Here is a 57,671-nt window from a genome sequence, read left to right on the forward strand (position 1 = left end):
AGCCCGTAATCTCCTTGCTGAATGCTGCCGTTACCTCAAACGAACCATTCAACGGATCGCCAGCCGAGCTGCTCAGCGTCACCGTCGGCGCTGTCCCGTCATACGTACGGGTCAGTGGCAACGAAGCCGTACTACCGTTGCCCACCGTATCCGCAGCCACACCCGCCGGAATCTCTATCGTCACCTCGCCGTCAGCCGTCGGCGTAACAATAAACGTATACGTCCAGCCATTCTCTGCACTAAAATCGCCAGCCGTTCCGTTCGTCACCTCAATATCGCCTACTCCAAAGCCTGTGACCCCTTCGCTGAATGCTGCCGTTACCTCAAACGGACCATTCAACGGATCACCAGCCGAGCTGCTCAGCGTTACCGTCGGCGCTGTCCCGTCATACGTACGGGTCAGTGGCAACGAAGCCGTACTACCGTTGCCCGCCGTATCCGCAGCCACACCCGCCGGAATCTCTATCGTCACCTCGCCGTCAGCCGTCGGTGTAACCACAAACATATACGTCCAGCCATTCTCTACACTAAAATCGCCGGCCGTTCCGTTCGTCACTTCAATATCGTCTACTCCAAAGCCTGTGACCCCTTCGCTGAATACTGCCGTTACCTCAAACGGACCATTCAACGGATCACCAGCCGAGCTGCTCAGCGTTACCGTCGCCGCTGTCCCGTCATACATACGGGTCAGCGGCGCCGACACCGTATTTCCTCTACCCACCGTATCCTGCGCAATACCCGCCGGAATTTCCACCGTCACTGGCCCGTCAGCCGTCGATGTCACGTCAAATGTATAGGTCGCTCCATTGACCTCACTGAAATTACCGGCCGTTCCGTTCGTCACTTCAATATCCTCTACTGTAAAACCCGTAACTTCCTCGCTGAACGTCGCCGTCACCTCGAACGCTCCGTTCACCGGATCGCCGGCCGAGCTGCTCAGCGTCACCGTCGGCGGGTTTACTTCCTTCCAATGGGCAAACAAGTCCATATCGCCGCTGATCGCATACGTTGCGGTCACCTCATCCCCGCCGGTAGGCTGTGTGTACCAGCCTTCAAATTCAAAGCCTTCTCTGACCGGTTGCGGCAAGACCACATCGACTTCCTGCAAGGTTGCGGCATACACGATGATGGACGGGATTGAACCGGAACCGCCATTTAAGTTATAACGGAACTCAAATGCCACCCCGTCCACTGCCGGTCCCGCAACATCGACCGTGATTGTGCCGGTGTTATTGATGTTGCCGCCGCCGGTTATCGTTCCATTCCCGTTGATTGTGCCTGAATTCTCAACCGTGACGCCTTCGGGAATGATCAACTGGTACCCTTCCGGTATGGTAATTGTGCCGCCGTTCGCCAGATCAAACGATGGATCCGGGGCCCCATCGCCCGCACCGATGACGGAAACGTTGTGACTTTCGCCTGTGGAAGGTATGACTGTGCCGCCTTGGATGTCAATTGTGCCGCCCCCGCCAAAGCGTCCTCCTCCAATCCCCGCTCCATAATCGCCACTGGTCGCCGTCACCATGCCGCCGGTAATCTGGATCGTGCCGCCCGATTCATATGCGCCTCCTCCGATTCCCGCACCGTTCGCGCCGCCGGTCGCGCTCACCACCCCGCCATTGATGTTGATCGTCCCTCCGGCAGAATAATATCCGCCTCCGATCCCCGCGCCATCGCTGCCCCCGTTAGCGGTCACTGTTCCGCCTGTGATATTAATCGTGGCTTCACGGCCTCCGATCCCCGCACCGCCGCTGCCCCCGTTAGCAGTCACTGTTCCACCTGTGATATTGATCGTCACGCCGGTGCTGCCATAACCGCCCCCGATTCCTGCACTGCCAAGGCCGCCGGTCACGTTCACCACCCCGCCGTTGATGTTGATCGTCCCTCCAGCAGCATTAAATCCGCTTCCGATCCCCGCAGCGTGTTCGCCGCCGGTCGCGCTTACTATCCCGCCGTTGATCGTTATCGTCCCGGCAGCGGAATTGGGTCCTCCTCCGATCCCCGCATAGCTTTGACGATTCGACATCGCAACCAATCTCCCGCTGCCGTCGACGCTTGAATCTTCAATCGTTAAAGCCGTCCCGGCATTCACGTAGATAGCCGAGTTGGATAAAGACGTAATGGAGAGCGTGTTCCCGGCCAGATCCAGCGTCAGATCCGTCGCTGAAGGAACCGTCAGCGCTCCGGAGGGCTGCGTAATATTCGCTCCCAGAAGGATGGTCGTGCCGCTTGCACTGTTTATAAACGCATCGTACAGCGAATCCCAGTCATTGACGGTCACCTCAGCCGCGTGCGCCGTCCGGACACCGGCGGTGTATAACATTCCCGACAAGAGCGCCGCAACAAGCGTCAAGCGTAGGCCCTTTTTGCATAGATCTGCATAATCCAACCGCCAAATGTTCATCAGTTCTCTTTCCTCTCCTCTTGATATTTATAAAGATTTACGTCCTGTCAACTCTCTTCTACCGGGTCGGGCTGCTATAGTTCCATTCCCCGTCGAGCCCTTCCGCATCGCCAGCGATACAGGTGCAGCCGTTACTCCATGCGTCCCGAGTGTTACTGCGTATCTGCCGCCGATCATCAATATAGATAAAAAAGCGAAAGCCATATATGCCTGATGGCATACGAATAAACACGAATCAAATGTTCGTGTTTATTCGCATGCCGCAAGTATGATCGTTCCCGCGCCGTAATGCAGTCACTGCTCCCAACCCCTGTCCTTGTGTTAAGGATTAGTGTAAAAGGGGACAATGACTGCACACTGAACAAAAAGGGACAATTTGTAAGAATTCACTCCAATAAACGCCTATATTCTTCCGCCACCCCTGGGCTCTCCATCCCCATTTCATCGTGGTACTGCTTCATATAACGCTGGATATAATCATCCGCCAAACGACGCTGACCCAGTCCGACATACAGGCGAGCCACATGGAGAGCAAGCGAATCGTTTAGCGGGTCATGCAGGTGAAGCCGAAGCGCGATCTCCAGCGCCTGGCGCCATTCCCCGTTCGACTGCAGCAGCTCGACCAACCTGGCGGCCATCGCGATAAACTGTCGGCGACTGCGCTCCCGCCGCTCCACAAGCCATAGATTGTTCATGCCCTCCAACAGGCTTCCGCCATAGAGGGTGACCGCCCTGAACAGCGCTTCCTTGCCCTGCGAGGAGCTGTCAGCGATCTGCTCGAACCGCTCGATATCGCTATTCAGATTTATCGATTCCAGCCGGTAGTTCTGCTTGTCATAATGGATCGACAACTGCTCGCCAAGACCGGCTGCCGCCAAGCTCTTGCGCAATTGATAAATACTGGTATGCAAATACACCTTGGCATTATCCGTCCTGCCGCCCAGGAAAAGATCATCGATAATCCGATCCTGAGCCACTTCCCGGTTCAGGAATAAGTAGGCGAACAGTTCGCTGCTTTTGGCTGTCCGCCACTTCACCTGACCGCCCGGTCCTGCAACCCGCAGCGAGCCGAAAAGGCGAATCTCTGCCCGCTCGACGCCGGGTTCCTCCTTTGGCTGCTTACGTTTCCAGATGCGTTCCAGCGTTTGCCGCAGCCGCTTGGGATCAACCGGCTTAAGCAAATAATCGAAGGCGGCCAGTCCAAAGGCTTCGACGGCGTGCTCGGCATAAGCCGTCACGAAGACGACCTCACACCCCGATGCCGTCTGTCGCAGCTCCCTGGCTGCCTCCAAACCGTTCAGCCCGGGCATTTGAATATCCAATAGCACAATATCCGGACGAGAATCCTTAATCGCATGGATTCCTGCCGCAGCCTCGGTATAGCCTTCCACTCGACCTGTCAGTCCCGCCGCGGCCAGCGCATCCTCCAATTCCTCGATAGCGGGTCTGTCATCATCAATAATAATCGCATTCAGCTTCATTCGCTTCACCTCCCGGGCAATCTCATGGATACCACGACGCCGCTGCCTGCGCGCCCCTCAATGTCAAGCGTGCTCCCGAACATCCGCTGCAAGCGGCGATTCACATTGGACAATCCGATTCCGCTGGAGGATTCGCTGCGGGGAAGCTTATGCTCGCGTCTCCAATGCTCGATCAGCTCTGCAGACATCCCTGCTCCGTCATCTGTCACCCGAATTTCGACCTCGTCCCCTGCTCTTTGCACGGAAATGACGACGGTCAGCGCTTCCGATGCCGCCCCATAACCGTGACGTACGGCATTTTCCACCAGCGGCTGGATGGTGAATGGCGGAATCATCGGATCGGTTGTCTCCAGCTCATAATGGATTTGCAGGCGCTCACCTAGTCGTGCTTGCTCCAAGGAAAGATACGCCCGGACGAGAGACATCTCTCTATCTAGAGGAATCAGTGACTTCCCATCGTTAAAATCGAAGCTTTCGCGCAGAAAACGGCTTAAATCGCGCAGCAGCTCTCCCGTCCGAACTGCGTCGCGCTTGCTCATCCAGATAATCGTGTTGAACGCATTGAACAAAAAATGAGGCCGAATCTGAGCCCGCAGGAGGGCCACCTCGGAGTCCAGCAAGCTTGCAGCCGTACGCTTGAGCTGGACCAGTGTGCGGACACGCGCCATCAGTTCCTCCGGCTCATAAGGCTTTCGGATCAGCTCATTAGCTCCGGCAGCCAGACCTGCTTCATTCATCCGTACCCGAGAGTTGGCCGTGGTCATCAGAATCGGCAGATCAATCACGTTGTGCGTCACCCTGATCTGCCGACATAACTCGAATCCGGACATGTCCGGCTGCAGGACGTCAATGATAGCCAAGTCCGGTACCATCTCCGTCGTCAGCAGGTCCAACGCTTCATGACCGCTATGCGCCTCCAACACCAACACCCCGGCCTCTTCGGCCTGAATCAAACCGGCCAGCGCCCTGATCTGGACAGGCTCACCTGCAATGAGGATCCGGCTGGGCCTCTCCCGCTCCTCAACGGCTGTTGTCTCCGGACTGCCTTTGTCAGTGTGCATCTCAGCGACGTTGAATACATCCCGCGTACCCGCCTGCAACTCAGCTCCGGCGAACTCGGGCGTTCGGGCAGAGGGCAGATGAATCACATAGCGACAAATTCCCTGGGCTGGCGAAGGCTTCGATACCAGTTTTCCATGATGCAGGCCGATCAGCATCCGGTTGATCGCCATACCCAATCCCTCTCCCTGTGCAAGAGGGATTTCCCTGGTGCCCGAAGCGCTCACGGAAATTTGCACATCCGTTCCTTCAAGAGCGGCGTCAATTTCCACACGCCCTTCCTTCAAACCCTGCATGGCTTCTTCGATCAGATTATAGATGATTTGGGTTACCCGATTTTCATCCCCCAGTATTACGAATTGTCGAGGTGCGATCGTGTGCTGCAAACGAATCCGCTCCCCGGTCTCCGACTGCCGGAACACCTCGAGAACCACGTCGACTAATACAGACAGCTCCAAAGGTTGACGATGGAGCTCCACGCTGCCGTCCTTCATGCGCTCATATTCGAAAACATCATTCATCAGGAGAGACAGCCTCCGGGACGTATGCTCCAGCAGCGTCAGATCCTTGTGCTGCCGATTCGTAAGCGTTCCGCCCACCCCTTGCAGCAGGGATCGTACGATATGCGTCATCGCCTGAAGTGGAGTTTGCAGCTCCTGGGCGGTGTACTGAAGGAATTCTTCCTTCTCCCTGGTCTGCCGTCTCAATTCCATGGACAGCCTCTTGATCGTGTCCAGCGCTTCTTTGCTTCGCGCCCCAAGGAACAATCCCTGGCCCAGGAGAAAAATGAAGATACCGATGGGCGGCTGTGTGTAGATTTCATGGGACAACGTAATATTCGCTGCATAAGCGGATGCGAATTGGACCGCCCCCAGCAACGCGATCAAGAGGTAAGCCGAGCCTGTGATACGCTTCGCAATCGCTCGGGCTAACGCATAAGCGAGGAAGAAGCCGGCAGACATTACGATGAAAATCGTCAAGGTAACGAGGAAGGTCGCTCTTTCCATTCCGGCCAAAAGACAGTAAATGAAATATCCCGCGGTCCAAGCACCGGTCAGCCACGCAACAAACCGAGTGTCTCTCATCGGATTGAGGGTGTGGGAAAATACAGTTAACAGCCATATCGCCAACAAGGAAGAGAAGGGCTGCAGCAACAGAAGAACCGTGTAGGGGAGTCCGGGAATAAGTTCATAGATTAGCTTTTCTCCATTAGTTGCCACGTAGACAGAAGTGGCGAGGCAAAACAAGGAGATCAGGTAGAATGCGGACTCTCTACGATGCTGTATGCCTTGACCGGCGTAGTAGACTCCCATGATCAAAAGACTGACGATAACCGCCAAATCGTACCACTGTTTCCGAACGGCCCGGTCGTTGATAGTCTCCGCAGTTCCCAGATAGATCGGTTCGGCAATTCCGCTTGTCCAATACGCATAGTTGGCGACGTGAATGACGAGATCCACATCCGGACCATGGGTATCGAAATAGGCCGTATACGGCTGATTCACCGAGGTCGTTGTTTCGGCTGAAGTGCCTGGCTGACCGTTTCCGCCCAACAGTTCGCCGTCGACATACAATTGACTGGACGACAGAATGCGAGTCAACTGAAGGCCGTAGGATCGCTGTTTCTCAGGCAGGATGAGATGCAGCCGATACGTCGCGTAACCGAGACGCTTCTCGGAATTAAACGTCCCTGCCCTATTCCAAGAGGAGGGGACCTCGATATATTCGGCATCAGGCAGCCGAGAAGCACCTATACGATCAGGCGGAAGCATCGCATTTCGGAAAAATTCCCACTCGCCATTCAGCGTATAGACAGCATTGCCATCAAAGTTACATTCGCTATAATCCATCACGCCGGGCGTCCTGTGCACACATCCAGCCGAACCGCCCGGTTGAATGTATGGGGCGATCACATAGGACAGCCACATGCCGATCAGCAAAAGGAAGATCCCTTTCTTCAACATGATGCCCAGACTCCTATGCCCATCATTGTCGTAAAATGTAATAATTGATCTAAATGTTTTTTATTCGACGTTTTCAAGCTTTATCCCTGCCTGAAAAGGAACGATCTCGTCGTCCCTGCTGTGGTAAAATCTGTTCCAGATCACCCTCCGCTATTTGGGTGAACTTTACTCGGTATCGCCTACTTTGTTTTGTTTGATTTTTTTGTACGAATGTACTAAAATAAAATCATGAGTATAAAAAATAGACCAAACAACCAAAAAGAAATGTCGTTCATCGAAAAAGCCCGCAGGGCTCAAATTGTGGAATGTGCGATTGAAACAATCGCAGAAGTAGGTTACACTCAAGCCTCTTTAGGAGAAATCGCAAAACGCGCAAACATCAGTAAAGGAGTTATTTCTTATCACTTTGAAAATAAAGAGGAATTATTGGGGCAAATAACTACCGAATACTATATAGCTTGGCAATCATACATTGCTCCGCGAATAGAAGCCCAAAAATCTCCTAAAGAAATGCTTCGAGTATACATTGAATCCAATCTTGCTTTTGTAGCTGAAAATCGGAAGCATGTTTTCGCTGTTATAGAATTGGTTTCTAAAACGATAACTGCTAATGGTAAACTTCAGTTTGCGGCAGAACACGATGAAGCCGTATTCGTTCCAATTGAAAATATTCTCACCCAAGGAATGCAAGAAGGGGTATTTCGGGAATTTACCAAATCATCGGCAAGGGTAATGGCGTTAACAATAAGAAATGCCATTGACGGGTTCACCATGGAATTAATGAGAAAGCCCCATGTAGATGTTCAGGAATATACGAGAGAACTGGTTACAATCTTCGATATATCAACTAGAAAGCAGGGTGTCGCTTTGGAGGGCAGATAACAATGTTTTACTATGAGGTACTTTGTTTTAGTTGTAAAAAAACATTTAAAGTATACGAAGGCTCGCTAAAATATAAGCAAGCAAAGGAAAGAAAGGTTAAGTACTTTTGTTGCGGAGAATGCGCTGATAAAATACGCATTGAGGCTATATTGAGTTTTATGAACAGGAATTAGAAGCCCCTTGCCATTTTAGTAACACTGAGCCCCCCGACATGTGTCGGGTAGGCAGAGTCTCCCCATCATACCCGAAGATTATCCTTTCGTAATATGCTCAATCTCATTGATTGCCCATTGTATTTCCGCCTCCGTTACGATCCTTCGATGGCCGAAGATTCTCAGAACTTCCGGCTTCTTGGCATCCGGTATTTCCTGCTTGGCATGCACTTGGGATTCCAATTCCCTGATATATTTCAAGTTGAATTGCAGATACTCCATATATTGCTCCATCGTAGCCATTCGAATCTCTTGGGATACATAGCCGAAGAAAGTCATTTTGAGATGAAGCTGAAGATCGATGTCAGTCGAATATTCAAGCGGTTCCTTCATCAGCTCAACAAAACGCCGCCTTCCGCTCTCCGTCACCTCATAGATTTTTTTGGATCTGCCTCCTTCTTGCAAGTCATCAAGTTGATTGATCAAGCCATTTTCCACGAGTTTGGAGATTAGAGGATAAAGCGTTCCGTTGCTGATCTGCCGAATGGGGCCGACCGTGTTTTTCAACATATATTGGAGTTCGTATCCGTGCTTGGCGCTAATCGACAATTCCCCTAAGACAAACAATTCATACATACGCTTGCCTCCATTGTTGAAATCCCATTTTTCATCAAGTATAACAAATTCTCTGCCCTCTTCTAAATCCCGCAGTCCTCTTAACTGTACCATAGTTATTTAACCTTCCGCCCGAATCGATTTTGGTTCGAAGAGAGGTCTATAGCTGGCGACGTTGCAAAAAAGAAGATAAACATGGAGTACCGCGATCGCTACGGCAGGGATGATTCCCTTGAAGTCCAAAAAAGTGTGAAACAAAACCATATTCACGGTAATCGGGAAAAAGACGAGCAACGTCAACGGAATAAATCGGTTGACCAGCAAGGCTGCACCGGCCACAACTTTTAACGCGCTGACGATGAACATGACGTATTTCGTATCCAGCAGCGCGGCCATGAAGGCATTCGCCGGCTCCGGGTATTCCATCGGCGGCATGATGCCCAACAAGTCCGCGACTCCTATACCGAGCAGCAGTAGACCTAATCCGATTCGTACAAAGACAGCTATTTTCTTCATCGGTTTTCCCCTCCGAGTTAGATTGTATCGGGATCGATATTGTCAACGACACGTTCCTCTGGCTCGGCTTGCGGTTTACGAAGCCAGAGCGAAAGCAGAACGCAAACCAACGCGAGACAGGCAGCCAGTAAAAAAGAGTCGCCATAGCCCAGCACTTCAGCGCACAAAGGTTCGACTGCGTTTTCCGGTAGGGATCGATACGCTGAAATACGAGATGTTAAATAACCCGTCAAAGCGGCTACGCCGAAAGAAATGACGATCTGTTGAGATGAGGTCGTGAGGGGCGTTACCCTCCCGACGAGATGACGGGACGCCGTCTCAAGAATATGCGTATTAAGCGGCATCATGGTCAGACCGGTGCCTGAGCCAAACCAAGCACACTGCCCCTCCGTTCAGGGGGAGCAAGCTTAAATACCATGGCGATGCCGATCGGGGCGACCATGCCGCCGCTTAAACCCTGTAAAATCCGATAAAAGATCAGCTGTTCGACCGTTTGAGAGAACGAGCACAGCACGGAACTTAAGGTGAAGGCGACGATGGTCAGAAGGAACACCCGCTTCGATCCATACTTATCCGTCAACCAGCCCGCTATCGGGATCACGGCTGACATGGCTAAAGTATAGCCTGTAATCACCCACTGAAAGGTCATAAGGTCGGTTCCGAATCGTTCAACCAGCTTCGGAATCGCGACATTTACGACCGTCCCATCCAGATTAACCATGATCGTCCCGGAGACAATCGCCAACATCGTGGGCAGAATCGCCTTTAATGAAAAGGGTTGCGGCTCAATCGAACCGTCGACAGATTTGATAGCCCCCATTCGTTTCACTCCCGTTTTCTTTTAGGTCGTACCGACATGTCGTTACGACCTAATTATATGTCGCAACGACCTATTAATCAATAATAATTTCAATAAAAAAGTTCCTTGGAGAAATTCCAAGGAACCCAGATATCTTCAAATACACTATACTGCACTTGAAACCTTCCTGAATCTAAATATACATACTGCAGGAATATCATACCAATCGAATTTTTCAGCATTAGTTTCCTTCTCGAAGCTTGGTTCTACATATCCGTCAAGGATAAACCCAGATGAAAAAAATAAATTAAAGTAAAAGGCTAATGGTCTATGGAACATAAAATGCGGAACTGACTGTCCTCGAATACCGATTGCCTGATACGGCTCAGGAGTTAAGTAATCGAATGTCTGAATGCTATTTCTTGTTACTATTTCGCCATTTAGGTCTTCCGTTTCTTGGATCTTTCTCATTTTGGGAGTTTGAAAACAAGGATGAGGAATGGAGAAGACTACTGTTCCATTTCGAACTGTAATCAAATGCAGTAACAATAGCTCCCAATTCAGCCAGTCTTCTAGAAAAGTTGCCATTCCCACAGGCAATATCTAAAACTTCATGACTAGGTTCAATTTGTAATAATTTTTCTGTATACGGCTTTATTAATTCTCGATGAAACCTATTGCTCTCATCCCCCATGTAATCATCCCAAAATTCTGCTATAGTTTCCCACCTGTTTTTTGATTCCTGATTTAAGTCATTCCATTGAACCACATACATCCCTCCCTTTGCGATTCGCCTTTATCAATTGCCTTTTTAGATGTTCACTTCCTATTCGGTATATACTGAAGCTTCTGTGTTTTACTCATTATCCAGTTTTTCAATCGGAAAATATAAATACAGATTTCCATTCGTCTCTACTGGATTGTAAAACTCATGTACGGCCCCTACGATCGAATAATTATGATCTGGTAAAAATTCATGAATCATGTGCTTAAATTTCTCTTGATAGGTATTTTGATTGCATTTAATAACAGCATATTTATACGGTGGAATTATCCACTTAGTCCATCCGTTTGGTGCAGCCGAGTTATCTAACACTTCACACCCGGCTAAATATTTACCTTGATCTGTCCAACGTTCAAAGCTTTCAGAAAGGTCACTCATGGCTCCCCAAATCCCAACGATATTCCCTTCACGATCTGTCTTGGCTAAATTTCGAATTTCCTCAAATTTATTATTTGCTTCTTGCCAGATTGCCGGAATCCAATTATGACTTTCTGCCGAGAGGCCTTGCCCTACTTTGCCGATAACTGTGAATGATTTCTTATCTTCAAAGTGTACATTCATTCGACACACTCCTGATTTATATAATGCCTTCCATGCCATCATACTCATTAGAGTTTCTTGACAAAATAATAGTGATTGTGGTGTTCGGGAGCATCTTCTATTGTCGCAATTATTTGATACCCGAGTGCTTTATAGAATTCAGGTGCTTGGAAGCTAACGACCGTTTGGTACTTGTTGTGAATTGAATTCAATCAGCTTGTTTCTAATGTAATTACTATCCTCATTCGTACTTTGTATGATATTGAAAGAGTCCATAAGATCCTCCAGGTCTTAGTGGTGAAGGGCGAGCACAAGCCACTCTCATCCATTTTCTCGATACACTCCAATTACTTGTTCTGTTGTTACGGTAAATTCCTTGACATTAATTTTTAGATCCATTATTCCCTCTTTATCAAGCCCTTTTGTATTTAACATAAACGTTCCCGAAAGTGCTTCCGAAGAGTTTTTATTGATTTCCCTGTTTATATCCAACTGAATGTTAGTGTCGGTCAACCGGTCCCGAAGCTCTGCAGTTAATATGGGTTCAACTGTCTTTATCACTATGGATTTATCAGTTCTATTCCATAAATTAAAATTATAGGATACGACCGTTGTATCTAAATCTTCATTGCCCCCGAGACCGACTGAAATCGAGTTTATTATTAATCCATCTTCAACAACTTCTTCCATTCTCACGCTGCCTGAATTACAAGCATTTAGAAGTATAATCGAGATCAGGAATAAACCTATGAAGGAACGCTTATAAATCTGCAATTCGGAACCTCCCTTCAATCCTTTATACTTTGATCCATAATGCATCTGTCTGATCATGATTTTTGGAATACGTAATCGTTTCTAATTCAATGTCTTCTCTTACAAGAAATCCAATCCAATCATTAAAAGTTTCGCCTGCTTTTAATTGATAGTGGTCCATTAACAGAGGGAGGGATGGAATTAATTCTTGAGTTTTTGAATCGATATAATTAAAATCATAAAAGTTTAATTGAACTTCAGTTCCCGGCTCTTCAACAGAGAGCACTTTGTAATTAATTTTTACAAAATAAAAAGAGTATCCTTCCGGTGCCGGCCCTTTTAATTGAGGGAATTTTTTCCACGATTCACTTCCAGTGCTTAATCCAACGGCAGAAATTTCAGCCATAAACTTGTCATTGCCTTTATTAATTGCAATATAGGCCTTTGAACCCGTATCTAATGGATTGGACTTGGTATGCCCGCCAAACATGCTCCGATCCTTTCCACTTATACTTATTCGATTTAGATCCGGCATCACATGATATGTTCCACCGAGTTTCTCGACAACTGTACGCATAGGTATGTAAGTCACTCCATCAATTACTCTTGCTTCCCCCTTAACTGGAGAACCATTAACCAATATCGAATATCTAATAGCCGCAAATGCAGTAACGGATAAGGATGCAAATAAAATCGTTAACACAAATAATGACAATAGGGTTTTCCTTTTCAAAATAAACATTGTAGAACGCTCCTTAAATAAAATATGTTTAGGACTTGGCTACTAAGGGTTTGACCCCTTAAACTGCCCACGAATCTTATTCATATTTCATTAATTCCTTCTCGAAAAGCCTACAGATCATTGCCGCTACTTTAAATCTGTCATTTCACCAATTGAATGGAATAAATTGATCTCGTCTTTTAGAGTCTTCTTCATCTTTATTCCGCATTTATCACAACAGATTACAAATATTCCATCTTCCCCTTGTTTCTTCGCCTCTGAATCTGATGCCACGACAATCATTGGCACACTTGTATTTCTGCTCGCCATAAAAATGGAAGTAATCGAGCCCTCGTCTTGTTTTAACTCTATTCCTTTTCGAAATTTGACTCCTAATCCAAAACACTCTCTATCCTCTTTAATTTTCTTCATGCACCATGAGCATCGAAGCATTTCAATCCCCACTTTTAATTTAGTAATATTACCAAGCCCGAAGGGATAGCCGTAACGCAGTCAGGGAGAAGTCAACATAAATAAGCTCTTCCACCATGTATTAATTATCATTATTATGATAAAATTAATACCAACAAAATGATTGAGGTGATGATCTTGCCTACAATTCGTCCAATTTCCGACTTGAGAAATAACTTCAACCTGATTTCTGAAATTGCCCATCAGGATGGCGAACCCGTCTTTATCACCAAAAACGGGCAAAGCGATCTTGTTGTCATGAGCCATGCTACGTACGAAAAACAACAAGCCTTAATCGAACTGTACCAGAAACTCGCCGTAGCGGAAAAACAAAGTATTGAAGAAACTCCTAAGAAAAATCATGCTGAAGTCATGAAAAATCTGAGGAGCCAAATCCATGGACAAAACATATAAAATCGAATACTTACCCATCGCTGAAGAAGACTTATCCAATATCATCCATTATATCATGCTTGACAATCCTGATGCGGCTCTGTCCATGGCTGACGCATTTGATCGATCAATCTCAATATTAGAAAGTTTCCCATTCAGCGGCTCTGTTCCGAACGATATTAGACTCCAATCTCTGAATTATAGAATGTTAGTCGTAGATCCATATCTTATTTTTTATGTAGTTATAAATGATGTAGTGGAAATCCGAAGAATTCTACATGGTAAAAGAAAATACAACTTCCTGTTTTAACCTGTGATGTTTTTCTCCGCTTCCTTCACTTCTCTGTCCTTCACCGGGAAGAACATAAAATTCTCCTTAAGCCCCCTTCTCGCGCAGCAGTCCGAAAAATCAGAGTGAACGCTCCCCTTTTCAATTTATTGAACTTGCCGGAATTTCACTTAACGTTCCCGCATTACCTACTAAAATAAAAGCTTTACGACTCGAACCTAACCGCCCATCTCCATTGTTCCCCTGTTCGTTCGGTGTAAGGTCCGCTCTCGATGTTTTGAATGAGCCGTTCCAACCACTTCAGTTCCGCCTCCAAAAGCGCCAATTCGTAGTCCGTCTCAACGACAAACAGATGGGAGATCCCCGCCTGTACAGTTGCATCCATCGAAGAGTGCAGCTGTTCTATTCGCCCCTTGAGGGGAATTTCACGCTCCCGGAGCAAATGATAGGCTTCATTCGGCGAAAGATGGCCGATAAAAGACAATCCTGCGGCAAACTGCGAATACTCCTTCGACGGCGTTCTCAGCAAGACCCGCAACCAATCGAAAAACTCCTCCCGTCCCAACGCCGTTGGACAATAAATCGTTCTCTCGGGGTGTTTGCCTTCTTTTACGGTTTCCAAAGGTTCAATAAGCCCGTTCTTCAACAGGTGTTCTATTACGGCATATAGAGATCCGGTGTTAAGTTTAATCGTATCCGCCATCCCGCGTTGCTTCATAACCACCCCTATCTCATAAGGATGCATTGGTTTCTCGTTAAGCAAAGACAAGGCGGCTAATGCGAGCAGATTGCTGCGTTTTGGCTTTGGCATAAATCCCCGCTCCCTTCCTCCTTATTATAGACGGTAAATCAATTTATTTAAAATTAGTTGACACATATTAGTCAATAAAATATAGTTTAAATAAACTATATGGAAAAGAGGAATGTATTTATGGCAACGCCGTCGATTACCGATCATCGAGCTGCTTTCGAAATTCATCCCATTTTTAGACGACTCGCTATGTTGGCTCCGATCGGAGCCGTTTTGTTCACGATCGCTTGGCTAGTGCTCGGTTTCATCAGCCCCGGATACAAATTGTTCGACCTTGAAATCTCCCCCTACTCCGCCGTCAGTCAGCCGATTAGCGGACTCGGGCTCGGCATGACCGGCCCCTACATGAACGCGGCTTTTGTATTAGGTGGGGTGCTGCTCATGCTGGGTGCTGCTGGGATCGCCAATTGCTGGCCTTCCGTAACCTACAGAGGTTTATGGAGGACTAGCGTCATCCTGCTCCCGCTAACCGGCCTCGGCATGGTAATCTGCGGCTTGTTCACGCTTGAATCGGTACTTATGCACCTTGCAGGATTTCTGCTCGCTCTGGTCATCCCCGTAGTGTCGTTCATCCTGTTCGGTATATTGCTCTGGAAGGAATACGGAGCACGTTTTCTCGCCCTTCTGCTCTTCTTGGCGGGTGCGCTCACGCTCGCTTTTTTCATTATCTTTCAGATTATCTTCGATCCCTACTCCTCCGGGGAAAATACGGGCATGGCCGGGCTAGTCCAGCGGGCTCTTGCTGTGGTGGTTCTCGCTATGTTCACCATTCTCGGAATTGTCGGAGCGCGTCGGACTGCTGGCGATTAATTTCCGTAGATTCTTCCGCCGACAACCGCCTCCATTCTGGGAAGAGTTCGTTTTTTCGCAAATCGAACGCACCGAACCGCAGTTCATCGTTCAGACGTAAATTAAGGCCATCCTTTGGGACGGCCTTGCCCGTTTGAATAGATCAAAGACGCCCCTGCCTGAAGGAGCGTTGGCTCCGGCAGCAGGGACGTCGAGAGTTACCCTCTTCTCTTGCCTAATAAAATGCTCACGTATTGGAATCGTAACCGACGACCGTCCATATGCCGGTTTCGTCTGTCCGGACCACGCGTTCCAAATACACTCGAGCGGCCGGGGAGCTGTCGTCGCGAACGTTGACGATCGCTGTCTTGCCGTCGTTGTGGACAAGCTCCAGTGTGTCGATGTCGAGCGGTCCTTCTCCGACAATGCCCTCCGGAGACATCAGCAGACTGGCGAACACATGAGCCGTGAATACCGGGTCAAGCCGCCATGGCGAATTCCCGGCATCGACGCTTTGCTGATCGTTGCGTTCCACAGCGATATCGTACGGCACTTCAATTTGCGGAGCTCCGTCCGGAGCGTCTTCATGCGACGGAATATCAAGCGATCCGCCCATCAAGCTTTCGGCGACGGCGACCCATTCGGCAAGCGGCGCATCGCCGCGAACGGCAAACTCAAATCCGTTCTGCTGCCAACGGATGGAGCCGGACTGGGCAAGCTGGGCGACAGGCGGTACAATTTCGACTGCGTTGCCGTTCGTATGGCCGATAAGAGCGTCGGAGGCGGGTTTCAACGGTTCGGAAGCTCGGCTTTGTTCGACCACGATGCGTACGTCGGGCTGCGACTGCGAACGATAATAGGTTCTGACGACCGATCGGCCGGGCACGACTGCCATCTGCTCCAGGGAGTAATCGGCCATCTCGCTCTCTGTAGCCGCCGGGGCAAATCCGGCAATCTTATTCGCTTCGGCGGCGTCGGAGACGATCAGCTCGGGATCGGCGTCGACGATCGCATAGTTTTCAGGCTCTTGCATCGTCAGCAATTGTTCGGGAATCGTTTCGGCCAATTCAAACTGCGTGTACGTGAACGTATACTGAACGGCATTTTGCATCGCCGTTTGTTTTTGCAGCGGCAGCTTCGTTTCACGGTCCACCCACAACCGATAGGGCAAGCCGCCATCCGGCGTCACTTCCAGCAGCGTTGTCGGTCTGCCGGCTACCGTATGCTCGCCGCCGATCTCCTGTACGGACGCGGCGCTGCCGACATCGGCGATCTCCCGGCCAAGCTCGAATTGGAAACGATAAGGATCGGGAACGGCCGGGAACAGATGAACTTGTTCGATATCGGGACGAACCTGCCATTTCTGCTGCCCGTTATTGACCGTGACCGTCCGTTGTCCGGCAGCGTTTGTCTGCTCTGCGACGTAGCGGCCGCTCCGGTCGGCCCATACGTCCAGTCGGGCCTGCGCGGTTTGCTCTCCGTTGGCGTTGGTGCTGATTACGTCCACAATGCCGCGATAAGCGCTCACGTTGCGGAACGCTTGCTCCATCGCCTGGACCGTACTTGCCGAGCCGAACGGGAAAACAAAATTGACCAGCAGGGCAAGCAGCGCGGACGCGGTTGCGGTACCGATCACCCAACGCCAGCGTCTGGTTCCGGACGATTGCCTCTTCCGGGGCGGACTCGGCAGGGCTGCGGCGAAATCCTCTTCATCTGTCGACTTCCCATTTTGCGCTTCCGCGATGACGGCGTGCGCCAGGCGCTGCGGAAATCCGGCATCCGGCAAGCTCGGCTCTCTCAGACTGCGCACAAGCCGGACCGTTCGGTACAGTGAGCGCAATTCCTCCGATTCCGCGGAACGTTCATCCTCCTGCGGCTTCTTTCCTTCGTTCAGAGAATCGATATAGTCGGAAATGCGTTGTGCCTGTTCATTCATAAGTATTTGCCTCCCCTGTGTGATCGATGTCGGCCAATATCCCCGACAAAGTGTGCAGCGCTCTGTGTTGAAGCACCCGAACGGCCTCTTCCGACTTGTTGATCCGCCTGGCCGTATCGGCAACCGAGTATCCTTGCATGATGCGCATTTCAATGACCGTTCGCTGTTCCTCCTTCAATCGGGCCAACCCTTGTTCAATCAATTGGCGCCGCGCGCTCGAGTCGGCCGGGTCTTCGGCAGCGTGATCGGTCAGGTCGAGCGAATCGATAGATACGGGCATGCCGCGCCTCTTCTGCTTGCGCCAACTATCGCGCAGAATGTTGTGAGCTATCTTTTTCAGAAAGGACACGTATTTTTCCGGCTTCACCTTGCCTTTTTGCAAATAAGGAAACGCTTTGACATACGCCTCCTGTGTAACGTCCTCCGCTTCTTCGCGGTTTTGCACTTTGAAGTAAACAAAGCGGTATACCGCCTCCCATGTAACCAAGCAGATCTCTTCCACGGATTCCGTTTTGGCAGCAGTCAAGTTCCCACCTCCTGTTCCGAAAAAATGACCTCTTTGCTACAAACAACGAAAACACGTCCCTAAACGTTACAGTTATCTATTCTCAATCTCTTGACTTCTCACGCGCCGGGCCCCGACAAACAAAAAAACACGCTCTATTTCAGCGTGTTAAATCATTGCCCGGCAGGGTCCGAGTTCAGCTGCAGCATCGCTCTTTATCTATCGATGATGTCAAGCAGCTCCGCTTACGGAGCGGTTTTTTTGTTAAACTGTCCGTTAGTGCCGACCCCATTTTGCTGATCAATGTCCCTTCCCGCTGCAGCATTTTTAACGCCTCGCGGAGCGTCGGACGACTGACCTCGAATTCTTTGGCCAAGTCCGGCTTCGAAGGAAGCCGTTCTCCCGGGGACAGTTCTCCGGAGTTGATTCTTCGCTCGCACTCTTCCCAACCTTCTGCGAATCCGTTACAGTAAGAGAGGACTCTATCGACCCATGCCATGTGAAAATAAAAGCTCATCCAGGAGGCGCCCGCAACGATGCATTTGACGTCCGAATCCACGCAAGAGTTACAGCAGCGCCAGAACGAACCGTCGATCCGAAGCAGACACCTGATCTTCGCGGCGGCTACGATCCTGTACTGGACGACGCTTTATATTTATGTGCCGATCTTAAGCCCCTACCTCAACGATCGCGGATTGTCGATGGGCTGGATCGGCTTTATTCTTGGCAGCTACGGCATCACGCAGATCATTATCCGTTTTCCGCTGGGCGTTTACTCGGATGCGATGACGCGCAGGAAACCTTTTCTCGTTATCGGCATGGTTGCGGGGCTGGTCAGCTGCCTGCTCTTTCTTCTGCCCGGCACGTGGGGCGGACCGCTTTCCGGCAGGCTGATGGCGGGAGTCAGCGCAGCGGCCTGGGTTCCCTTCACCGTGCTGTATGCCTCTTATTATCCGTCGAACCAGACGCACCAGGCGATGGGCACGCTCAGCTTCTTGACCGTATTCGGCCAACTCGCCGGCATGAGCGCAAGCGGCTGGCTCGCTTCCGCCGGAGGCTGGGACAACGCCTTCCTGTGCGGAGTCGGGGTGGCCGCGATCGGCACCTTGGTCGCATTCTTCGTCTATGAGCCGCCAAGCCAGCCGCAGCGGCAGCCTTCCCGCTCCCGGACCGCGGTCGACCGGACGATCGTCGCCAAAGTGCTGCGCTCGCGCCTGCTCTGGCTTGTCTCGACGCTGTCCGTTCTGGCGCACGGAATTCTGTTCGTGACCATGTTCGGCTTTACGCCGCTGCAGGCAGTCGAGCTTGGCGCCAGCGAGGCCCAGCTTACCGGCATCGTCGTCGCATTCATGGTTCCGCACGCGCTTGTCTCCTTGTGGAGCGGCCGCTATCTCGCGCCTCGCTTCGGTACGCGTCCGATGATGATCTCGGGGTTCCTGCTTGCCGCCGCCGCTACAGCCATTATCCCCTTCACTCAGAGCCTGGGGATGCTCGCGTTCACGCAGGCGATCAACGGAATCGCCCAAGCGATGTATTTCCCGCTCCTGCTCAGCCTGGCCATCCGCAGCTTCGCTACGACCGAACGCGCTACCGCCATGGGGCTGTACCAATCCGTTTATTCGCTGGGCATGTTCCTCGGACCGTACATTGCAGGGGGGCTCAACAGCCTCGGCGGGCTGAAGGCCGGCTTTCTGTTCGGCGCTTCCTTGGGCCTGATCGGCGCCATCGTCGTCCTCGCAAACAAGCGGCTTGAAGATTGACTTCAAGCCGCTTGTTCCTCCTCCCAAAGTCCGCCGCCTTTGTGCCAGCGACTGCACCCAACGCTAACGGCTGGACAAATCCGCAATCCTCCCGTTAGCGGCGAAGCACAAACCACATTCCCAGCGCGAGCAGCAACGAGCCCGTCGCCAACCCGTAGTCTCGGGCGCGCCACCTCAGTCTCTGCGCCCGAGTTGCGGCACGGGTTCCGCCCACGCCCCGGCTCTCCAACGCCAGCGCCACCTCGTCTCCGAGCCGGAACAACGCCAACAGAAACGGAAGGGCCGTATCGCGCAGTTGGCGCCCCAGAGCAACCGGGCCGATCGCCAGCGTTTTCCCCCGGGCGCGGATGATCTTTGCAAAACGCTCCCATAGCTCCAGCAGCACCGGTACGAACCTCATAATAAGCGCTACGGCAAGAATTCCTCGCTGGACCCATACGGGGCTTTTTCCTCGGATAGTCGTTATCTGCTCCAGCGATCTTCTGAGCGACAGCGGCGACATCACCAACGGGATCGCAAGGCCGAGCAGCAAAATCAGCATCGTCCGCATAAACGTAAACAGCGTATCCGCAAAAGCCTCCCCGCGCATCGCCCAATCGCTTCCCGCGCCCGAAGCGAAGATCGCCGATGTTACGACGGAGAACACCGCGTAATTGACGATGAGCATGCGCCAACGCCGCAGGGAGACTCGCCCGGCAGCGAGCAGCCCCAGCACAACCGCTCCCCCTGCCGCGAGTCCGGGCCAGTCCTTCAAAGCAAACAACCCGAAGCTGATCAGCACATACGCCAGCCAGACCGAGCGCGGATCGAAGCCGGCCAGACGATGCCGCTTCCCTCCGGGACGCATGCCCCTCTCCCGCACTTTCTCGGCTCTCTTCCCCTCTTCTAACTTTCCCTCTCCGCCAACCTTATGTTCTTCTCCAGCCTGTTGCTCTCCCTTAGCACAACAATCTTCTTCCGTCTCCCGGACCAAACCTTGAGTAGGACCATCGCTTGAACGCTCTACCCTCGCCCTCCATCCCTCCGCCGCAGCCACCGGATCGAGAGTCAGCTCCGCGGGAACGCCGCTGCGCCACATCCGATTGGCCGCTTGCAGCCATTCGGGCACCCGCATGCCCGCTTCCGCCAGCCATTCGGGATGCCGAACGAGCTGCTCCCGACTGCACAGCCGCAACGTTCCGGCCGCATCCAGCAGAAGCACTTCGTCGGCGAGCGGTAGCGCCCAGTCGGAATCATGCGAGACCAGCACGATTCCCCGGCCCTCGGCACGCAGATCCCTCAGCTTAGCCGCAATCGTTCGATGCCCCTCCCCGTCCAGTCCGGCCGTCGGCTCATCAAGCAGCAGCCAAGGCGCCGGTGCGGCAAACACCGCGGCCAACGCCGTCCGTCTCCGCTCTCCGCCGCTCATCAGATAAGGATCGCGCTCCAGCCATGCCTTGCTCTCCCAGCCTACGGCGTCCAGCGCCTCCCTGCTGCGTTCATCGTTATCCCCTTCCGTCAGGCCGTATGGCCGCAGCGAATAAGCAAGCTCGTCGCCGACGCTTCTGGCAAACAAGCCTTCCTCCGGCGCCTGGCTCGCATAGCTGTAGCACAGCAGCGCTTGTCCGTTTAAACCCAGCCCGCTTCGGCGAAAACGGCTACGCTTCCAGAGCGCGTCCGATCCGTAGGCCGTCAACACGCCTTCCGGCGGGCGAAGTCCAGCCATCTTCTCCAGCAGCGTCGACTTGCCCGCTCCGTTCGCACCCATCAGCAGCACGATCGTTCCCGGGGCGAACGTCAACCCGTCGGGCCGGCACGCCTCGATCCCTTCTTCGCCCCGCCTCCACGGAATCCCATCCAGTCGCAATGAAATGGCATCCAACTTGGCGGACGCCGCTTTTCGTTTTTCCATTTGCTGCGTCCCTCCGAGTACCGCCAACCCTTCCTGCTCCGGCACCGCCAACGAAATCGCGCCCGGCCTGGAGAACGCCGACTTTTGCCTATCCATTTTCCAAGCTCCCCCATACCGTCCGCCATTCCTGTTCCGTCACCGGCAGAGGATCGCTCAGCTTGCCGAGTCGTCTCAGTTCCAGCGCCAGCTCCATCAGATAAGGCAGTCTGAGCCCGACACTGAGGCAAGGGGATAATGGCCATACGTCGCCAGAAAGCTGCCCCCTTTGTTCTCTTTGTTCCCCTTGTTCCCTTTGTCCTCTTCCAGTCCCGCCCCCCGCCGTTCCGTACAAAAACTCGCGGCCGCGGCCATCGAACGCAAGGCTGCCTGCTCCAACCGCAATAACGCGATCGTCCGGCCCCAGCTCGTCGAGCCGCTGGGTAACCCAGACGACCGCCGTCCCGCTCGCATGCAGCTCCCTGACCCTGCGCATGACCGCGTCCCGGTTGTCCTCGTCCAGCATCGAGGTCGCCTCGTCCAGCACCAGAAGCGGCGAAGGATACGCCGTCGCCGCCGCGACCGCCGCCATCTGCTGCTGACCTCCCGACAGCCGCTCCCACGGCTCGTCCGCCAAAGCCGCCAAGCCCGCTCTATGTATCGCTCGCTCCGCATACGCCGCAATCCGATCCGCCGCCACGCCCCGCCACTCCAGCGCGAACACGACCTCTTCGCGAGGCGTTTCGCCGAACAGCTGCGCCTTCGGCTGCTGCAGCACGATCGGACTGACCTCGTCGTCGCCCGCGAAACCGCGGCGCACGCTGCCGCTCATGCTCTCCGGCAGCAAGCCGGCCAGCAGCCGGGCCAGAGTCGACTTCCCGCTCCCGTTAACGCCGACAACCGTCACCCATTCCCCCGGCGCCAGCGTTAACGTCGCCTCTCTCAGCCTGACGGCCGGTTCGGCCGCCTCTTCCTCTCCGCCAAACACCGTCACGCGCTCCAGCTCGAGAGGAGCCAGGCCGCCCAAGCCCCTCGAGACCCTTGCCCCTCGCCCTGAACGCTCGCTTTCGGCAGCAGATTCCTGAATTTCAATCGGAGCGCTCGCTCCGGCTTGATTCCCCGTCACTTCAAAATCCCTCTTTTCAAGCGGACCAACTCATGCTACAATCTCAATTGTTAACCAACACCACGAATACAGGTTAACATTTAGGAGGCTTTTTGACAATGTCGAATTCATCAACACCACCCGCTTCATCCGAATCCTCATCTCTAACCGCTGCTCGCCGCTCCAGCCATTGGGTTCGAGGAATCGTCTACATCGCCTTGTTCGGCGCCCTGTTCATCGCCGGCAGCTTCATTAAGATCAATCTCGGCTTCACGCCGGTCCCAATTTCGCTGCAGCAGTTCGCCATTATGCTGGCGGGAGGCTTGCTCGGCGCCGTATACGGCTTCTGGAGCATCTTTCTCGTCGTCGCCCTGACCGCCATTGGCCTGCCGCTGATGAACGGCTCCGGAGGCATCGCGCAAATCACCGGCCCTACCGGAGGCTTTATTTGGATGTTTCCCATATCGGCCTTCCTCGTCGGCTGGGCGACCGACCGAATTTACGGCCATGCGAAGAAAATCGGCCGCGCCCGCCAGCTTCTGCTGCTGATCGCGATCTTCGTCTTCGGTTCCTTGATCGTCTACATAACCGGCGTGCCTTGGCTCGCGCATGTCGTGGACAGCGATAAGTACGACACCTTCTCCGGCGCGCTGAGAGCGGGCATGTACCCGTATTTGCCGGGCGATGCGATCAAGGCGGTCGCGGCTGCGCTGATCATTCTTGCGCTTCGTCCCGTCCTGCCGCGCGTACGCCCTTCAAGCAAATCGGGCCGCTAGTTCAAGCCGCGTCCGATTCAACGACTCCCCCCGCATTGCGGGATGGGAGTCGTTTTGCGTGATTTCGGGGCGATGATACAAACAGGCCGTTCCTCCCTCGCATACTGTGAAAAGATTCATTAGTTTTCTTGTCCTGAAGGAGCGTGCCTTATTCTATGGCAAGCGGTCGAGTCGATTTATTTATCGCCAAGCTGCCTCTTCACACCGTCGTGCTCACCTTGAATTGCTCGGAAACGGCCTCCGAGCTGCTGTCCATCCCGCGCAACGCGAAGCTGACGCTAAAGCGCGGCAAAGTCAAGCAGCAGATCCAACTGCAATTTCTCGAAGGGCGGGAGTGCTTCGCCGACTTTATAGAGATGAACTTCGCGCTCGCTCGTCAGTTCCAGCTTACCGCCTTGCGCAGATACACGCTTACTTACAATCCGGGCGACCAGTCGCTAACGATCAGCCCCTCCCCCCACAGCGAGACGGCCGCCTTGATCGCTTCCGGACCGGTTTCCGCAGGAACGCTTTCCGTCGGTTACGAGCTGCTGTCCCGGCTTGGCATTCCCGAGCGCCAGGGCTCGGTGATCAAAGTCCGCAGCGGCAAGAACCTCGCCAAGCTCCGCCTGCACGTTCCGGCCAATCTATCGGACGACCGGCTCCGCTTATCCTCGCAATGGCTGCAGAAATGGAAGCTCTCGCCCAATCACAATCACCAGGTGCAGTTCGATCAGCGCAACTTTACGCTAAGCATCGCTCCCCTGCCCGGCTCCGGCCGCTAACTGCGTGCGGAAGAAGGAAGGAACCGTCTCAGCGCATCGCCCCCCCTCCAACGACAGCCGGGCCGCGAAAACCGAAAAAATGGCGGGACAGGGATACTTATCTCCCTGCGCCGCCATTTCCGTTTTTTTCAGCCGCCGATGATCTTCGAGCCTTCTCGCCGTTCAACCCTGGCCGGCTTAGTCGCAAGTCTCCGGATCTTCCGCCGGCTTCGCCGCCTCCACCTCGATCTTATCCGCTACCGTATCGCGAATGATCGAGATGATCGATTGCAGCATATAATTAACGTCCACCTGGCTTTGCTGGAACTGCTGCACGATCGGAATGCCGTCGAGCTCGTCCTGAAGCACGCTGATCTCCGCCTCGATCTTCTCGACCATGGCCGGATTCTTGAACGTGTTCTGGAAGGCGACAAGCTCCTTTTGCTTCTTCTTGATCTGCGCGATCAATCCCTGAACCCGCTCATGCGTCTGAATCCGCTTCTCCGCCTGCTGGTAGACGCCGACCTCCTCGGTCGTCGTAATCAGGTTGGCCAATTCGCGAGCCCTGCTCAAAATATCCTCGCGAACGATAAGATCGCGATTATCGAAGGACGGCATCGAGTACCCATCCTCGTGATGATGATCGTGGTCATGATCGTGACCGTGTGCATGTGACATTAACCTTTTCCTCCCGGCTCTTGTCTTGTCTCTTCATCCAATCCGTTTCATCCCGCCTGACTCGGAACCGCAGGCTCTTCCACGACTTCCGCCTTCAGATACCAGGATTGCGCGGCCGCGATTTTCACCCGCACGAACTGCCCGATCCATTCCTTGTTTCCTTCAAAATGAATCAGCTTGTTCGAGCGGCTGCGACCGGAAAGCACGTTCGCCTTGTTCTTGCTCTCTCCCTCTACCAGCACCTCCACCACTTGACCGACAAGCGACTGATGGTGCCCCAGCGACAGCTCGCCGATTACTTCGTTCAGACGGGCAAGGCGCTTCTGCTTCGCCTCGTACGGAACGTTATCGGCCATATCGAACGCCGGCGTGCCTTCCCGCGGCGAATAAATATAAGTGTAAGCGGACGTGATTCCCGCCTGCCGCACCAGCGACAGCGTCTCCTCGAACTGCTCCTCCGTCTCGCCCGGGAAGCCGACGATAATGTCTGTCGTCAGCACCGCGTTCGGAATTTCCCGGCGAATCTTCAGCGCCAGCTCCAGGAAGCGCTCCCTCGTATACTTGCGGCTCATCCGTTTCAGCACTTCCGTGCTTCCCGACTGCATCGGCAGATGAATGTGCTCCACCAGGTTGCCGCCCTTGGCCAACACCTCGATCAGATGATCGTCAAAATCGCGAGGATGCGACGTCGTGAACCGAATGCGCGGAATGTCGATTTTGCGGATATCGTCCATCAGATCCCCGAAGCGATAGTTCCGGTCCTCGAAATCCTTGCCGTAAGCGTTCACGTTCTGTCCCAGCAGCGTAATTTCCTTAAAGCCCTGGCGCGCCAGATCGCGCACCTCCGCGATCACGTCCTCGGGCAGCCGGCTCCGCTCCTTGCCCCGCGTATACGGAACGATGCAATACGTACAGAACTTGTCGCAGCCGTACATAATGTTCACCCAGGCGCGCAGTCCTTCGGTCCGCTTCTTCGGCAGGTTTTCGATGATGTCGCCTTCCTTGGACCAGACGTCGATCACCATTTCCTTGCCAAAATGAGCCTCCTGCAGCAGATGCGGAAGACGATGAATATTGTGCGTGCCGAAAATAAGATCCACATGCGCATGCTTCTGCATCATCCGGTTTACGACGGACGCCTCCTGGGACATGCAGCCGCACACCCCGAGAATCAGCTCGGGACGCTGCTGCTTGAGCACCTTCAGATGGCCGAGCTCGCCGAACACCTTATCCTCCGCGTTCTCCCGCACCGCACACGTATTGAGCAGAATGACGTCCGCGTCCATACGGTCCTCCGTCGACTCGTAGCCCATCTCCTCGAACAGCCCGCGCATCACTTCCGTATCGTGCTCGTTCATCTGGCAGCCGTACGTGTAGATCAAATATTTTCTCCCGACGCCAAGCGCCTTCAGCTCGTCGGGCACGGCGTTGTCGTAGAGCACCTTGACCGCTTCCTTGCCGCGCTGCTTCTCCTGCCGATAGTTCGGTTCGGAGACAATGTGAATATCCCGTCCGTTCAGACGGATCGTGCGGCCGCTCTCATCCTCGGAAATGACTTTGGCGCCGGAGAAGTCAAAGTATTTGCTGTAATCCTTGGCCTGGCCTGCCTGCTTCGACCTGTTGGAGGCCTCCTGCGTCATTCGAATCTCACTTCCCTCTATGATCAATTCCGTAATCGCATCGACAAATTCAAACGAAAGCATCAATAAAAAATTATAGCACAACGCAGGCTTTGAATCCATGGCGACGCGAAAATCCGCCAAGCTCGACAGAAGACCTTCCCTGTCATGGAAGCGGAAGGTCTTCGTTCGCTTATTCGATTGGCTCCGGAGGGATCGGGACCTTGCGATTATTCCACGATTTCCCCGATGTCGCCGGTATTTACGCCGGCCGCGTTGCCTTCGTCCGTATCGATATGCATGTCGAGCGCGAAATTGTCCGACACGCGGGCGACGACCTGTTCGAACACGACGCCGCGATCTCCGCCGACTCTCACCTTCAGCAGCTGCTTGTTCCGAATTCCCCAGCGCTCCGCGTCCGATGTGTGAAAATGAATATGGCGGGCCGCGACGATGACGCCTTTGTCGACCGTCACCTCGCCCGCAGGACCGACGATGCGAATGCCCGGCGTCCCCTCTATATTGCCGGACTCGCGCACCGGCGGGTTTAATCCGAGCGCGAACGCGTCCGTGCGGGATACCTCCAGCTGCGTCGCCTTGCGGGCCGGTCCGAGAATGCGCACTTTAGGAAAAGAGCCTTTCGGTCCGAAAACGGCGACCGTTTCGTTCGCGGCGAACTGTTCCGGCTGCGACAGCGGCTTGAATTCCGTCAGCTTCGCGCCTGCGCCAAACAACGCTTCCACATGCTCCTGGGATAGATGAATATGGCGGGCCGATACGCCTACGGGCACTTTTTTGCTCTCCGCTCCACTCATGAAAAACCCAACCTTTCTCATAAACTTGTCTCCCCCAGTATAACGCAAGAAGCGCGCGGGACAAACCCGCGCGCCACGTTTTGGCGGCCCGAATCGGGCCTTATTTGAATTCCGCCAACAATTTGTCAAAGTCTTCGCGCGCCAGCGTCAAATCCTGCTTCGCCAGTGCCTCCGTGCCGAATCCGACGGCCATATCCTCGTACGACTTGCGCTCCTTGTTCTGATAGATCAGACCGGTCAGCATGCCGTGCGTCTCCATGATTTTGTTCATCGCCGCGATGCGGTTGGAGGGATCGTAATCCGGGAATTGATCCAGGTTAACGATATTCTCCTTGAACCAGTCGTACGTATTGATCTTGTTAAACGTCACGCACGGGCTGAACACGTTGATCAGCGAGAAGCCCTTGTGCGCCAGCCCCTGCTCGATCAACGAAGTCAGCTGCTTCAGATCGCTCGAGAACGACTGGGCGACGAACGTGGCGCCGGCCGACAGCGCGATCTCCAGCGGCGACAGCGTCGTCTCGATCGAGCCTTCCGGCGTCGACTTCGTCTTGAAGCCTTCGGCGCTGCGCGGCGAGGTCTGGCCCTTCGTCAGTCCGTAAATCTGATTGTCCATAACGATGTACGTAATGTCCAGGTTGCGACGAATCGCGTGAACCGTATGTCCCATCCCGATCGCAAAGCCGTCCCCGTCGCCGCCGGAGGCGATAACCGTCAGCTCGCGGTTCGCCAGCTTGACGCCTTGGGCGATCGGCAACGCGCGTCCGTGAATGCCGTGCAAGCCGTACGCATTAATGTATCCGGAAATCCGGCCCGAGCAGCCGATGCCCGAGATGACCGCAAGCTGTTCCGGTTCCAGGCCGATGTTGGCCGCAGCCCGCTGGATCGCCGCCTGCACGGAGAAATCTCCGCAGCCGGGACACCAGTTCGGCTTGACATTGTTGCGGAATTCTTTGAATGTGGCCATCTTAGATCAGCTCCTTGCACGCTTTATGGATTTCCGAAGGCAGGAACGGCGTTCCGTCGTACTTCAGCATATTGCGGATTTTATCGTGATAGCCCAGATGAAGCTTGATCAGATTGGCCAACTGCCCTGTCGCGTTGTTTTCCAGCACGACGATTTGCTTGGCCGCATCGAGATGAGGCTTCAGCAGCTCGCTCGGGAACGGATGCATCTGGCGGACCATCATCTGGTTCGTCTTCACCCCGTCCTCCGTCAGCCGCGCGCGCCCCTCTTCGATCGTCCCGCCCGTCGATCCCATCGAGACGATCAGCAGATCCGGATTCGCGTGGGCCGCGTCAACCTTGATCGCGTCCGTGATGCGCAGATCCGAGATTTTGCCGAGGCGTTTGTCCATCATTTTCTCGCGGTTAAGCGCGTTTTCGGAAGGCCGGCCTTCCTGATCGTGCTCGACGCCCGTCACGTGATGAATGCCGTGCTTTGCGCCCGGCAGCACGCGGGGAGAAATGCCGTCCTCGGTAAACTCGTAGCGCTTGAACAGACGATTGTCTTCGTTCGGAGGCAGCTCCCCGGTCACGAGCTTCCCGCGTTTAATGGAAATCCGCTCGTAATTGAGCGGCTCCGACGTCTGCTTGCCTAGCGACAGCTGCAGATCCGTTGCGACAATGACGGGAATCTGGTACTCTTCCGCCAGGTTAAAAGCCTCGATCATATCGTAGAAGCATTCCTCGATCGTGCTCGGCGCCACGACCAGCTTCGGAATTTCTCCGTGCGTGCCGTTGATGAGCGCGTTGATATCGGACTGCTCCTGCTTTGTCGGCAAGCCCGTGGAAGGCCCGCCGCGCTGCGTATCGACAATGACCAGCGGCGTCTCCGTCATGCCGGACAGGCCGATCGCCTCCATCATCAGCGACAGCCCCGGACCCGCGGAAGCCGTCATCGTGCGGACGCCCGCATAGTTCGCGCCGATCGCCATCGTCACCGCGGCGATCTCGTCCTCCGTCTGCACGACCGTGCCGCCGAACTTCGGCAGCTTTTTAATCAAATATTCCATAATTTCGGACGCCGGAGTGATCGGATACGCCGACATCAGCCGGCAGCCGGCCGCAATCGAACCGAGCGCAAGCGCCTCGTTGCCGATCATGAACAGCTTCAGCTTGCCGTCCGCGTCCTCCAGCTTGAATTCGTCGAGCGGGCCGCCCGCCTGCTCCAGAACGAACTCCGCGCCGCGGCGCACCGCTTCGACGTTTTTCTCGACGATGGCCGGGCCCTTGCGTCCGAACTCTTCTTCAACCGCTTTATTGAAAATTTCCATGGGCAAACCAAGCAGCCCCCAGGAAGCCCCGGAAGCGACCATGTTTTTCATGAGAGAGGTGCCTAGCTCTTCGGCGATGGCCGTAATCGGTACTGCGAATAGTCGCGCTTGCACGCCTTCCGGGATCGTCGGCGAGAACTTCGCATCCGCGACAACAACGCCTCCGGGACGAAGCTCGCCCGCATTCAGATCGATGCTCTCCTGGTCGAAGGCGACCAGAATATCCAAGTCGTCGGATATCGCCCGAATCGGTGTCGTGCTGATACGGATTTTGTTGTTCGTGTGTCCGCCCTTGATCCGCGAGGAAAAATGCCGGTACCCGTACAGGTAGTAACCCAGTCGGTTGAGGGCAGTGGAGAAAATCCGGTCCGTGCTCTCCACGCCTTCCCCTTGCTGGCCGCCAATTTTCCATGACAGTTGACTGATCACAGTGCCCATCTCCTCTTAATCTCTGGTTCGTCCAATTTCGACAGATTTACCCAATGATATTTTATTACCCGTATAAATCTTATGTTTAACGAACGTAAAATGCAAGACATATTCGCTCACCCAACACATAACAGTTTGCGATGAAAACGTTCCCAAATCGAGAACGATTTTCCGCAAACAGTTCAATTAGGTAGATTTGTCATCAGAAACCGAATGGCATTGTTCTCCATAATATCTTGTACGAAAGATTCCGGATAACGTTTCAACATCGCCTCGGTGAGCTCCGCATACCGCCCCGGATGCTCTAGCCCCTGCACATGACTGGAAATGCCGTCGAAATCGGAGCCGAACGCAATATGCTTCTCTCCTCCCAGAGCGCACACATGGTCCACATGCCGCAAAACGTCCTCGACCCGGGCCCGCTCCTCCTTTGCCGCAAACCAGGGGACGAATGTAATCCCGATCAGCCCGTTCGCCCGAACCATCGCCCGAATTTGCTCATCCGTCAAATTTCGCGGATGATCGACGATCGAGCGCGCATTGGAATGCGAGGCGAGGAACGGACGGGTTGCCTGCTCGGCCAGCTCCCAAAACCCACGGTCGGACAAATGGGACACATCCAATAGAATGCCCAGATTTTCACATTCCGTAACCAACTGCCTCCCGGCTTTCGTAAAACCGCCGCCTCTCGGTTCCATGGCCCCGTCGCACGCCCAGTTCGCATGATTCCAGGTTGGCCCGAGGAGGCGCAGCCCCAGCCGGTGCAGCAGCCTCAGCATCCACATTTCTCCCCGCAAAGCGCCCACGCCCTCCAGCGAAAACAACGCGCCGATCCGCCCTTCCCTGCCGGCGGTCTCGAGATCGGCGGCGGTGCGAACCAGCTTAAAGCCCGGCGTCGTCAAAATCTCGTGCCAGAACAGCTCCGCCCCCCGGAACACCGTCTCCGGGTGATGTGCCATCTCCTCCGGCAGGAACAGCGGAAATACTTGAAGACCGACGCCCCCCTGCCGCAGCCTTTCCGGAGTCGCGTCGAACAGCGCGTTGTCGCCGGACTGCGTCTCCCGCCAATGAACTCCCGGATTCTCCAGCAGCTTGCACAGCACATCCGCATGCAAATCCACGATCCTCATGTCCAGTCCCCCTAAGCATTCATTCCGCTTCACTCGCACAGACACAAAAAAACCTGTCGCCTCGATTATGCGCCGCTCGGCAGCGCGCCGAATCGTTCGCATGATCAAACAACAGGTCAACAGCCGCGCTCAGGCGGATTACCTCGGCTCTACGATCAGCTTAATCGCCGTCCGGTCCTCTCCGTCGATCACAATATCCGTGAATGCCGGGATGCAGATCAGATCCACGCCGCTGGGCGCCACGAAACCGCGGGCGATCGCCACCGCTTTGACCGCTTGATTCAGCGCCCCGGCCCCGATCGCTTGCAATTCGGCCGCGCCTCGCTCGCGAAGTACGCCCGCCAGTGCGCCTGCTACGGAGTTTGGATTGGACTTTGCGGAAACCTTTAATACTTCCATGACCAGTACCTCCTCTTATGACAACCCGCCTATCCGGCTCATCGGTTGCATCGGGAATCTATCGGAAATCGAAGGATGGGCCCACTAAGGCATACTTATTCGGTAACCCGCCCGATAATTCCTTCTTTTCCCGCAAGGCACAGTCACGAAATGTCCGACAATTCAGACTACGTTCCCACTTCGGCCACACAACGATCCGGACCATGGTCCCGCTTCGGTCATACGATGGATCCAGACTACGATCCCGCTTCGGCCAACCGCATCCGCTCCGGTCACACGACGGATTCAGATTACGATCCCGCTCCGGTCATACGACGGCTCCAGACTACGATCCCGCTTCGGCCAATCGCATCCGCTTTGGTCACACGACGATCCGGACCACGGTCCCACTTCGGCCAACCGCATCCGCTTCGGTCACACGGCGATCCAGGAGTCCTCGTCCACGCTAATGTTCTGGATCTTAACGGCTTTCCCTGTCGCCTCGTCGATATCCGCGAACACGCCGTTCAGCGTCCACTTGCCCTCGGCCACCGTAAAACGTCCCGGCATCCCCGTAATAAAGCGCCGCAGCACCGTTTCCTTCTCCATCCCCAATACGCCGTCGCGCGGTCCCGTCATGCCCGCATCCGTCAAATAAGCGGTTCCTTCCGGCAAAATGCGCGCATCGTTCGTCTGCACATGCGTGTGCGTTCCGACGACAAGCGACGCATAGCCGTCCAGGTGCCAGCCCATCGCGATTTTCTCGCTGGTCGCCTCGGCGTGGAAATCGACGAGCACGCATTTCGTCTGCCGACGCAGCGCCTCGATCTCCTCCTCCGCCGTCCGGAACGGACATTCCGCCGGCGGCAGGAACGTGCGTCCGATCAAATTCACGACGCCCAGCTCCTTGCCCCCGACTTTTACGATCATACTTCCGCGGCCTGGCGTGCCGGGCGGCAAATTGGCCGGGCGGACCATCCGCGGCTCGTCGTCGATAAACTCGAAAATATCGCGATTATCCCAAGTGTGGTTGCCCATCGTAATGCCGTGCACCCCCCACTCGTACAGCTCGCGCGCGATCGACGCGTTGATGCCCCGGCCGCCCGCCGCATTTTCCCCGTTCGCGATAATCACATGCGGTTGATACTTATCTTTGATCCAGGGGAGCAGCCGCTTAACCGTATCTCTTCCCACATTGCCGACGATATCGCCGATAAACACGACTTTCATCTCATTCACGCTCTCTTTCCTTCACCCTATAAAAGGGAAAAAGCGGCTGCGTGTTGCCGCAGCCACTTCTCAGCCTTCCCTGCATTCCGTGCCTTATTTGGCGTATTCGACCGCGCGGGTTTCGCGAATGACCGTAACCTTGATGTGTCCTGGATAATCCAGTTCACCTTCGATCTTCTTCGTAATATCCCGAGCGAGACGGAACGCCTCCGTATCGTCGACTTTCTCCGGTTGAACCATAACGCGCACCTCGCGTCCGGCTTGGATCGCGTAAGACTTCTCGACGCCGTCGAACGACTCCGAGATCGCCTCCAGCTTTTCGAGCCGGCGGATGTACGTCTCCAGCGTTTCGCGGCGAGCGCCCGGGCGGGCTGCGCTAAGCGCATCCGCGGCGCCTACGAGCATCGCGATAACCGAAGTCGCTTCCTCGTCGCCATGGTGAGACGCGATACTGTTGATAACAACGGGATGTTCCTTGTATTTCTTGCCCAATTCCACGCCGATCTCGACATGCGAGCCTTCCACTTCGTGGTCGAGCGCTTTGCCGATATCATGAAGCAAACCCGCTCGTTTGGCAAGCGTAATGTCTTCTCCCAGCTCCCCGGCCATCAGACCGGTCAAGTAGGCGACTTCCATCGAATGCTTCAGCACGTTCTGTCCATAGCTCGTCCGGAACTTCAAGCGGCCGAGAATTTTGATCAAATCCGGATGCAAGCCGTGAACGCCCACTTCGAACGTCGCCTGCTCGCCATATTCCCGAATCCGTTCGTCCACTTCTTTGCGGGATTTCTCGACCATTTCCTCGATGCGTGCCGGATGAATTCGTCCGTCCGCCACCAGCTTCTCGAGCGCAGTCCGGGCAATCTCCCGGCGAATCGGATCGAAGCCCGACAGGATAACCGCTTCCGGCGTATCGTCGATAATGAGATCGATACCCGTCAACGTCTCCAGCGCGCGGATGTTCCGGCCTTCCCGACCGATAATCCGTCCCTTCATCTCCTCGTTCGGCAGCGCCACGACAGATACCGTCGTCTCCGCCACGTGATCCGCGGCGCAGCGCTGGATGGCGAGCGAGATGATGTCCCGCGCTTTCTTGTCGCCTTCTTCCTTCGCCTGCTGCTCGATTTCCTTGATCATCTGAGCCGTCTCGTGGCGCACTTCCTGCTCCACGCTTGACAGGATAAGCTGCTTGGCGTCTTCCGTCGTCAGATTGGATATCCGCTCCAACTCGGAAATCTGCTGCTTATGCAGCGCTTCGATCTGGTCTTGAACCTCTTCGACTCGCTTCTCTTTGTTGGCGACTTGCTCCTCTTTGCGTTCCAACGCTTCGAGCTTGCGATCCAGCGACTCTTCCTTCTGCAACAGCCGCCTTTCCAGGCGTTGAATTTCGTTGCGGCGCTCGCGAATATCGCGTTCCGCTTCGTTACGGAGTTTGTGCACCTCGTCTTTGGCTTCCAGCACCGTTTCCTTGCGTACCGCTTCCGCTTCCTTCTTAGCCGCTTCCACGATCTGTACCGCAGCCGTTTCGGCGCTGGAGATTTTGGCTTCCGCAATGGATTTGCGTACGACATAACCGATCCCAAAGCAAAGGACGCCAACAACGAGAACGATCAAGATCCAGATCCATGCGTCTATCATGGTCTCTCACCTCCTCGTTGCATCACCAAGGCAACCGCTTGGGGATACTTATTCAATTGATTTTCCGGTTTCCAAACCGTTTAATTACGTGTGAACAAAGCAAATAGTGTCGTAAAAACGCGCTCCGAATCGCTTCTTGGAAGGAAAAAGCGGTCAGAGTGGAAGATGGAATACAAAATCATTTTATCTTTTGCGAAATTAGATTGTCAAGCAAGGACCGATTGCGAAGGCGCGTTTTTTATAAGCGGGCTCCTTAAATATCCAGATCGTAACTGTCCTGGAATCCTTCGTCCGATTCGTCCGCAAGCGCCTCGCCCGATTCATCCGCCGCCTGCTGCGCCGCCATCCTCGCCAGAGCGCTCGGAAAGCCCCTGCGTAGCAGTATGCCCATTAGCTTCATTTTTCGTTCCCGGTCGTTGCCTTTCGTCGCCGGCCAACGCTTGCGGGCCAAGGCGAGCGCCGCTTCCCGTTCCACCTCTCCGTCGAGATCGCCAATCGCACGCTCTACGTCCTGACGGTCGACGCCCCTCTGCAGCAGCTCCTGCCGGATCAGCATCCTCCCCTTCCGCTGCCCGGCCGCCCTCTGCTCCGTAAACCTCTTGGCATACGCCGAGTCATCCAGCATCTTCCTCGACCGCAGGCGCTCCACGCAGGCTTCGATTACGTCCGCCGCATAGCCTTTGCGCTTTAACGCCCGAGACAGCTCCGCCGTCGTCCTCGGCCTTCTCTCCAGCATAAGCATCGCCGAACGGTACGCCTCCTCTTTCGCTTCATCTTGCCTGAGCGTTTCGACTTCGTCCGCCGTCAATTTGCGATCCTTCAACAGCCGCCAGCCCACCAACGTATCCTCATGCACGGTAAGCACCGTCTCTTCCGAACGCTTCGCCGCCTTCGCCCCGGCAATCAACTCGTCCACTTCGAAGTTCCAATCTTCGGAGTTCCTATCTTCGGAGTTCCTGCTTTCGGCCCCTTCCTTTTTTCCGGCGAACTCATCCTCGCTCTCCAAAGTTACATCCAACTTCAACGTCACCCGATACATTTGAGGCTTCTTCGGATGGGACTCGATACCTGTAACAACCGCTCCTTCGATTGACATCTGCTCCTGCTCCTGCTTCTCCCTATTCATCCGTTATGCTCCTCCTCTCTCTTCCTGTATGACCATAACGCAAAGGGCGGCATCCGATATGCCGCCCCCCGCTTATATTCGATTGATCTGCTTTCCGATCGTACGTTACAGTTCTTCTCGTATGTTACAGTTCTTCGGCGAATTCGGAGTCGTCTTCATCCTCTTCCTCGGCGGATGCGGAAGCAGACTGGCTCGCCACTACAGAAGAACTAAGCAGCAGCTCCCGGATCTGGCTCTCAATCTTGTCCGAGATTTCCGGATTATCCTTCAAGTATTGCTTCGCATTCTCGCGACCTTGGCCCAAACGTTCGCTATTATAAGAGAACCATGCGCCGCTCTTCTGGATAATATCCTGCTCGGTGCCGATGTCCACGATGCTGCCGACCTTGGAAATGCCTTCGCCGTACATAATATCCACTTCCGCTTGCTTAAACGGAGGCGCTACCTTGTTCTTCACGACCTTGATCTTCGTCCGGTTGCCCACCACGTCGTTGCCTTGCTTGATGGCCTCTACGCGGCGCACGTCGAGACGTACGCTGGCATAGAACTTCAATGCCCGTCCGCCAGGCGTGACCTCCGGATTGCCGAACATAACGCCAACCTTCTCGCGGAGCTGGTTAATGAAGATCGCCAAACACTTCGACTTGCTAATGGCACCGGACAGCTTGCGCATCGCCTGGGACATCAGACGAGCCTGAAGACCGACGAACGAATCGCCCATATCTCCTTCAATTTCCGCTTTCGGAACGAGCGCGGCCACCGAGTCGATGACGATGATGTCGACCGCGCCGCTGCGCACGAGCGCTTCCGCGATCTCCAGCGCCTGCTCGCCCGTATCCGGCTGAGAAAGCAAAAGCTCATCGATATTCACGCCCAAACTTCTCGCATACATCGGGTCGAGCGCGTGCTCCGCGTCGATGAACGCCGCCGTGCCGCCGGTCCGTTGAACCTCCGCAATCGCGTGCAGCGATACCGTTGTTTTACCGGACGATTCCGGTCCGTACACTTCTATAATCCGCCCGCGCGGGTAGCCGCCGATGCCAAGCGCGATATCGAGCGCCAGCACGCCGCTGGACACCGTCTCTACCGCACGCTGGGCGCTCTCTCCCAACTTCATAACGGAACCTTTACCGAATTGTTTCTCGATCTGGCGCAAGGCCATGTCTAATGCGGCGCGACGATCCGACAACACACCCACATCCTTTATCTCTTTTGATAGTTTAATCATACCGCTTTTCTATTCGTTTGCCAAGCATTTTAGGAACATTTGTTCGATTTCTTTGCAAAAAAGAACCGCAGCAAAGTAATCTTCGCTACGGTTCTTCCGCAACTTTCTAGTAAACTTTAACATAGCGCCCCGACGGTTGACAACCCTCGACAAATTTTTGTCACAATTATCCCTCTCGCTCAGCTCATCCATACCGACGATCCCTCTCCAGGCAGCCTTTTGGCCAATATCCCCTTCGTTCAGACAGGCTATCCTCTTCGTCCACCCGCTTACATTGTACCGAGCAATAAGTGGCCCTAACCGCTAACGCCCCACTTCCCCCTCTGAGCAAAAGGGATAATGGCCATAAGCGCCGAAACACGACGCATTTCCCCACACGCCCTCTGAGCAAACGGGATAATGGCCATAAGCGCCAAAACACGACGCACTTCCCCACGTCCTCCTGAGCAAACGGGATAATGGCCATAAGCGCCAGAAACACGGCGCACTTCCCCACACGCCCTCTGAGCAAACGGGATAATGGCCATAAGCACCAAAACACGACGCATTTCCCCACACGCCCTCTGAGCAAAAGGGATAATGGACATAGCGCCAAACGCGACGCACTTCCCCACGTCCTCCTGAGCGAGCGGGATAATGGCCATAAGCGCCAAAACGCGACGCACTTCCCCACGTCCTCCTGAGCGAGCGGGATAATGGCCATAAGCGGCCTCCCTGCCCCTATCTAACCGCCCAGTTGTCCCGAAAGAGACTGCCAGAGCATATAGAGCGCACGTTTCGTAGCCCGCAGCCGGATGCCCTCGCGGTCGCCCGACAGCTGCAGCTTCTCCACCCTCGTCTCCCGCCCCCGCTCAGCCAAGCCAACGTAGACGAGGCCGACGGGTTTGTCCTCCGCCGCGGCCGGCCCGGCATTACCGGTAACCGACAGCGCGAAGTCGGCGTCCATGGCCGCCCGCACGCCCTCGGCCATCGCCTGAGCTGTCTCGGCGCTGATCGCCCCCGGCGCTCCTTCTCCCTCCAGCAATTCCTGCGGCACGCCGAGCTGCCGCATCTTGACTTCGTTGCTGTAGGAGACGATACCGCCCCGATAAACAACCGCGCTGCCCGGAATCGTCGTCACCAGCTCCGACACCATGCCGCCGGTACAGCTTTCCGCCAGCGTCAACGTAAGCTGCCGTTCGGTCAGCAGGCGAACGACCGTCGCCTCGATGGGCACGTCCTCTTCCGCATATAGAAAAGCCTTCGTCCGAATACGGATTTCCGTCAGCGTCGCCTCCAGCTTGCGGGCAGCCTCCTCGGCATCCACGGCCTTCGTCGACACCCGAACGGCGACCTCCCCTTCCTTCGCGTAAGGAGCGATCGTGGGGTCCTGCTGTGCCTGGATCAGATCGAGCAGCAGATCTTCCAGCATCGACTCCCCGATGCCTGCGAATTTCAACATGACGGAATGAAGCGAATTTGCCGCACCCAAGCGCTCCCTCAGCCAGGCCGAGCCGTCGTTGTTGAACATCGGCTTCATCTCCCGCGGAGGCCCCGGCAGGAGCAAATAAGAAATTCCGTCCGCGCTCAGCGCGTTGCCGACGGCCAAGCCCATATCGTTGCGCAGCGGCGTCGCGCCCTCGATCAGCAGCGCCTGCCGGCGGTTGCTCTCGATCAGCGCGCTTCCCCGGTCCGCGAACAGCTTCATGATCTTGTCCATCGTCGGCTCATGCAGGCTGATCCCTCTGCCCAGAAACTCGGCAAGGGCATCCCTCGTCAGATCGTCCTGTGTCGGTCCGAGCCCGCCCGTGAACACGAGCAGGTCCGCCCTGCCTTTGGCGATACCGATCGCTTCTATCAATCGTCTCTTGTTGTCTCCCACCACGGTCTGGTAATAAACATCAATGCCCAGCTCTGCCAACCCGCGCGACAGATACTGGGCGTTCGTGTTCACGATTTGACCGAGGAGCAGCTCCGTACCGACGGCGATAATCTCTGCTCTCATACAACCGCACCCCATGCGGACCGGAAAAAGCGATCGTTCTATCGCTAGAAGCCGCTCAATCCGATACCGGAATCAAATTTTTATTTTTTACGAAGTAATCGACGCCCGAATACACGGTAATAAGCACGGCCGCCCACACGACGACGAGGTCGATGCGCAGATCGATGAAGTTAAACGGAAAATTGTTCAGCAGCAGCACGATAATCATCGTAATCTGAATCGCCGTTTTCCATTTGCCCCATTTGCTCGCGGCCATCACCGCGCCCTCCAGCAGCGCGACCTGCCGAAGCCCGGTTACCGCCCATTCGCGGCTGATGATGATAATCGCCACCCAGGCGCCCAGCTTCTCCATTTCGACCAAGGCGATCAAGACGGCGGCCATCAGCAGCTTGTCCGCGAGCGGATCGAGCAGCTTGCCGAGATTTGTCACGATTTTGCGCTTGCGCGCGATATAGCCGTCCAGTCCGTCCGTGCTTGCCGCGATAATGAACAGCAGCAACGCGCACACCTGGTTGTAAGAAATCGAATACTCGCCGATCGTGAGCGACCCCAGATTCAACTTGACCAACAGGAAAATCGTGACGATCGGCACGAGAAAGATTCTGACAAGCGTGATCCGGTTCGCTAGGTTCACGCGATTCCCTCCCCTGACAAATCGTACTCATAAGCGTGGGTGATCCGAACTTTGCCCATTTGACCAATCTCCACGGGACAGTTCGAGATGAACACTTCCCCGTCCACTTCCGGAGCGTCGTATTGGCTGCGTCCGATATAGACGTCGCTGCGCCCGTCGTAGCGCTCGACCAGCACGTCGATCGTGCGTCCAACGTATTTGGCCGCATTCTCTTTGGCCACCTCCCGCTGAATTTCCATCAGCGTATTGGCCCGGAACTGCTTCACTTCATCCGGCACCTGATTCGGCAGCCGGTTCGCCGGCGTATCTTCCTCCTGGGAATAGGTAAATACGCCCAGCCGATCGAACTTGACTTCCCGAACGAAGTCGCACAGCCTGGCAAACTCTTCTTCCGTCTCTCCCGGGAATCCGACGATCATCGACGTGCGCAGCGCCACATCCGGGATGCGCGCGCGGATTTTGCCGATCAGCTCGCGTGCGTCGCGCTGCCGGCCCGGCCGGCGCATCCTTTTCAGAATCGCGTCCTCGCTGTGCTGCAGCGGCATATCGATATAGTCGCATACCTTCGGATTGGCCGCGATCGTCTCGATCAGCTCGTCCGTGAAAAAGCCCGGATACGCATAGTGCAGGCGCACCCACTCGATGCCCGGCACTTCGCTCACCCGGTTCAACAGCTCCGGCAGCCTGAATCCTTCGTACAGATCGGTGCCGTAATTGGTAGAATCCTGCGCGATCAGGCTGACTTCCTTAACGCCTTGCTTCGCGAGACTCTCTACCTCGGCCAGCACGGATTCGATAGAACGGCTGCGGAATTTGCCCCGCATAATCGGAATGCTGCAGAACGTGCACGCGTTATCGCAGCCCTCCGCGATCTTGACGAACGCCGTATGGCGCGCCGTGCTCAGTATTCTCGGCATCGCCTGCTCGTAATTGAACACGGGATTGCCTACATAGACCGGCTTCGTGCCGCGCAGCGCCTCGTCGATGATGTCGTTGATACGGTAAAAATCGCCCGTCCCGACGATCCCGTCGATCTCCGGCATCTCGTCCATCAATTCCTTCTTGTACCGCTGCGTCAGACAGCCCGACACGATTAGCGCTTTCAGACGGGAGGTTTCCTTCAGCTCCGCCAGATTCAAAATCGTGTTCACCGACTCCTCCTTCGCAGCGTCGATAAACCCGCACGTATTGACGATAACAACCGTCGCGTCCTCCGGCTTCTCTACGAGCCTGAAGCCTCTTTGGTGAACGAGTCCCGACATGATCTCGGAGTCGACCAAGTTCTTCTCGCAACCCAGCGTGACGACGCTGACCTTCTCAACCATCGATGACTTCCCCCAAACGTACGTCCGTTGTCATATCCCCAACAGTATAAACGAACCCGCCAAACGGTGTCAAAACAGCGGCAGTTAACGATAATTCGTAAATTGCAGCTCCATCGGCAATCCCGCTCCCTTGAGCAGCGACATGATCGATTGCAAGTCGTCCTTGCTCTTTCCCGTCACCCGGAGCTGATCCCCCTGGATCTGGCTTTTGATCTTCAGCTTGGAGTCGCGGATCAGCACGTTGATCTTCTTCGCGTTCTCCTGATCGATGCCTTGTCTGAGCTTGATCACCTGACGCACCGTGCCGCCGGAAGCCGGTTCGATCTTGCCGTAATCGAGGTTCAGAATCGGCACCCCTCGTTTGATCATCTTCGACTGAAGAATGTCGACGACGCTCTGAAGCTTGAAGTCGCTGTCGGAGGTCACCGTCAACTGATCGTTTTCCAATTTGATGTCGCTCTTGCTCCCTTTGAAGTCGAAGCGCGTTTCAATTTCCTTCAAAGCCTGCTGAACCGCGTTGTTCATCTCCTGCATATCCACTTTCGAGACAACGTCGAACGAGTATTCCGATGCCATGTGATCCTCTTCCTTTCAGCTATTGCCCATTTATGGCTTTATTATAGCATGAGTGCCCCTCGTGATTAAAACAAAAAGCCCTCTGCAGAAGGCTTTTTGCGTTCCAACGCTCTATTGCGCTCCACCCTCGGCATCCGCAACGGGAGTGAAAATGTACTTCGTCGAGCCCGCGGCGTTGCCGTCGTCGAACGTCGCGTCATCCACGAAAAATTCGACCAGATCGGTTCGGCCCACGTTGACGTACAGCGGCATATCCAAATCAAACGTGAAATCTTCCGCTTGGGTCGTGGTTTTGGTCATCCGCGTTTTCCCGTTTTTGGTTTTCTCTCTCACTTCAAACCAAACTTTACCCGTAATTTTGAGCTTGAGCTGATGTCCTCCGGCCGGAGTCACGTCGTAATAATTCACGTTTCCCTTTTTCTCCTTGAAGGTCAGCGTTACCGGTTCGGTCGACGGCGACTCGGGCGCCGTCTCGGAAGGCGTATCGCTCGACGATGCCGGAATCGTATCGCTGGGAGAAGCCGTCTCCGTCGAGATCGACGGATTGGGGTTCAGCTCTTTCGTATCGGGGTCCTTGTTGTTGGTCCAATAAATATAAATGACTGCGGCGATCAGGATCGGAAAAGCCCACATCAACAGCGACACGGCGACTTTCCCCCACCGGTCGTTATGCTGGACGCTTCTGCGTCTGGGTTTGATCATCGGCTCGGGAATAACCGTCTCCGAAGAAGGGGGCTGCGGCAGCTCCTTATGGTAGAGGCGAAGCACCTCTTCCGCATCCAGTCCGACCGTCTCGGCATACGTTTTCACGAATGCCCTTACGTAAAAAGAACCCGGGAGCACTTTATATTCGCCCGTTTCGATCGCTTCCAGGTATCTTTTGCGGATTTTCGTATACTCTTGGATATCGTCCAGCGTATAGCCGCGCTGCTCGCGCGCTTTACGCAGCAAAGCGCCCAAATCGGACATGCCTCTCACCTCCCGGCGTTCTCGTTCTTCTTTTTTTATGCGATCGGCTCATGGAATCAGAAGTCGTCCCCAAGGCCGACCGTCGTAAACTTCTCGTATGTAATTTCCTCGTCCGGCGTATTGCGAAGCTCCACGATGCAATCGAAAACGTCGTAGTCGAACCGGGATTCCCTTACGAAAATATCCGGATGCTCGATCACCTTGGTCGAGGACATGCCCATAATCTCCTGCAGCAGCGTGTGATGCTTCTCGTTGGAGCGGATCGTGCTGACGATCCCGTCGATAATAAACACGTTGTTCGGATTCATCTCGTCTTCGGACAGCTGGCTTCTGACGGTCTGCCTGAGCAAGGTCGAGGAGACGAAAGCCCACCGCTTGTTGGCGCATACGCTGCCCGCAATGATCGATTCGGTCTTGCCGACGCGCGGCATGCCCCGGAGCCCAATCGTCTGGTTCCCTTCCTTTTTGAACAGCTCTCCGAGAAAATCGACCAGAAGTCCCAATTCGTCCCGCGTGAACCGGAACGTCTTTTTATCGTCGGAATCCCGTTCGATGTAACGGCCGTGGCGCACGGCCAAAATATCGGTCAGCCTGGGCTGGCGCAGCTTGTTGACGGTAATGTTATCGACTTTGCGGAGCATTTTGCCGAGCAGCTCGATTTTTTCTTCGTCGTCGGTTTGCAGGAGCATTCCCCGCGTGCGGTCTTCCACTCCGTTGATGGTCAGTATGTTTACCTCAAGCATCCCAAGCAATGAAGCGATATCGCCGAGCAGACCCGGCCGGTTTTTATGAATTTTGTATTCCATGTACCATTGTTTGGGTTCCATCCTGCACCTCATTCAAAATACGGAAAAATACCGGATATAGAAAATGCGAGTAACCATTGTTCCGTTTTATTTGCTCTTCTCCTTTATTCTACAACGGTCCTCATTATCCTGCAAAATAAAACGGATTATTACTTCCAAAGTCCTATAAAGTTTGAAAATTCGACGTTCGCCTCTATGTACAGAAAAGCCCCCACGCGGAGGCTTTCCGAGCTATGATCCGGCTTAAGTGCTGCTGTCCGCCAGCTTGACCATCAATCGGGCCATCGTTTTGCGCTCCGATTCGTCGCCGACATCCCAGAGCTCTTTCAGAATCCGCTGCTCTTCGTTTTTCGGATCGACCTTCTGATCCAAAAACTCGCCGATTTCATAAGCCAGCTTAGAAATGGCGTCCTCATTGATCCCAAGCTTCTTGGCCGCTTCCACGCGATCGCCCAAAAACTTCTTCCAAGTATCGAAATTGCTGAGTACGGTTGACATTTGAGCAGCCTCCTTGCGGGTTGAAATAAAATCGCCCAACGCTAATTTGTCCCGATTCCCTGAAAACTATGCGCAAGACGCTTCTCAATCGCCCGCCGGACGTCCGCAGGTTACATCCGCCAGCCGCCGTTTAGCCCGAGTATTTGTCCCGTCACGTACCCCGCTTCCTCCGATGAGAGATATCGTACCAGCTGCGCCACTTCCTCCGGCGTGCCCAGTCTCCCCGCCGGAATTTCCTCGCACAGCGCGCGCTTGTCCTCCGGCTCGAGCGAATCGAGCATATCCGTATCGATCGCTCCGGGGCTGACCGCGTTTACGGTCACGCCCGCCGGCGCCCATTCCCGGGCCAGAGATTTGGCCAGTGCGTTCAGGCCACCCTTCGTGGCGGCATAGACCGCTTCCCCCGCGGCCCCGCTCTCGCCCCAGATGCTCGACAGCACCACGAACCTTCCCCATCTAGCCCATCTCATCGCCGGGCCGAAATGGCGCGCCAGCTCGTAAGCGCCTTTCAGGTTCACGCTCATCAGGTCGTCCCAGACGTCCTCCTCCGTATCGTCGAGCAGCCCGTAATGCGCCAGGCCGGCGCAGTGCACGACAACGTTCGGCGTCCACCCGAGGCCGTCCAGCCGCTCCTTCAGCTCCGCCACCGCCGTGCGCGACCGCAAATCGGCCTGCAGCGCCACTCCCTCGACGCCGCGGCCGCGGCAGCTCTCCGCCACCCTCTCGGCCGCTTCCGACGCCGCGTAGTACTGCAGGGCGACGTCCGCCCCGTCCGCCGCCAATTGACGGGCGACCGCGGCGCCAATGCCGCGGGAAGCGCCCGTCACCAGCGAGACGCGCTTCAAGGCGTGCCGCTCCTGACGATCGACACGGAGCGGCGGTCGGGACGCGCGTGCTCCCTGGCCCGCTCGTTGATCTCCTCGAGCGTCAGACTCTCGTACGTCTCGACGACGTTGAACAGATCGCCGCCCCGATGCCGGTAGCGGGTAAACTCGCTGGCAATTGCCTCCGGGCTGTTCATCATCCGCAGGAACGCGCCGATCTTCTTGCGGCGCGCGCGCTCGAAGATGTCCGGCGCTATTCCGTCGCGGGCCGCCGCGTACAGCGCCTCGCTGACGCGCGACACCATCTCGTCGGGATCGCGGGTTTCTCCGCCGATCATCGAGAACGCATAGCCCGGGCCGGTGTTGTACTCATGGCCGAAGCCGTCGGAGATCAAATTCTCGTCATACAGCTGCTGGTACAGCGCTGTGCTGGAGCCCAGCACCGCTTCCAGCATCAGCTTGACGGCCAGCTCGCGCCGTACCGCGTCTTCCCCGCCCTGCGGCTCGTCTTTGAAGCCGAACAGGCATTTCGGCAGCGAGACGGGAAGCTGCAGCTCCTTGCGTTCCTGCTTGACCTGCGAAGGCTCCGAATCGAAATGCCGCCGGATCTCTCCGCCCGGAGGAAACGATTTGCCCGCCTGATCCTTCCGGATTCGCGCCAGCGTCTCTTCCGGATCGACGCCTCCGACGACGAACAGCGTCATATTGGCCGGATGGTAAAACGTATGGTAGCAGTCGTACAGCATCTCTTTCGTAATCGAGCGCACGGAATCGGCAGTGCCGGCGATATCGATATGGACCGGATGCTTGGCGTACATCGCCTCGATCAGCCCAAAATAGACGCGCCAATCCGGATTGTCCCGGTACATGTCGATCTCCTGCACGATGATGCCTTTTTCCTTCTCCACGTTCTCGTCCGTAAAATAAGGATTTTGCACGAAGTGCAGCAGCGTGTCCAAATTCGCTTCCACCTCGCCGGTCGCCGTGAACAAGTAGACCGTCCGGTCGAAGCTCGTGTACGCGTTCGCGGAAGCGCCCTGGGAAGCGAACTTGGAGAAAATGTCGCCATCCGGCTCCTCGAACATTTTATGCTCGAGGAAGTGCGCGATGCCGTCCGGCACCCGGATCGTCTCCCCGTCCGGACGGGTAAAGTGATTGTCCACCGAGCCGTATTTCGTCGTAAACGTCGCATACGTCTTCGTAAAGCCGGGCTTCGGCAGCACGAACACATCCAGGCCGTTGTCCATCCGCTCGTGCCACAGCGTCTCCTGCAGCTTCGGATAAGCTTGCTTTGTCATGCCCGCACCTCCTCCTTCCGGTCGCGCAGGAAGTAAATCGTGTCCAGCGTCACGCCTTGCGCCGCCTCCGTCGCCATCTGCGGCGTGACCGCCATTATCTCCGCGATAAAGCTCTCGCCCGTCCGCTCCGCGCCGGAAATGACGTTGCTGAAGTCGAAAGCGATTCTTTCGAACGCCGAATCCTGCAGCTCGCGCAGCTGCCCGACAATCATCGCCTGCGTCCGGCGCAGGTCTTCCTCGGCGAAATCTCCCTTTTTCATCGCGTCGAGCTGCTCCCTGATAATCTGCACCGCTTTCTCGTAATTGGCGATCTCGATGCCCGACTGCAGCGTCATAATGCCTTTGTGGCCGTCCAGCCGCGACGACGCGTAATAAGCGAGGCTGGCTTTCTCGCGCACGTTGACGAACAGCTTCGAATGCGGGAACCCGCCGAGCAAGCCGTTGTAGACGAGCAGCGAAGCGTATTGGTCGCTGCCGTACGTCGCCCCGACGCGCAGCCCCATATTCAGCTTGCCCTGGCCGACGTCCAGGCGCTCCACGACCGTCTGCACGTCCGAACGCGCCGCCCTGAGCTCGGGCTGCGCATAAGTCGCAGGCTGCCCCGCCGGGAGCTTAAACGCCTTCTCCGCCAGCGCCTGCACCTCCTCCAGCGTCGTATCTCCCGACACGTACAGATCGAAGGAGGCTTCCTGCAGCCAGCTTCGGTAAGCCTCATACAGCTTGGCGGCGTCGAACTCGGCCAATTGATCCTTTTTCCCCAACGCCAGCAGTCGAAAAGGTTCATCCTTGCACATCTCCTCGACGCATCGCTCCGCCGCGTAACGGATCTTGTCGTTGATGATGGCATCGATGCGCTTGGCGACCGTCGTCTTCTCCGCTTCTACGTATTTCGTCTTGAACCGGCCGTCCTCCAGCGCCGGCTCCGTCAGCACCTCGCCGAGGAAAGCCATCGCTTCTCCCAGCAGCGACTGCGAGGACGAGACGAACCGGTCGTTGATCATATCGAGCCGGAACTGAACGATCTGATGGTCTCCCCTCTTGTACAGATCGAATCCGAACCCGGCTCCGTACAGATCGTCCAGCCGCTCCCGGAAGGAAATCGTCTCCGGATAGGAGCTCGTTCCCCGCCGGAGCACGAAAGGCGTCAAAGCGACGGAGGTCACGCGTTCTTCCGATAAGGGGACGCCCGCGAACAACGAGAGCGCGAACGTTTTGAAGCGTTTTGTCGGCAGCACGTGCAGCCGCATTCGCCCCATTAAGCCTCTTTGGAACTGCTCGGACATGATCTTATGCTCCTTTAATCGTAATCGCGATTCGTCGCTTTCCGCGACAGTTCAGCCCCATTCTACCCGATTGGACGAACAGGAAGCAAATTCCTGCGGCATCCCTTGAAAATAACAACAACCAACCGCGTCGTTGCGGCGCGTGTTGGTTGTTGTTTTTTTATCTGCAGAAAATATGCTTGCCGATCGTCTTGTACTGCGGCCGCGACCAGATCCACTTGGAGGTCGCCGTGACCGGATTGAAGTAATAGAGGCAGCCGTCGCTCGGATCCCAGCCGCTGACCGCGTCCTTCACCGCCTTGATCGCTTTGTCGTTCGGCTCCAGATTGATCTGGCCGTCGGCCACCGCGGTGAACGCGCCCGGCTGAAAAATAACGCCGGAAACCGTATTGGGAAACTGCGAGGACTTCACCCGGTTAAGAATGACGGCCGCCACCGCGACCTGCCCTTCGTACGGTTCGCCCCTCGATTCTCCGTATACCGCGTTGGCCATAATCTTCAGATCTTGTTGGGAAAGGCCCAGGCTGTTGGACGCGGGCAAGTTCCCGCCGCCTCCCCCTCCTCCGCCAGCGTTGTTCCCGCCGGCATTCTCTCGCTCCGAAGGATGAACCTCCTCCGCGGTCGGCTTCCATTCCTTGGTCGCCTCCCACAGCTTCAGCTTCGTCTTCGGTCCGACGACGCCGTCCGACTTCATGCCGAACTTCCACTGGAACCAGGTAACGGCGTTTTTCGTTTTCGGCCCGAAATCTCCGTCGACTTTGCCGTTATAATAGCCGAGCGCTTTCAGCCGTCCCTGCAATTCATAAATGTCCTTGCCGGAGGAGCCCTGCTTAAGGATCGCGTTGCTGAACGTTTCCTTCGATTGGGTATGGTGCTGCAATGTATATAACCCCAGCAAGCCGAATACGACGCATACGGTTACGATCACGAGACGATAACTCACTTAAGGTCACGCCTTTCTGCATCCATGTTAGGTCTTCGACCGTTAGTATGAGAAAGGCGTCAGCCTCTTATACCCATTTTTGTCGCTTCGCTTCGAATCAGGAAGGAATCCGCTGCTGGTACTGCTCCATCGTCATCAATACCTCGCGCGGCTTGCTGCCTTCGTAAGGGCCGACGACGCCCTTGGCCTCCATCGTATCGATCAGCCTCGCGGCGCGCGTGTAGCCGACGCGCATGCGTCTCTGCAGCAGCGATACGGAAGCCTGCTTCGCCTCCAGCACGATCTGCACCGCCTGGTCGAACAGCTCGTCCACGAATTCGTCCGAGCCCTCCGCGGCGCTGTCGTCAATTTCCGGCACCAGCTCTTCGTTGTACTCCGCTTCCGCCTGGCCGCGGCAGTAGCCGACGACCGACTCGACCTCGCCGTCCGACAAGAACGCGCCCTGGACGCGGATCGGCTTGGACGCGCCCATCGGCAGGAACAGCATGTCCCCGCGGCCGAGCAGCTTCTCCGCGCCGACCATGTCCAGAATCGTCCGCGAGTCGACCTGGGACGATACCCCGAACGCGATCCGGCTCGGAATGTTCGCCTTGATGACGCCCGTAATGACGTCCACCGACGGCCGCTGCGTCGCGATAATCAGGTGAATGCCCGACGCCCGCGCCATCTGCGCCAAACGGCAGATCGCGTCCTCGACGTCGCCGGCCGCCACCATCATCAAATCGGCAAGCTCGTCCACGATAACGACGATATAAGGCAGCACCGCGTCCGGATTGTTGCCGCTCAGCATGAGCGCGTTGTAGCCCTCGATGTTGCGCGTGCCGGACTTGGAAAACTTCTCGTACCGCTTCTCCATCTCCACGACGATTTTCTTCAGCGCGAGCGAAGCTCTTCGCGGATCGGTCACGACCGGGGCGAGCAGATGCGGAATGCCGTTGTAGACGTTCAGCTCGACCATCTTCGGGTCGATCATCAGAAACTTGACCTCTTCCGGCTTCGCCTTGTACAGCAAGCTCGTAATGATGCCGTTGATGCACACCGACTTGCCCGAGCCGGTCGCCCCGGCGACGAGCAAGTGCGGCATTCTGGCCAGATTGCCGACGATCGGCTGGCCCGAGATGTCGCGGCCGAACGCGATCGTCAGCTTCGCCTGCGATTCCTGGAACGGCTGCGTCTCCAGCACTTCGCGCAGCGTCACGACGCTGACCTCGTTGTTCGGCACCTCGATGCCGATCGCCGACTTGCCCGGAATCGGCGCTTCCATGCGAATATCCTTCGCCGCCAGCGCCAGCGCGATATCGTCGGTCAGGCTGACGATCCGGCTGACCTTGACGCCCGTGTCCGGCTGCAGCTCGTAGCGCGTCACCGCCGGTCCCCTCGCCACGTCGAGCACCTTCGCCCGGACGCCGAAGCTTTCCAGCGTCGCCTCCAGCTTGCGCGCCGTGTTCATGTAATCCGACGGGTTGCCGGACTTGCCTCCGCCGCTCGGCTTGTCCAGCAAGCTCACGGTCGGCAGCTTGTACGGCTTCGGAATTTTCTTCACCGGCTGCGGCGGCGCTGCTGTCCCGGCCGCTCCGTTCAAACCGCCTTCGGCTTCTCCGCTGCCCCGGCCCCCGGCCGATGCGGACGAGCCTGCGCCGCCGGCGGCGCTCCGCAGCGCCCCCGTTCCCTCCGGCCCTTCGCCCGGATCGCCGTCCTCTCCGCCGTGCCATGCGGCTTCGGCTTCGCCGTTTTCCCCGCCAGAAATCCCCGGGATCGGATACGACGACGTCTCCTCTTCCGCGCCTGCGAACGAACCGGGTAAAGGCGGTTCAACGTCTCCGTACGCCTCGTCGTCCGCATAGGCCGGCTCGTCCTCCGAGTAGGCCTGCGCCGTAAAATCGGTAAACCGCGGCATACCGGCCTCTTCCGGCGCATGCTCCCCTTCCCCGGCATGTCCTTGTTCCGCGTCATGCCATTTTCCCGCAGCACGCCCTTCTTCCGACGCCCCCGCCATGGTAGGCGGATTCGCGAAACCCGGCTCCCCATCGGAGGGCGTATCCGTTCTGCGATGGACTCCCGTGCGCACCTTGATCGTTCTGCGGGACGGCGTATCCTTCCCGGCGAACGGAAGCGCCTCCTCCTCCGACCAATATTCCTCCTGCGAAGCCTCGTACTCCTGTTCCGACTTGCCGTGGAACAGCTGGAAGAACAGCGGCGTCTTACGCGGCACGGGGATAAGCGACGGCTCTTCCATGCCGTCGTCCGCGAGGACGGCGGCCTGCTGAACGGCGGGCTCGGCCGTCGGCGCCGCGCCGCGTCCTCGGCGCCCGGCTCCTTGAACCGGAATCGCCTTGATCGACAGCAGCTTGCGTCCCGAAGACAGCCTGGCCGCGAGCAGCGGCATCGCCCGCATCAGGAACAGGCGCACCGAACGCCCGATCTCCACGTAGGAGCGGTTGGTGACGAGCATGAACGCAATGGCGATTTCGATAATCAGCACGAACTTCGCTCCGTAATAGCCGAACAGCCAGTACAGCACCGAATATTGAAGGGCGCCGATCATCCCGCCGCCGACATCCACGTTAAACACCTTGATATTGTCCAGAGAAGGAGCCTGCCAGAGCAGCTCCTTTAATTGATTCATCGTTTGCGTTAAAATGCCGGACGGCGTTATGGCCTCCAGTACCCCGAGGCTGCTGTCGATCGAAGCCATCGCGCTCCACAGCGTCATAATCAGGGAGACGAGCACGAAGCCCGAACGTCTCGCCGTCCACCCTCGCGGCCACACGCGCTTGACCATCACATACAAGCCGACCCAGATGCCGGCGAGCGCGAGCAAATAATAATGCTTTCCGAGCAGAAACCCGAACAGCTTGGACAAAGATCGGCCTACCGCGGCTTCTCCGGAGATGGCGATAACGGATAACGTAATAAGAACAATGCCGTAAATCTCATATTTTAAACTTGCCGCGAACGAAGCCCGCTTCTTTCTGCGCTTGGCCAATTTTGCCACCTCCCGGTTCAACATTATATCACAGTTGACGGGAGGTTGGCATGACCGCTCCGACCTAGACGAGATAGCCCGCAAAGTCGGACGGGCTCGAAGCCGGCGGAAGCGTCCCGTTTTGGGCGTCTTGAGGCAGGTAACCGATCAATTGGCCCGGGGCGAATTCCGGCTTCAAATAGCTGTCCAGCGGAGCCGTCAGCAGACGCACGATCCGGCCGACCCCCGGAGCGACCGGGACCAATTGGACCGTCATGCCCTTCACCGTCGTCTCCACGAAAGGCCCGGGCTCGTTTCCCAGTCCGTCGAGCACAAGCTCCAAGGGCATAGCCGTATAGATCGTCATTGTACGACCTCTCCTTCCGACGCGCCGGTTTTGCGTTCGTTGATCCGGCGATTTAATTCGCGCAGCGCCTCGCCGACGCCTCCTACGGCGTCGATCAGCCCGTGCCGCACCGCGTCCTGGCCGATGACCGTCGTCCCGATGTCCCGCGTCAGCTCGCCCGTTTTGAACATCAGTTCCTTAAACGTGGTCTCCGAGACTTTCGAGTGCCCCGTCACGAACCGCGTCACCCGCTCCTGCATCTTCTCCAGATAATCGAACGTCTGCGGCACACCGATGACCAGTCCGTTCATCCGGATCGGGTGGATCGTCATCGTCGCCGTCTCCGCGATATAAGAAACGTCCGCCGATACCGCGATCGGCACGCCGATCGAATGCCCCCCGCCCAGCACCAGCGTCACGCTCGGCTTCGTCAGCGACGAGATCATCTCCGCGATCGCAAGCCCTGCCTCCACGTCTCCCCCTACCGTATTCAGCACAATAAGCAAGCCCTCGATTTTGGCGTTCTGCTCGGCCGCGATCAGTTGGGGGATGACATGCTCGTACTTCGTCGTCTTGTTCTGGGGCGGCAGGATGAGATGCCCTTCGATCTGCCCGATAATCGTCAGGCAGAAAATATTGCTTTCGGCCGAAGGAACCGACGTCTGGCCGAGCTGCACGATCGCTTCCGTCGCCGACGGCTTGCGCGGCTCCTCCTGCGGCGGCGCTGACGGAGCCGGCGCCCCCGGCGGTCCCGGCTGCCCTGGCTGTCCGGGTTGCCCGGGTTGCCCCGGCTGTCCGGGCTGCCCCGGTTGTTCCGACGTTTGGTCCGGCTTTTCCTTATCGCTCATTTTATCAAGCCTCCTGCTGGCGTTAACGGCTTGACATAGTATCGGCTTTTGTCCTAAAAAAAACCGCTTCCCGGCCGCTTAAGCGGGGGAAACGGTTTTTAGACGAGTGTGGGTTTGTATTTCTAGACTTCCATGATGATCGGCAGGATCATCGGTCTTCTTCTGGTTTGCTCGTACAGGAAACGTCCGAGCGCATCCTTGACGTTCGTCTTAAGCGACGCCCATTCGTTCACGTTGTCGTTCATCAGCTTGTGCAGCGTGCTCGTCACGATGCGGTTCGCTTCTTCCAGGAGCCCTTCCGACTCGCGAACATAGACGAAGCCGCGGGAAATGATATCCGGGCCCGACATGATCGTGCCGTCCTGCTTGCTCAGCGTCACGACGACGACGAGAATGCCGTCCTGCGACAGCAGCTTGCGGTCGCGGAGCACGATATTGCCGACGTCCCCGACGCCGAGGCCGTCGATCAGCACGTTTCCGGCCGGAATCTTGCCGCCTTTGCGCGCGACGCCGCCCTGGATTTCAACCGTATCGCCATTGTCGATCAGGAAAATATTTTCCTTCGGAATGCCGATCTGTTCGCCCAGCAAGCCGTGATGGCGAAGCATTCTGTATTCGCCGTGAATCGGAATGAAATATTCCGGCTTCATCAGGTTCAACATCAGCTTCAGCTCTTCCTGGCTGCCGTGTCCCGATACGTGAACGCCCGAGATCGAACCCGGACCGTAGATGACGGAAGCGCCAAGCCTCATCAGCTCGTCGACCGTTCTGCCGACATACTTCTCGTTGCCCGGAATCGGCGTCGCCGCGATAATGACCGTATCTCCCGGGAGAATATCCACCTTGCGGTGCGTGGAACGCGCCATCCGCGTAAGCGCAGACATAGGCTCGCCCTGGCTTCCCGTCGACAGAATGACGACGCGATCCGCCGGCAGCTTGTTCACTTCCTCGGGCTCGATCAGCATCCCTTCCGGAATGTTCAGGTAGCCGAGCTCGGAAGCGATGCCGACGACGTTCACCATGCTGCGGCCGATCACCGTAATTTTGCGGCGCGTCTCCACAGCCGCGTTAATGACCTGCTGAATCCGGTGCACGTTCGAAGCGAACGTCGCCACGACGACGCGCTGCTTCGCGCTGCGGAACAGCGACTCGAATTCCTTGCCGATATTGCTTTCGGACGGCGTATATCCGGCGCGCTCCGCGTTGGTGCTGTCGGACAGCAGCGCCAGGACGCCCCGGCTGCCAATCTCGGCCATCTTTTGCAAGTCGGCGAACTGGTCGTTCACCGGCGTGTGGTCGAATTTGAAGTCGCCCGTATGGACGACGTTGCCTTCCGGCGTCTCCAGGCATACGCCGACGGAATCGGGTATGCTGTGGTTCGTGCGAAAAAAGCTCGCTTTCATGACTCCGAGCGTCAGCGTCGTATCCTCGTTGATCAGATGGCGCTTCGTATCTCCGAGCAGCCCCGCTTCCTTCAGCTTGTTTTCGACCAAGCCGAGCGTCAGCTTCGTGCCGTAGATCGGAACGTTCAGTTGCTTCAGTACGTAAGGAAGGCCGCCGATATGGTCCTCGTGACCATGCGTGAGCAGAATTCCCCGCACCTTGTCCCGATTTTCGAGCAGATAGCCGATATCCGGGATCACGACGTCGATTCCGAGCATTTCCTCTTCCGGGAATTTCAATCCGGCATCAACGACGACAATGTCGTTGCCATACTGGATACAATACATGTTTTTGCCGATTTCGCCGACTCCTCCGAGCGCGAAAATCAGTAATTTGTCTTGGTTGTTTTTCTTTGACACTACTAAGTACCTCCTAGATCATTCGACGCACCCGATCGATATGAAGTTTTCAATTTGCTTTAAAATTTGCCGCACCCAATCACTCTCAATCATTATACATGAAGCAATTCAGGAAAAACAAGAAGGTTATGTAACGCGAAAACCGATGTCCGGAGGACATCGGTTCCCCTAGGGCGTGTATGCAAACCCGCTCGGGGGCATCTTTCACCGCCTTTTCGCCCCCTGCTTCGTCACTTTTGCTTGACGTACCCCCGGTACGCCTTCACAAAAGTTCCTTGCATGGAACGAAAATTCGGCAATATCTGCTTTCCTCGGAGTATGCATACACGCCCTAGCGATTCCAAGCGACCGAAAAACCTCGTTTATTTGTTCAGCAAGTTTTGCAGAAACTTCGCTTCCGCTTCGTTTACCGGCACAAGGGGCAGGCGAACTCCGCCTACCGGCAGGCCGCGCAACGACAGTCCGTACTTGACCGCCACCGGATTGGGCACCGGATGCGGACAGCTGAACAGTCCCTTGAAGATGGGGAACAGCTCCGCGTTCACGGCTTGCGCTTCCCGCACGCGGCCGTCCAAATACGCCGCGATCAGCTCCTTCATTCGCGCGCCGACGAGATGGCTCGCCACGCTGATGATCCCGTAGCCTCCGACCGCCAGCGTCGGCAGCGTCACCCCGTCGTCGCCGCTGTACAGCACGAAACCTTCCGGAGCGTTCGCGACGATCTCCGTCATCTGCTCCAGGGAAGCGCACTCCTTCGTAGCGACAATATTCGGAATTTGCGCCAGACGCAGTGTCGTTTCCACGGACAGGCTGACCACCGTGCGCGAAGGAACGTTATACAAAACGACCGGCAGCGTCGTCGCTTCGGCTATCGTGCGGAAATGCTGGTACAGCCCTTCCTGATTCGGCTTGTTGTAATACGGAGCGACAAGCAGGACGCCATCGACTCCGACTTCCTCGGCTTTTTTCGTCAGGTGGACGGAGTGGGCCGTTTCGTTGCTGCCCGTTCCGGCGATAATCTTGCAGCGTCCGGCCGCGTGCTTCACCGCAAAGCGGAACAGAGCGACCTTCTCGTCGTCCGACAGCGTCGGCGATTCGCCTGTCGTCCCGGAGACGACCAGACTGTCGTTTTTTTGTTCGTCGATCAAATAATCGATCAATTTCGCCGTCGTATCCCAATCGATATTCAAATTTTCGTCGAAAGGAGTGACCATAGCTGTAATTAAACGACCGAAACTCATTCCCAATTTCCTCCTCTAATTTCCCCCGACCGGAGAGAGATGAAGCCTGAATGCCGTATGCAAGGCCTGCAAAGCCGCCGCCAAATCCTCCTGGGAGATCAGCACCCAGATCGTCGTGTTGGAGTCCGCGGATTGCAGAATCGGAATGCCCGAGTCGGTAAGAGCCTCGACAATGACGGCCATTACTCCCGGCTCTCCGTTCATTCCGCCTCCGATGACGGACACTTTGGCACACGCCTTGCGCACCTTGGGTTCCAGGCCAAGCTCTCTCAACAGCTCAATCGCCAGCGGCGCATCCTTCTCGGATACGGTATAATGCACGCCCGTCGGCATCACGTTAATGAAATCCACGCTGATTCCGTGGGAAGCCATCGCGCGGAACACGCGTAATTGCAAGTCCGCCGGACCGTCCGGGTTGATCACCGCCAGCTGCGTAACGTCGCTCACATGCGCCAATCCCGTAACGGTCCTATCGTACCAGATGCCCTGGCCGCGCAAAGCCCGTTCATGCGTAACCAGCGTCCCCTCCCCGTCCGAGAACGTCGAGCGGACGCGAACGGGAATGCCCGCTTTCATCGCCAGCTCCACGGCGCGGGGATGGATGACTTTCGCGCCGTTATGCGCCATATTGCATATTTCTTCATAGCTGACGGCCGCCAGCGGCCTCGCGTTCGCCACCCAACGCGGATCGGCGGTCAATATGCCGTCCACGTCGGTGTAAATATCAACGACGTCCGCTTTCAGCGCCGCGCCCAAAGCCGTAGCCGACGTATCGCTTCCGCCGCGCCCGAGCGTCGTTACCTCGCCGCTTCCGCTGACGCCTTGGAACCCGGCCGCGATAACGACCTGCTTGTCGGTCAAATGCCGCTCGACGCGGTCGCAATCCATTTTCACGATTCTGGCGGATCCGTAGTGGCCGTCGGTTACGATGCCGGCCTGTCCTCCCGTCAAGACGACGGCGGGAATGCCGGCAGCCTGGAGAAGGCTGCACAGCACGGCTGCCGAGATCAGCTCGCCGCACGAAAGCAGCAAATCCCTTTCCCTTGGCGGCAAAGCATCGCCGTTGCGGCGGATCAGCTCGAGCAGGGAATCCGTAGCGTAGGCATCCCCTTTTCTCCCCATCGCCGAGACGACGACAACGACCTTGCTGCCGGCCTTATACTCGCGGATAACATGACGGAGGACGTGGCTCCGACTTTGCTCGTCGGTCAGCGACGTCCCGCCGAATTTCTGCACGATCAGTTCCATCCCGTTTCCTCCGCTCTTCTGCGAGATGGGAAACCCTAGAATAGAGAGACATGACCAGGCCGAATGTATCTCAAGCGTGAGCGAAACGCTCGATAAGCAAAGGCTGCAGCTGTTTTCCTTCCAACGCGGCCTCGCACGTCTCCAGGACGAGATCCATTCTCGCAACGAGGGAGTTCGGCTTGGCGGTCGGATTATCCTGCCCGAACGGCACGAAATAGACGTTTTTCATAATCAACAGCTTGGCGATGTTCGCGGCGTTCAGGCCGAGTCCATCGTTCGTGGAAATCGCCAGCACGAGCGGTCGCTGGTTGCGCATCTGCGCTTTCGCGGCCATCAGCACCGGACCGTCCGTCATCGCGTTCGCCAGCTTGCTCGTCGTATTGCCCGTGCAAGGCGCTATCGTCAGAACGTCCAACAGCTTGGAAGGTCCAAGCGGCTCGGCTTCTACTATAGAAGATATGATCTCGTTGCCTGTAATTTGACGCAAAGTTTGCTGCCAATGGCTCGAAGTGCCGAATCTCGTATCCGTCGTCATAATCGTCGCCGAGACGATCGGAACGACGTTCGCGCCCGCGTCCACGAAGCGCTTGATCTGCGGCATAATCTCCTCGAGCGTGCAGTGAGAACCGGACAGTGCGTACCCAACCGTAATTCCTTTCCAGTTCATGGTTGATTCCCCCGTAATCGGTCAGTCTCCAGAATGATCTGGGTCAGACTGTTCGCGATGATTCGACCGGCCGTCTTCGGCGCCACGATTCCGGGCAGCCCCGGAGCCAGAAGAGCTTTGATTCCGCGCTTCTCCGCGAAGCGAAAATCGGTGCCGCCAGGCTTCGAAGCCAGGTCGATAATGCATGCGCGTTGGGGGAGTTGGGCGATCACTTGCGCTGTGACTATCATAGTCGGAATTGTGTTAAAAATCAAGTCGATATTCCCCGCGTGGCGCGCCAAATCAGGCATGTAGAACGGCTCGAACCCCATCTCGAAAGCGCGGGCGAACGTCTCGTCGCGGCGCACTCCGACCTTCACTCGCGCTCCCAGCGCCTGCAGCGTCCGCGCCATGGTAAAACCCGTTCTTCCCAGTCCGAGCACAACGCAATTCGAGCCATGAATCGTAATATCCGTATTCTGAATGGCCATCATCAACGCGCCTTCCGCGGTCGGGATCGAGTTGTAGATGGCGACGTCGTCCCTTTCGAACAGTTCGATCAGTTCGATCCTGTGCTTCTCGCACAGCTTGCGAAGATAAGGCTTCGCCATGCCCGTAATCACCTTGCTGGCCTTCGGCAGCGCAGCCGCATGAGCGTCCGTCAGCTTCAACTCCGCGTCCGTGAACAGCGTCGGAACAACCCCGTCATCGTCCGTGCCGACCGCCGGCAAGACGAGCGCATCCGCTTCCGCCAGCAGCTCGGGCGACCACTC

The 57,671-nt window shown here is 55.8% G+C and carries 55 protein-coding genes (1 of these 55 running past the window's edge); 8 read left to right on the top strand and 47 right to left on the bottom strand.

Annotated elements, in window-relative coordinates; genetic code table 11:
- From ACFFT4_RS00780 to ACFFT4_RS00790, 3 genes are all read right to left on the bottom strand, one after another.
- The coding region (locus tag ACFFT4_RS00780) for an Ig-like domain-containing protein (protein WP_378044273.1) at positions 1-2,404 on the bottom strand (2,404 nt) is incomplete at its 3' end.
- Between the two features lie 386 nt (positions 2,405-2,790).
- Positions 2,791-3,885: a response regulator gene (locus ACFFT4_RS00785; RefSeq protein WP_378044275.1), complete on the bottom strand. Its 1,095-nt coding sequence runs from the start codon at positions 3,883-3,885 to the stop codon at positions 2,791-2,793.
- Between the two features lie 5 nt (positions 3,886-3,890).
- Positions 3,891-6,908, bottom strand: a complete 3,018-nt coding sequence (locus ACFFT4_RS00790) for an ATP-binding protein (protein WP_378044276.1) — start codon at positions 6,906-6,908, stop codon at positions 3,891-3,893.
- Between the two features lie 228 nt (positions 6,909-7,136).
- On the opposite strand from ACFFT4_RS00790, the gene ACFFT4_RS00795 reads away from it, so the two are divergent.
- Both ACFFT4_RS00795 and ACFFT4_RS00800 read left to right on the top strand, forming a co-directional pair.
- On the top strand, positions 7,137-7,790 hold the full coding sequence (locus tag ACFFT4_RS00795) for a TetR/AcrR family transcriptional regulator (RefSeq protein WP_378044277.1): 654 nt from the start codon (positions 7,137-7,139) through the stop codon (positions 7,788-7,790).
- Positions 7,791-7,792: 2 nt separating this feature from the next.
- Positions 7,793-7,963, top strand: coding sequence for a DUF2197 domain-containing protein (locus tag ACFFT4_RS00800; protein ID WP_378044279.1), 171 nt, complete (start codon positions 7,793-7,795; stop codon positions 7,961-7,963).
- Between the two features lie 78 nt (positions 7,964-8,041).
- Here the strand turns inward: ACFFT4_RS00800 and ACFFT4_RS00805 are convergent, their stop codons facing one another.
- The 8 genes from ACFFT4_RS00805 to ACFFT4_RS00840 all read right to left on the bottom strand — a co-directional run bounded on the left by ACFFT4_RS00805 (position 8,042) and on the right by ACFFT4_RS00840 (position 13,102).
- Positions 8,042-8,671, bottom strand: a complete 630-nt coding sequence (locus tag ACFFT4_RS00805) for a PadR family transcriptional regulator (protein ID WP_378044281.1) — start codon at positions 8,669-8,671, stop codon at positions 8,042-8,044.
- A 6-nt stretch (positions 8,672-8,677) separates the two neighbouring features.
- The gene (locus tag ACFFT4_RS00810) at positions 8,678-9,073 is read right to left on the bottom strand and encodes a hypothetical protein (protein WP_378044283.1); all 396 of its coding nucleotides are present in this window, start codon (positions 9,071-9,073) and stop codon (positions 8,678-8,680) included.
- A gap of 349 nt (positions 9,074-9,422) precedes the next feature.
- Positions 9,423-9,893, bottom strand: a complete 471-nt coding sequence (locus ACFFT4_RS00815; RefSeq protein WP_378044284.1) for an MFS transporter — start codon at positions 9,891-9,893, stop codon at positions 9,423-9,425.
- A 394-nt stretch (positions 9,894-10,287) separates the two neighbouring features.
- A complete protein-coding gene (locus tag ACFFT4_RS00820) occupies positions 10,288-10,641 on the bottom strand; it encodes a class I SAM-dependent methyltransferase (RefSeq protein WP_378044285.1) in 354 nt (117 codons plus the stop codon).
- An 87-nt stretch (positions 10,642-10,728) separates the two neighbouring features.
- Positions 10,729-11,217 carry a GyrI-like domain-containing protein gene (locus ACFFT4_RS00825; RefSeq protein WP_378044286.1) on the bottom strand — a complete coding sequence of 163 codons (489 nt, stop codon included), beginning with the start codon at positions 11,215-11,217 and terminating at the stop codon, positions 10,729-10,731.
- Between the two features lie 300 nt (positions 11,218-11,517).
- Positions 11,518-11,970 carry a hypothetical protein gene (locus tag ACFFT4_RS00830; RefSeq protein WP_378044288.1) on the bottom strand — a complete coding sequence of 151 codons (453 nt, stop codon included), beginning with the start codon at positions 11,968-11,970 and terminating at the stop codon, positions 11,518-11,520.
- A 22-nt stretch (positions 11,971-11,992) separates the two neighbouring features.
- On the bottom strand, positions 11,993-12,691 hold the full coding sequence (locus ACFFT4_RS00835; RefSeq protein ID WP_378044290.1) for a hypothetical protein: 699 nt from the start codon (positions 12,689-12,691) through the stop codon (positions 11,993-11,995).
- Positions 12,692-12,817: 126 nt separating this feature from the next.
- A complete protein-coding gene (locus ACFFT4_RS00840) occupies positions 12,818-13,102 on the bottom strand; it encodes a hypothetical protein (RefSeq protein WP_378044292.1) in 285 nt (94 codons plus the stop codon).
- A 177-nt stretch (positions 13,103-13,279) separates the two neighbouring features.
- On the opposite strand from ACFFT4_RS00840, the gene ACFFT4_RS00845 reads away from it, so the two are divergent.
- Complete coding sequence (locus ACFFT4_RS00845; RefSeq protein ID WP_378044294.1) at positions 13,280-13,555, top strand: type II toxin-antitoxin system prevent-host-death family antitoxin; 276 nt, start codon at positions 13,280-13,282, stop codon at positions 13,553-13,555.
- Positions 13,539-13,844, top strand: coding sequence for a type II toxin-antitoxin system RelE/ParE family toxin (locus ACFFT4_RS00850; RefSeq protein WP_378044295.1), 306 nt, complete (start codon positions 13,539-13,541; stop codon positions 13,842-13,844). Before ACFFT4_RS00845 ends, ACFFT4_RS00850 begins: the two co-directional genes overlap by 17 nt.
- A 184-nt stretch (positions 13,845-14,028) precedes the next feature.
- Here the strand turns inward: ACFFT4_RS00850 and ACFFT4_RS00855 are convergent, their stop codons facing one another.
- Complete coding sequence (locus ACFFT4_RS00855) at positions 14,029-14,634, bottom strand: PadR family transcriptional regulator (protein ID WP_378044297.1); 606 nt, start codon at positions 14,632-14,634, stop codon at positions 14,029-14,031.
- Between the two features lie 120 nt (positions 14,635-14,754).
- On the opposite strand from ACFFT4_RS00855, the gene ACFFT4_RS00860 reads away from it, so the two are divergent.
- Positions 14,755-15,444 (top strand): DUF998 domain-containing protein, encoded by a 690-nt coding sequence (locus ACFFT4_RS00860; RefSeq protein ID WP_378044299.1) that lies wholly within the window; start codon positions 14,755-14,757, stop codon positions 15,442-15,444.
- Between the two features lie 226 nt (positions 15,445-15,670).
- On the opposite strand, the gene ACFFT4_RS00865 is transcribed toward ACFFT4_RS00860, so the two are convergent.
- From ACFFT4_RS00865 to ACFFT4_RS00875, 3 genes are all read right to left on the bottom strand, one after another.
- The gene (locus ACFFT4_RS00865; RefSeq protein WP_378044301.1) at positions 15,671-17,359 is read right to left on the bottom strand and encodes a LolA family protein; all 1,689 of its coding nucleotides are present in this window, start codon (positions 17,357-17,359) and stop codon (positions 15,671-15,673) included.
- On the bottom strand, positions 17,352-17,885 hold the full coding sequence (locus ACFFT4_RS00870; RefSeq protein ID WP_378044302.1) for an RNA polymerase sigma factor: 534 nt from the start codon (positions 17,883-17,885) through the stop codon (positions 17,352-17,354). Before ACFFT4_RS00870 ends, ACFFT4_RS00865 begins: the two co-directional genes overlap by 8 nt.
- Before the next feature lie 175 nt (positions 17,886-18,060).
- Positions 18,061-18,381, bottom strand: a complete 321-nt coding sequence (locus ACFFT4_RS00875; protein WP_378044304.1) for a winged helix-turn-helix domain-containing protein — start codon at positions 18,379-18,381, stop codon at positions 18,061-18,063.
- 19 nt (positions 18,382-18,400) lie between these two features.
- On the opposite strand from ACFFT4_RS00875, the gene ACFFT4_RS00880 reads away from it, so the two are divergent.
- Positions 18,401-19,624, top strand: coding sequence for an MFS transporter (locus tag ACFFT4_RS00880; RefSeq protein WP_378044306.1), 1,224 nt, complete (start codon positions 18,401-18,403; stop codon positions 19,622-19,624).
- Positions 19,625-19,718: 94 nt separating this feature from the next.
- Here the strand turns inward: ACFFT4_RS00880 and ACFFT4_RS00885 are convergent, their stop codons facing one another.
- Together ACFFT4_RS00885 and ACFFT4_RS00890 are read right to left on the bottom strand one after the other, a co-directional pair.
- On the bottom strand, positions 19,719-21,611 hold the full coding sequence (locus tag ACFFT4_RS00885) for an ATP-binding cassette domain-containing protein (RefSeq protein WP_378044308.1): 1,893 nt from the start codon (positions 21,609-21,611) through the stop codon (positions 19,719-19,721).
- Positions 21,604-22,617 carry an energy-coupling factor ABC transporter ATP-binding protein gene (locus tag ACFFT4_RS00890; protein WP_378044309.1) on the bottom strand — a complete coding sequence of 338 codons (1,014 nt, stop codon included), beginning with the start codon at positions 22,615-22,617 and terminating at the stop codon, positions 21,604-21,606. The genes ACFFT4_RS00885 and ACFFT4_RS00890 overlap by 8 nt, the downstream gene beginning before the upstream one ends.
- A 98-nt stretch (positions 22,618-22,715) precedes the next feature.
- Here ACFFT4_RS00890 and ACFFT4_RS00895 point away from each other — a divergent pair, with 98 nt between their 5' ends.
- Both ACFFT4_RS00895 and ACFFT4_RS00900 read left to right on the top strand, forming a co-directional pair.
- A complete protein-coding gene (locus ACFFT4_RS00895; RefSeq protein WP_378044310.1) occupies positions 22,716-23,372 on the top strand; it encodes a biotin transporter BioY in 657 nt (218 codons plus the stop codon).
- A gap of 155 nt (positions 23,373-23,527) precedes the next feature.
- Positions 23,528-24,136 carry a hypothetical protein gene (locus tag ACFFT4_RS00900; RefSeq protein WP_378044311.1) on the top strand — a complete coding sequence of 203 codons (609 nt, stop codon included), beginning with the start codon at positions 23,528-23,530 and terminating at the stop codon, positions 24,134-24,136.
- A 177-nt stretch (positions 24,137-24,313) separates the two neighbouring features.
- Here the strand turns inward: ACFFT4_RS00900 and ACFFT4_RS00905 are convergent, their stop codons facing one another.
- From ACFFT4_RS00905 to dpsA, 30 genes are all read right to left on the bottom strand, one after another.
- The gene (locus ACFFT4_RS00905) at positions 24,314-24,733 is read right to left on the bottom strand and encodes a YlbF/YmcA family competence regulator (protein ID WP_378044531.1); all 420 of its coding nucleotides are present in this window, start codon (positions 24,731-24,733) and stop codon (positions 24,314-24,316) included.
- 107 nt (positions 24,734-24,840) lie between these two features.
- Complete coding sequence (gene miaB / locus ACFFT4_RS00910; RefSeq protein ID WP_378044312.1) at positions 24,841-26,433, bottom strand: tRNA (N6-isopentenyl adenosine(37)-C2)-methylthiotransferase MiaB; 1,593 nt, start codon at positions 26,431-26,433, stop codon at positions 24,841-24,843.
- Positions 26,434-26,642: 209 nt separating this feature from the next.
- Entirely contained in the window at positions 26,643-27,248 is a 606-nt protein-coding gene (gene pduL, locus ACFFT4_RS00915) for a phosphate propanoyltransferase (protein WP_378044314.1), read from the bottom strand.
- Positions 27,249-27,327: 79 nt separating this feature from the next.
- Entirely contained in the window at positions 27,328-28,194 is an 867-nt protein-coding gene (locus ACFFT4_RS00920; RefSeq protein WP_378044316.1) for a 2-oxoacid:ferredoxin oxidoreductase subunit beta, read from the bottom strand.
- 1 nt (position 28,195) lies between these two features.
- The gene (locus ACFFT4_RS00925; protein ID WP_378044318.1) at positions 28,196-29,932 is read right to left on the bottom strand and encodes a 2-oxoacid:acceptor oxidoreductase subunit alpha; all 1,737 of its coding nucleotides are present in this window, start codon (positions 29,930-29,932) and stop codon (positions 28,196-28,198) included.
- 182 nt (positions 29,933-30,114) lie between these two features.
- Positions 30,115-31,062 carry a dipeptidase gene (locus tag ACFFT4_RS00930; protein WP_378044320.1) on the bottom strand — a complete coding sequence of 316 codons (948 nt, stop codon included), beginning with the start codon at positions 31,060-31,062 and terminating at the stop codon, positions 30,115-30,117.
- A gap of 138 nt (positions 31,063-31,200) precedes the next feature.
- A complete protein-coding gene (gene spoVS, locus ACFFT4_RS00935; RefSeq protein ID WP_027084382.1) occupies positions 31,201-31,461 on the bottom strand; it encodes a stage V sporulation protein SpoVS in 261 nt (86 codons plus the stop codon).
- Positions 31,462-31,875: 414 nt separating this feature from the next.
- Positions 31,876-32,670 carry a TIGR00282 family metallophosphoesterase gene (locus tag ACFFT4_RS00940; protein ID WP_378044533.1) on the bottom strand — a complete coding sequence of 265 codons (795 nt, stop codon included), beginning with the start codon at positions 32,668-32,670 and terminating at the stop codon, positions 31,876-31,878.
- A 93-nt stretch (positions 32,671-32,763) separates the two neighbouring features.
- Positions 32,764-34,308: a ribonuclease Y gene (gene rny, locus ACFFT4_RS00945; protein ID WP_378044321.1), complete on the bottom strand. Its 1,545-nt coding sequence runs from the start codon at positions 34,306-34,308 to the stop codon at positions 32,764-32,766.
- A 253-nt stretch (positions 34,309-34,561) separates the two neighbouring features.
- Positions 34,562-35,434, bottom strand: a complete 873-nt coding sequence (locus ACFFT4_RS00950) for a regulatory protein RecX (protein ID WP_378044323.1) — start codon at positions 35,432-35,434, stop codon at positions 34,562-34,564.
- A 124-nt stretch (positions 35,435-35,558) separates the two neighbouring features.
- A complete protein-coding gene (gene recA / locus ACFFT4_RS00955; RefSeq protein WP_378044324.1) occupies positions 35,559-36,623 on the bottom strand; it encodes a recombinase RecA in 1,065 nt (354 codons plus the stop codon).
- 763 nt (positions 36,624-37,386) lie between these two features.
- A complete protein-coding gene (locus ACFFT4_RS00960; protein ID WP_378044325.1) occupies positions 37,387-38,646 on the bottom strand; it encodes a competence/damage-inducible protein A in 1,260 nt (419 codons plus the stop codon).
- A 55-nt stretch (positions 38,647-38,701) separates the two neighbouring features.
- Positions 38,702-39,280, bottom strand: coding sequence for a CDP-diacylglycerol--glycerol-3-phosphate 3-phosphatidyltransferase (gene pgsA, locus ACFFT4_RS00965; protein ID WP_378044326.1), 579 nt, complete (start codon positions 39,278-39,280; stop codon positions 38,702-38,704).
- Complete coding sequence (gene rimO / locus ACFFT4_RS00970) at positions 39,277-40,605, bottom strand: 30S ribosomal protein S12 methylthiotransferase RimO (RefSeq protein ID WP_378044328.1); 1,329 nt, start codon at positions 40,603-40,605, stop codon at positions 39,277-39,279. The genes pgsA and rimO overlap by 4 nt, the downstream gene beginning before the upstream one ends.
- An 84-nt stretch (positions 40,606-40,689) precedes the next feature.
- The gene (locus ACFFT4_RS00975) at positions 40,690-41,181 is read right to left on the bottom strand and encodes a YajQ family cyclic di-GMP-binding protein (protein ID WP_378044330.1); all 492 of its coding nucleotides are present in this window, start codon (positions 41,179-41,181) and stop codon (positions 40,690-40,692) included.
- Between the two features lie 111 nt (positions 41,182-41,292).
- The gene (locus ACFFT4_RS00980; RefSeq protein ID WP_378044332.1) at positions 41,293-42,150 is read right to left on the bottom strand and encodes a RodZ domain-containing protein; all 858 of its coding nucleotides are present in this window, start codon (positions 42,148-42,150) and stop codon (positions 41,293-41,295) included.
- Between the two features lie 56 nt (positions 42,151-42,206).
- Positions 42,207-42,977 (bottom strand): DUF3388 domain-containing protein, encoded by a 771-nt coding sequence (locus ACFFT4_RS00985; RefSeq protein WP_378044333.1) that lies wholly within the window; start codon positions 42,975-42,977, stop codon positions 42,207-42,209.
- Positions 42,978-43,199: 222 nt separating this feature from the next.
- A complete protein-coding gene (locus tag ACFFT4_RS00990; protein ID WP_378044335.1) occupies positions 43,200-43,454 on the bottom strand; it encodes a DUF3243 domain-containing protein in 255 nt (84 codons plus the stop codon).
- 110 nt (positions 43,455-43,564) lie between these two features.
- Positions 43,565-44,299, bottom strand: a complete 735-nt coding sequence (gene ymfI, locus ACFFT4_RS00995) for an elongation factor P 5-aminopentanone reductase (protein WP_378044336.1) — start codon at positions 44,297-44,299, stop codon at positions 43,565-43,567.
- The gene (yfmH, locus tag ACFFT4_RS01000; protein WP_378044338.1) at positions 44,296-45,576 is read right to left on the bottom strand and encodes an EF-P 5-aminopentanol modification-associated protein YfmH; all 1,281 of its coding nucleotides are present in this window, start codon (positions 45,574-45,576) and stop codon (positions 44,296-44,298) included. The genes ymfI and yfmH overlap by 4 nt, the downstream gene beginning before the upstream one ends.
- The gene (yfmF, locus tag ACFFT4_RS01005; protein ID WP_378044339.1) at positions 45,573-46,859 is read right to left on the bottom strand and encodes an EF-P 5-aminopentanol modification-associated protein YfmF; all 1,287 of its coding nucleotides are present in this window, start codon (positions 46,857-46,859) and stop codon (positions 45,573-45,575) included. The genes yfmH and yfmF overlap by 4 nt, the downstream gene beginning before the upstream one ends.
- 160 nt (positions 46,860-47,019) lie before the next feature.
- Positions 47,020-47,802: a spore cortex-lytic enzyme gene (gene sleB / locus ACFFT4_RS01010; protein ID WP_378044341.1), complete on the bottom strand. Its 783-nt coding sequence runs from the start codon at positions 47,800-47,802 to the stop codon at positions 47,020-47,022.
- 97 nt (positions 47,803-47,899) lie between these two features.
- The gene (locus ACFFT4_RS01015) at positions 47,900-50,788 is read right to left on the bottom strand and encodes a DNA translocase FtsK (protein ID WP_378044342.1); all 2,889 of its coding nucleotides are present in this window, start codon (positions 50,786-50,788) and stop codon (positions 47,900-47,902) included.
- A gap of 64 nt (positions 50,789-50,852) precedes the next feature.
- The gene (locus ACFFT4_RS01020) at positions 50,853-51,134 is read right to left on the bottom strand and encodes a YlzJ-like family protein (RefSeq protein ID WP_378044343.1); all 282 of its coding nucleotides are present in this window, start codon (positions 51,132-51,134) and stop codon (positions 50,853-50,855) included.
- Positions 51,131-51,961 (bottom strand): ClpP family protease, encoded by an 831-nt coding sequence (locus ACFFT4_RS01025; protein ID WP_378044345.1) that lies wholly within the window; start codon positions 51,959-51,961, stop codon positions 51,131-51,133. The genes ACFFT4_RS01020 and ACFFT4_RS01025 overlap by 4 nt, the downstream gene beginning before the upstream one ends.
- A 122-nt stretch (positions 51,962-52,083) precedes the next feature.
- Complete coding sequence (locus tag ACFFT4_RS01030; protein WP_378044346.1) at positions 52,084-53,763, bottom strand: ribonuclease J; 1,680 nt, start codon at positions 53,761-53,763, stop codon at positions 52,084-52,086.
- Between the two features lie 362 nt (positions 53,764-54,125).
- Positions 54,126-55,004: a 4-hydroxy-tetrahydrodipicolinate synthase gene (gene dapA / locus ACFFT4_RS01035; RefSeq protein WP_378044348.1), complete on the bottom strand. Its 879-nt coding sequence runs from the start codon at positions 55,002-55,004 to the stop codon at positions 54,126-54,128.
- A 15-nt stretch (positions 55,005-55,019) separates the two neighbouring features.
- Positions 55,020-56,252, bottom strand: coding sequence for an aspartate kinase (gene dapG / locus ACFFT4_RS01040; protein ID WP_378044349.1), 1,233 nt, complete (start codon positions 56,250-56,252; stop codon positions 55,020-55,022).
- Between the two features lie 70 nt (positions 56,253-56,322).
- The gene (locus ACFFT4_RS01045) at positions 56,323-56,919 is read right to left on the bottom strand and encodes a dipicolinate synthase subunit B (RefSeq protein ID WP_378044352.1); all 597 of its coding nucleotides are present in this window, start codon (positions 56,917-56,919) and stop codon (positions 56,323-56,325) included.
- On the bottom strand, positions 56,916-57,671 hold the 3' portion of the coding sequence (gene dpsA, locus ACFFT4_RS01050) for a dipicolinate synthase subunit DpsA (protein ID WP_378044534.1). Its footprint extends 144 nt past the window's final position; the window shows 756 of its 900 coding nt (coding positions 145-900); the start codon falls outside the window, past its right edge; it ends in the stop codon at positions 56,916-56,918. Before dpsA ends, ACFFT4_RS01045 begins: the two co-directional genes overlap by 4 nt.

It is taken from the genome of Cohnella cellulosilytica (assembly GCF_042431195.1).
GTDB classification, from domain to species: Bacteria; Bacillota; Bacilli; order Paenibacillales; family Paenibacillaceae; genus Cohnella; species Cohnella cellulosilytica.

What these genes read in the sequence shown, in the direction of transcription:
- ACFFT4_RS00950 (WP_378044323.1), bottom strand. Translation starts at nt 35,434, where the DNA reads ATGAATAGGGAGAAGCAGGAGCAGGAGCAGATGTCAATCGAAGGAGCG.
- ACFFT4_RS00930 (WP_378044320.1), bottom strand. Translation starts at nt 31,062, where the DNA reads ATGAGGATCGTGGATTTGCATGCGGATGTGCTGTGCAAGCTGCTGGAG.
- ACFFT4_RS00905 (WP_378044531.1), bottom strand. Translation starts at nt 24,733, where the DNA reads ATGCCGTCCTTCGATAATCGCGATCTTATCGTTCGCGAGGATATTTTG.
- yfmF (WP_378044339.1), bottom strand. Translation starts at nt 46,859, where the DNA reads ATGTCCGAGCAGTTCCAAAGAGGCTTAATGGGGCGAATGCGGCTGCAC.
- ACFFT4_RS00850 (WP_378044295.1), top strand. Translation starts at nt 13,539, where the DNA reads ATGGACAAAACATATAAAATCGAATACTTACCCATCGCTGAAGAAGAC.
- ACFFT4_RS00975 (WP_378044330.1), bottom strand. Translation starts at nt 41,181, where the DNA reads ATGGCATCGGAATACTCGTTCGACGTTGTCTCGAAAGTGGATATGCAG.
- ACFFT4_RS00990 (WP_378044335.1), bottom strand. Translation starts at nt 43,454, where the DNA reads ATGTCAACCGTACTCAGCAATTTCGATACTTGGAAGAAGTTTTTGGGC.
- ACFFT4_RS00790 (WP_378044276.1), bottom strand. Translation starts at nt 6,908, where the DNA reads ATGTTGAAGAAAGGGATCTTCCTTTTGCTGATCGGCATGTGGCTGTCC.
- ACFFT4_RS01020 (WP_378044343.1), bottom strand. Translation starts at nt 51,134, where the DNA reads ATGACGATCTATACGGCTATGCCCTTGGAGCTTGTGCTCGACGGACTG.
- ACFFT4_RS00825 (WP_378044286.1), bottom strand. Translation starts at nt 11,217, where the DNA reads ATGAATGTACACTTTGAAGATAAGAAATCATTCACAGTTATCGGCAAA.
- ACFFT4_RS00785 (WP_378044275.1), bottom strand. Translation starts at nt 3,885, where the DNA reads ATGAAGCTGAATGCGATTATTATTGATGATGACAGACCCGCTATCGAG.
- ACFFT4_RS00865 (WP_378044301.1), bottom strand. Translation starts at nt 17,359, where the DNA reads ATGAATGAACAGGCACAACGCATTTCCGACTATATCGATTCTCTGAAC.
- ACFFT4_RS00800 (WP_378044279.1), top strand. Translation starts at nt 7,793, where the DNA reads ATGTTTTACTATGAGGTACTTTGTTTTAGTTGTAAAAAAACATTTAAA.
- ACFFT4_RS01045 (WP_378044352.1), bottom strand. Translation starts at nt 56,919, where the DNA reads ATGAACTGGAAAGGAATTACGGTTGGGTACGCACTGTCCGGTTCTCAC.
- spoVS (WP_027084382.1), bottom strand. Translation starts at nt 31,461, where the DNA reads ATGGAAGTATTAAAGGTTTCCGCAAAGTCCAATCCAAACTCCGTAGCA.
- ACFFT4_RS00805 (WP_378044281.1), bottom strand. Translation starts at nt 8,671, where the DNA reads ATGGTACAGTTAAGAGGACTGCGGGATTTAGAAGAGGGCAGAGAATTT.
- ACFFT4_RS00885 (WP_378044308.1), bottom strand. Translation starts at nt 21,611, where the DNA reads ATGGATAGGCAAAAGTCGGCGTTCTCCAGGCCGGGCGCGATTTCGTTG.
- ACFFT4_RS00815 (WP_378044284.1), bottom strand. Translation starts at nt 9,893, where the DNA reads ATGGGGGCTATCAAATCTGTCGACGGTTCGATTGAGCCGCAACCCTTT.
- ACFFT4_RS00940 (WP_378044533.1), bottom strand. Translation starts at nt 32,670, where the DNA reads ATGAAAGTCGTGTTTATCGGCGATATCGTCGGCAATGTGGGAAGAGAT.
- ACFFT4_RS00880 (WP_378044306.1), top strand. Translation starts at nt 18,401, where the DNA reads ATGCATTTGACGTCCGAATCCACGCAAGAGTTACAGCAGCGCCAGAAC.
- ACFFT4_RS00810 (WP_378044283.1), bottom strand. Translation starts at nt 9,073, where the DNA reads ATGAAGAAAATAGCTGTCTTTGTACGAATCGGATTAGGTCTACTGCTG.
- ACFFT4_RS00860 (WP_378044299.1), top strand. Translation starts at nt 14,755, where the DNA reads ATGGCAACGCCGTCGATTACCGATCATCGAGCTGCTTTCGAAATTCAT.
- yfmH (WP_378044338.1), bottom strand. Translation starts at nt 45,576, where the DNA reads ATGACAAAGCAAGCTTATCCGAAGCTGCAGGAGACGCTGTGGCACGAG.
- ACFFT4_RS00875 (WP_378044304.1), bottom strand. Translation starts at nt 18,381, where the DNA reads ATGAGCTTTTATTTTCACATGGCATGGGTCGATAGAGTCCTCTCTTAC.
- ACFFT4_RS00840 (WP_378044292.1), bottom strand. Translation starts at nt 13,102, where the DNA reads ATGAAGAAAATTAAAGAGGATAGAGAGTGTTTTGGATTAGGAGTCAAA.
- ACFFT4_RS00985 (WP_378044333.1), bottom strand. Translation starts at nt 42,977, where the DNA reads ATGGAACCCAAACAATGGTACATGGAATACAAAATTCATAAAAACCGG.
- rny (WP_378044321.1), bottom strand. Translation starts at nt 34,308, where the DNA reads ATGATAGACGCATGGATCTGGATCTTGATCGTTCTCGTTGTTGGCGTC.
- ACFFT4_RS00980 (WP_378044332.1), bottom strand. Translation starts at nt 42,150, where the DNA reads ATGTCCGATTTGGGCGCTTTGCTGCGTAAAGCGCGCGAGCAGCGCGGC.
- pduL (WP_378044314.1), bottom strand. Translation starts at nt 27,248, where the DNA reads ATGAGAAAGGTTGGGTTTTTCATGAGTGGAGCGGAGAGCAAAAAAGTG.
- ACFFT4_RS00835 (WP_378044290.1), bottom strand. Translation starts at nt 12,691, where the DNA reads ATGTTTATTTTGAAAAGGAAAACCCTATTGTCATTATTTGTGTTAACG.
- ACFFT4_RS01025 (WP_378044345.1), bottom strand. Translation starts at nt 51,961, where the DNA reads ATGAGCGATAAGGAAAAGCCGGACCAAACGTCGGAACAACCGGGGCAG.
- rimO (WP_378044328.1), bottom strand. Translation starts at nt 40,605, where the DNA reads ATGGTTGAGAAGGTCAGCGTCGTCACGCTGGGTTGCGAGAAGAACTTG.
- dapG (WP_378044349.1), bottom strand. Translation starts at nt 56,252, where the DNA reads ATGGAACTGATCGTGCAGAAATTCGGCGGGACGTCGCTGACCGACGAG.
- ACFFT4_RS00960 (WP_378044325.1), bottom strand. Translation starts at nt 38,646, where the DNA reads ATGAGAGCAGAGATTATCGCCGTCGGTACGGAGCTGCTCCTCGGTCAA.
- miaB (WP_378044312.1), bottom strand. Translation starts at nt 26,433, where the DNA reads ATGACGCAGGAGGCCTCCAACAGGTCGAAGCAGGCAGGCCAGGCCAAG.
- ACFFT4_RS00895 (WP_378044310.1), top strand. Translation starts at nt 22,716, where the DNA reads ATGTCGAATTCATCAACACCACCCGCTTCATCCGAATCCTCATCTCTA.
- ACFFT4_RS00795 (WP_378044277.1), top strand. Translation starts at nt 7,137, where the DNA reads ATGAGTATAAAAAATAGACCAAACAACCAAAAAGAAATGTCGTTCATC.
- ACFFT4_RS00900 (WP_378044311.1), top strand. Translation starts at nt 23,528, where the DNA reads ATGGCAAGCGGTCGAGTCGATTTATTTATCGCCAAGCTGCCTCTTCAC.
- dapA (WP_378044348.1), bottom strand. Translation starts at nt 55,004, where the DNA reads ATGAGTTTCGGTCGTTTAATTACAGCTATGGTCACTCCTTTCGACGAA.
- ACFFT4_RS00920 (WP_378044316.1), bottom strand. Translation starts at nt 28,194, where the DNA reads ATGGCCACATTCAAAGAATTCCGCAACAATGTCAAGCCGAACTGGTGT.
- ACFFT4_RS00855 (WP_378044297.1), bottom strand. Translation starts at nt 14,634, where the DNA reads ATGCCAAAGCCAAAACGCAGCAATCTGCTCGCATTAGCCGCCTTGTCT.